The sequence below is a fragment of the Pedobacter sp. UYP30 genome (genome assembly GCF_040547165.1).
In the GTDB taxonomy this organism is placed as follows: domain Bacteria; phylum Bacteroidota; class Bacteroidia; order Sphingobacteriales; family Sphingobacteriaceae; genus Pedobacter.
This window is the reverse complement of record NZ_JBEPPD010000021.1, coordinates 1-54,211: the sequence shown is the minus strand read 5'-3', so window position 1 is coordinate 54,211 and position 54,211 is coordinate 1. Positions and strand designations below refer to the sequence as shown.

Here is a 54,211-nt window from a genome sequence, read left to right as displayed (position 1 = left end):
TTTAAGTGTTACATACCTCATAATGAGATAAATATACTGAATTTAAATTGTCAAAACAACAAAATACGACATTATTTTATTCTAATTACTTAGTATTGGTGCATCTTGTGTTTTATGTTTCAAAACTACACCTGTATTACCATCTAAAATATAAACTTCTTGTGTGCTTTCTTGTGATGGAACATCTACTATCCAACTTACATTCCAAACATTCTTTTTAAACTCTTCATCATAGCCTCGGTCAAGATCACCCTCTTTATGAAAATCTATATTTTTCATTTTCCCAAAATCGATAACGTTCTGCAACGTATATTCATAATCCTTATCCTTATCAATGCTCTTGGTTAAATTTCCATGCTGGTCAAATTCCTTCCAAACCCCTGTTTGTAGCTCTATAGGAAAAAATAAATTGTATTCTTTCAATCTACCAGAACTATAATAGACGAACATTTCTACAAAACCATCAGTTTTCTCAATTTTTTCAACATAAAACTTAACAGAATTTCTGTTAAACGGATCAGTGTCTACATTATCCTTTGGTATAAAGTATTCTTGCAAATAAGAACCATCGGCCAGTTCTCTACCGTCATAAAATTGATTTTTAATCATTTTCTTTTCGTAGCTATCAATATCAAAATATCTCATTGAATTTGCATTCTCGTGTGCGTTGTTTCTAATTCTTTGGTGTGTTTTTACCACTACTTGAACATTCTTATCTACTTTTAAAAAATGTTGATTTTGTTGGCAACTCACTGCCAGAAACGTAAACAACAATAGGATCAATATCTTATTAAACATATCTCAATACATGGTACATTACAAAAAACATTTTAGTAAATCCCAAAAACCGTCTTACCTCATTACCGGGGCAGGCTTGGTTATATGGTTTAATTCTGCTCCACTGTCTCCATCCAATAAATAAATCTGGTTTACAGCATCTTCGTTAATTTTACGCTCAAACCAACTCACGGCCCATACGTTCTTTTTAAACTTCTCATCGAAGCCGCGGTTTACATCGCCTTCTTTATAAAAATCTATATTCTTCGCTTTTCCAAAGTCTATCACATTTTCTAAAGTAAATTTGTAACCTTTATCCTTATCTATACTTTCTGTCAAATTTCCCTGCTCATCATAATATTTCCATAAGCCGGTTTCTAAATCGACAGAAAACATCAGTAATGATTTTTTTAGCTGGCCACTTGCATAAAACTCATTAATTTTAGTATAATTATCTGGTGTAATAATCTGTTGATCGTAAGTAAGAACGGCACTTGTATCAAAGGGTTGCGAAGAAGCATTTGGTTTGGGCATGTAGCCTTCTTGTACATAAGTTCCATCTTTTAAATAATAACCACTGTAGCCCTCATCCTTTAGCATTTCGGCTGCAAACTTGCCGACATCAAACTTTTCCATTTTATTTTTTTCTATGTAATTCGATTTCTTTTTACTAATCGTTTTTCCTTCATTAACTTGCTGTTTACAGCCAACCATCATCAACAAAAAGGTTAGCAAACTGAGTTTTGTACATTTTACAATAATCCCCATAAACGTTCCCGTTGCCATTTGTATAATTGTATTGCCCTAATTTTTGATTCACTACTATAATAATCCATCAGATTATCGGTAGAATATTGTTTAAACCTATATTGGCTATCGTCATCAAATGTATGGCTGAGCCCTAATGCATGACATAGTTCATGTGTCATCACCGATGAACCAATGCTCGCTGGCATTCCTAATTTTTTGGTAGTTCGCGCTACATCAGATAAAATTACACTAGGCCTAAAAGTTTTCTCATTGGGTATATCTTCTGCCTCGCCAGTTGTGTAGCTGGTGTATCCACATTCATTATCTGCCCTCAAAATTGGAGTTAGGAAAATCTTTCTATAATTAAGGTTGTACCTGTGCTTCATATAATCGGTTGGACGCTGCTTATATAACACCGCATCTAAATAATGAAATGCTCTTTCCTTTTCGGGATAGTAAATCTTCAATCGAGATTGGAGCTCACTTTCGGAAGCGAGCGAAATATCTTGTGTTTCGAAAGTAGCAAATATGTAAGCCTGTCTCATGAATTTTAGCAACTGCTTTTTCTCCGTCTCTACGTTCATCAAATGTCTTTGGTTTCCTATTTTGACATTTACTAGTAGGATTTTTAAATGTTTGTGAAACTTTTTCGCATTCGCTTTGATGATTAACTTTCCTACCAAATCTCGCTTTATTTCTTTTATGGCGTAAACTTCAACAATTTGATCCTTAACAAAATAGTTGGTACAAGTAATGGTGATTGCAGCATCGAGGTTATGCATACCTTGAGTTAGAGGCAACTCTTTATCTATTGTTAACGTAAAAAAATCTTTATTGAAGCAAACTTCAAGCTTTTCGGGTTGGTTTTCTCCAACCTCTACCAAAACCCTAAGTTTGGCTGTATAATTCGGAAGCAGTGTCATGTAAGGAATTGGAGCGACAAATGGCTTATCCTTTCTGGGAGTTTTCCAAGGAATAGATAATCTTCTAAATTGTTTAAAAACTAAGCTATCGTATTTAGCCATATCTTTAACAAATCTCGGATTGCAACCATCAGCTTTACCGTTTGCTTTAACTGGATATATCGTATTGCCCATTATCGACCCGTACCACACGTCATCGCGATTCCCAGAATCGCCTGTTCTTACCCAATCAAAACCGTATTGGCCATTGTAATTTGAGTGCGGTCTAAAATGAACTAGGCATTTTGGTCCAATTTCTAAATTTCTTCCCCTATAACTACTTTAATTCAAGTTATAATTAAATTACTTCCGAATAATTACAAAATCTTTAGACCCTTTGTGGCGGTATACCATTATGCCCCAGCTTGATTTTCCATACTTTTTGCTGTCACTCATTAAAGCGCTCCAATGTTTGTATTTCCCTTGAGGTATTTCGAGGCGCAAAATTTTTCCATGTCCGTAAAGTTTCATAACGTAATTATCGATGGACTGCATGTTTCCTTTGCACTTCTTAGTTAACAGTTCTACATTTTCGCGATAATCTTCATCATATTGCTCTTGATTATCGTAATTGGAGACTGAAGTTTCAAAATCGTTAGTTTTATTGAGGGCCATAAATTCTTTGACTTTACCATCATTTAAAAGATTTCTCAGATTATTGAAATAAGTAAAAGCCTCTTTTTCCAACACTTTTTGGTCTAGTTTTGATAAGTCCTCACCATCGCTCCATCCTTTTAATTTATATGGAAGGCCAGCAACCTCTACCTTAAATTCCTGCTCCCATACCGGCACGTTAGCTGGTGGAGCAATTATAGGCAACTCTGAACTAGGGTAATCAATTTTGCCCTCATATCCCAATGGACCTGCATCATCTTTCTTTAGCTTAACAAAATATAAGTTCCACTTTACGTTTTTATCGGCAATAATATCTGTTGGGTGAATCAGTTTATCTTCATTGCTCTCAGGGGGGGAAAAGCGGATTTTTAAAATATGGGTTCCATTATTTAGGAGAAAGGGATTGAGCTCTACGCTTTTATTAAAACCGCTACGCCACTCCCAATCAACTAAATTATCATCTAGATATAGCTCAAAGGGAGTTTTCGAATTCAAATGTACGATATAGCTGATTTGTTTATCTTTAGGATATTGAGGCAATTTATCTTCCATAGTGGTTAATTTCTGTTCTTTTTTATTTTGTTTTTGTGCGCAAGCCTGTATACATATCAATAAGGGCAAGCAACAATATATCATCAAGTTTTTCATTACATAATATTTATTTTCCAAGGCTTTTTCATACCATCAATCAGATCTTTTACATAATCTGGGTCATCAGCTGGTTCTTCTGCCGGCCCCTCGCTTCTCTGTTCCTTCCGTTTTGCCTTAAGTTTGATCCAGATTTTCACTTTCAGACCTTTAAAGTCTACTTCGGCATCGCTTTTGTGACTTACAGTATCGTAATTGAGTGCAATATCTATGCTAGCTTCACCTTTAATGGCGGCTTCTGCATCACCACTACCTACTCCTTCAAGGTCTACCTTGAGGTTAACACCTGATTCCAGCCATACTTTTATAGCAATCTTTGTTCCTATTTTCTTATTAACATTCCAGCCATCTATACTGTGATATTCCAATCCCTTCCAATCTATATCTAAAGCAAGGCTTGCGGCAATATTAAGATAATAATCAATTTTTACGGCACCCAGGGTCAGAAAATTAACACCTTCCACAACCTTATTAATGGCTTTGAGTGCTTGGCCGATGTAAGGAATAAACTGAGCATAAAATAACAGATCGAGCTTCCCTGTAATTTTAAATAAAGGCGAGGCTGCAAAATCTAATGAATAAGCATATCCTATTTCATTTTTTCTTTTACTACTTGGAGTAAAGCGGGCGTATAAACCTCCGCTAAAAGAAGGTCTTTCGATTTCTATCCTAACAGGTTGTCCCAGAGCTTTACGTGCCGCATACCGTGTATTCATCAAGCGACTTTGAGGATCTCGCTCATCCCTTACCCTCACCTCTTCAGTTCCTCGCGCAATACTGCTCTCACTTTCTTCTGTTTCATCCGCAAACAAGTATTCCCTTGCAATCTTATAGGCGTCCATAAAGAAAATTGCAGCATTTAATAACAGGATCCCTTCTGATGAATCATATTTATAATCTTCTCCGCTATATTTATATCCTACCTCATATTCGAATTCATATTTATTGTTATTGGTTTTTATACGTTCGGACTGATAACGTGCATTGTTGCCACGGTTATAATTTTGATTTCTTCCTGTCTTATAACCATAATTAGGTGTTTTATACACAAAGAGCGGATTTTTGGCATTATATTTCAGATTAATCCACCATTCAAAATCAGGATAAACCTTAATATTAGCAACCTGATTGGGGTACCTGCAAGTTGTTACCGGCACAAAATAGGTTTGTGGTTTTAACTTACTTAAACACAAGTAATTTGCTACCCAAAGCGTATCTAGGGCTGCATTTTGTACATTCGAACCATCTAAAACTGTTTTATTATATACATACCCAAGTTTCAGTGTTATACTGTCATCATTTTTTGAGATTGTATAATCTTCAGCATTCAATCCCTGAACTTCTGCAACAGAAACGGTTTTAAAGCGGTCTGCGTTACCTGCCGGAATAGGTAAACCTTTAGCTTCCTGGTCATTTGAATATTTTTTCTGATAAGGACCAACAGTTTTAAGCTCGGGCGCTTTTGCCCCATTTTCTGGATGGAAAAATCTAAAGCTATTGGCAGAACCAAAATTTAGCAACCGATCAATAAGACGACCCGTAAAATCAGTAGAAGGTTTCCATTGGCCAACAATCCAGCCCATTTTAAATACGTCATCTAAACTGCTATGTGGTTTATCGTCATTTAATATTTTCTCACATTTAAAATCTGGCGCAATCCTAATTTTTGAGGGTTTTGCACTCTTATCTGCAAGAAATTTTGCTTTCACCACTACACTGGTTTTCTTTTTCTCGCCACTAATTACGCCAAAAGTCTGGCTTGTTTTATCTTTTAGGCTTGAAGATACAAGTTGATATTCGTTAAAAATTTCTGTTTCTCTACCGTTATAAACCTCAATTTCTTTATTTTCTTCTTTTATGCTAATGAGCGAGTAAGCGCAAGGATTATTCTCTTTTTTTGTGTAATTAATATCTCCTATGTACTGGATCATATTATTCTTCTCGATCTCTTTCCTGTCAAGAAATTCGGACATTGCTTCTTCTGAAACCTTAAATTCACTATATACAGGATCCTTTTCCACCTGTACCGCCTCCATTCCCAAAAGTTTGGAGTTGTAACGGGTTAAGCCTTTAGACGGCTCTAGCGCAAAGTTTTTAACAATCGGTTCTTTTTTGCTGTCGTAAGAAATCATTCCAGCAAATTCTTTCTCTACAGTTTCATAGATTTCAATCACTGCTGTAAAGGTTTTTTCCTCCCGCTCATTCTTGCGCCAGGCAATGTCTATTATAAAATCTATATCAATCAGGTTATTTATATTGTCAGCTTTGGAGTAGTCAATAATGCCCAAAGTTTTACGAATGGGTTTTTCTAAAACATTGTGTTCATTAAACTCATCGGTATCTTTAGCCGTCAACGCATCTTTCTTTTCTAACAGATAAACTATGGCCTCAAAGCTTCCTTTTTTATGAATGCTATCCGGATATTGATGTAGCGATATTTGAAGGTGCATTGCATCTCCGTATCTTCTTATTTTTTCACTTTACTTAAAGTAAGCATAGCTAACTCGAGGCGCATCAAGATAGGGTAAAATAAAGAAATGAAATTCCTGATCTGCATTTTCATTAAACACTACAACCCTTTGCTTAAAACCGTAATAGTAGGTTGTTCCTTGAGGGCTAACGCTAAAATTATGCCCCGTTTTGTACTGTTTACCAATACCTTTTATATCAATAAATTTATTCTGTCCAGTTCCAATATCAGCCCATAAGTCATTCTGTTGCCCTTTGCTATCTTCAATGCTGGCGTAATATTTTTCGTAAATAAATGCCCATTTGGCATCGGGTGACAGTATTCCATCGCTAAAACAGGCTGCATCCAAAACGAAGTTCAGATTTACACTGGACTCAACGGGAATGGTTTGACCAGAATGGATCAACTGATCTTTCAAAAAGCTGTTTAATGGTTCGGCTACCTTAATTTTACATCCTATTACTTTCCCCATATCAGTTGGCATTTAAGAATTCGTAAGGATCTATGCTTTCCAAATCACTCATATTTACAAGTGGGTTTACATTTGCTTGCAGCTCTTTATCAGCATTTTTTAAGTTTTGCTTACCTGGCTGCCCAGTCTGTCCACTTTTTATAATTTCTACGCAAGGGGTTCCTGCTATAGCACAAGTGGCCTTACTGTCTTTCAAAATGATGTATCCCCCCGGCGGGTCGTATTTTTCCTTTTCATAAAAACCATCCCATTTGGTAATGTTCGGTACACAAGGGTTATTGTTACTCTTTGCGCAAGAGCCAAACGTTTTGTTTTGGAATGGTACACCGATGTCCTTGGTGGTCGCAATCAGTTTCTCTTTCGCCTCATGATCGTTTGCATACCATTTTTTATGGCTAAGCACCACCAGTTTATCTGGTGCGGTACCAAACTGACATTTACATAATGCTCCCTGAACTACTTTTTCTTTAAGCGACATTGTTTACCTTCTTAAAATCAAATTTAATAAAACTAATCTCCTACTATCGCATCAATAAACTTCATCAGCTTACTTCGCTTGTCCTTCGGTTTCTCGTCATCTAAAACCATATTAAGCTTACCCACTGGTGCATCAACATTTATTTGATACATGCTAAACTGTATTTTCTTTTCCGAAAAAATTTGTTGTTCATTGTCTTCAAAATAAAGGTCGAATTTTGCAGTGGTATGCATTGGAAAATAATGGGTTGCATCCAGATCAAAAACAACATCTAATTTCATAAAGTACTTTTGTTTGTTCATTTTTACTGATGAGATTAAAGCCTTTGGTGCTTCCATTTCTTCAGAGTTAAACCTAACCTGAACAGCATTATATGTGGTAACTTGTTCATTTAAAATTTGTATGCCCCTAAACCTTAGCGGAATTTTATAGGGAACAACAGCAAGGTGTAAGTCTGTTTCCGTACTAGCCCCATTACCATAGGAGATAAATTTTGGATGAAAAAATAAGTTCCAAAATAAATCGTACTTCATAGATTTTTCCAGGATAATTCTGTTATTAATTTTTACATCAACTAATTTTATAAAATTATCTGTGGTTTCACTTTCATACTTTTCCTTAAGTTTAGCCTGGTTACTTTTCCATCTTTTTATAATGTCTTCATGGTTGATTATTCCCTTTACCGGAATCCCTTTGTTATTAATGACACACTTTATAGGATAGATTGATTTAGTTATAGATTGGGATAAAATCTCGCTGATCAAATCTGGCTCATGCTGATTAAAAAACACATTTTGCTTATCAATTTCTATTTGCCAGCCATTTTCATGTGCCTCTACCCTCACATCTACTTCATAATCTATACGTTTAGTCGGCACTTCGTTGTTACTGGAGTAATATTTCACAGAAACCCCGTATCGTCTATCTTTAAAATTTGTGAAATCTAACGTCATTACGATTTTGTTTATTGACCAATAATTTTTTGTGTCTTTTCATCTATAAATACCGTGTCTTTTCTACCTTCTACAAAAGAATAACTTCTACCCGTCTCGGGATGTGTCCTAACTATATAAATTGAATCCATTTTCTCTTTTAAAATTACATAAAGATATCTCCCGTTTATCATTTGATTGATTTTAAAATAGCCTTTCATATCAGTAATGGAAAATATATTTCTATCATTGGGATCCTCCACTTTAATCCCTATCATTGGCTTTTTTAGCTCATTATAGATATATCCCTGTATATATTTTGGCGATTTCGTAGAACAGGCCAGCAAACTAATCATAAAAACTATTCCTATTAATTTCATAACTAATTAATTTTAATTTTCGTTAACCATAACAGGTTTGGAACACTTTTCTCTGAAATTAGTTATCTGTTTTTTAACAGAAATTATGGTATTTTCTCTAAATAGATTTTACAAAAATCCATAGTGTCTAACCCATTTGGATTTTCATTTTTTTTAAATTTTCTGACATCTAAACTTAATTTTTTATAACCTTGTTTTTCAAAATTAAAATTAAAGGGAACCTCCCTTTGCAGGTGCAAATCTTTATAATTTTCAACAGACATTCCATCTACAAAAAAAGCCCCGTCCTTTACCGTTCTAATAGTATCAAAATCATTAAAAAAACCCTTATTTATATAAATTTTCACCTCGTTCAAAGGTGTTCTTTCTTTTGATGAAATTATCTCCCCTTTCACAGCGTCAATCAAAACATATTTTTATTGGAACACCCTATTAATAAATTTAGTAAAGCTATTATGAGTAGTTTTTTCATTCTCTATTGCTCTTATATCTTTATTTAATTGGCCATCTATTTTTGATAATCAAGTTAAATAAAACGATGCTCTCATCCCAAAAATATAGCTATTTACTGATTACGAAATTTTAATTTTAGTTAACCACAGTGATTTTAAAAGAACATGCTATTTAATTGTATTTGCTTTTAAAATAGAGTCCTTGAAAGCACTCTTAAGACTAAATAAATAAATTTTTTCACCTTTAAACTTTTCTTCCATCATTTCTCCACTTTGGATCTTAATAGAACGAACGGTATCATTTTGATAGTTTTCTTTACTAAAAATTAGTGTAGCCGAAACATTTGGGATTTTTCCTATCTTAAAGTATCCTTTCTGATTGGTAAGGGCTTTTTTTCCACTATATCGATCATACACAATGACACTATCTATGGGCGCTTTTTTATCAAAATCATAAACGTAACCATAATAACCTGCCTTGTTGCATGAGCAAATACACAGGTAAAAAAATACACAAACAATTGCTTTCATTTTGTTTTCCTAAAATTTCACTTTATTTCAATCATTTACTTTTTAAAAAAATTGTATCAAGTTTCATCGAATCACGTCCTCCATAGGAAATAAGTGTATCTAAAATTAGCTCACCTTTCTCAATAAGAAATTTTGTTGCTAAATCTTTCCCACTAAGTCCAATTTTAGATTCGCTTTTTTTATCAAAGTGAAATTAGCCTTTAGCATCCGTCTTAGTAATCTCAATAAATCCTGAACAGTAACCTCCCCAAATATATACAGATGCATTATCAACAGGAGCTTTGTCCAATCTATCATAAACATTACCTTCTGTAAAACTTCTGACGTTGTTTACACTGCAAGAAAAGCAAAAGAAAGCGAAAATTAGCGTTGTTATTTTCATTTTATAGACTCTTCAATTGCGACAAATTTTTTTAATATCCTTTATTTTACTCTTCTCAGAAACAGAGTATCTGATTTTTTATTTAAAAATTTATACATTAGACTCTCTCCATGCTGCGACCAAACCGTTACAACAGTGTCTTTTTTATATCCCTTTAAACTAAAAATTAAATCAGCTATTGATTCCTTATTATTTTCAATTTCAAAGTAGCCAATTGAATTACTTCGACCCGAGTTTGCATTTTGGATAAGGTTTTCTTCTACAAAGACATTATTTAACGGCATATTTGTTTGATTATCATAAACATAACCATGATAAGTTTTATGTATGCCAGAACACTGCATAAGAAAGACCGCAACCAATAAATACAATATTTTCATTTTATTTCAATTTTGGTTAACCACATTAAACTCAGTACATCTCTTTTCGCCGCTACTATTTTGTTTCTCTCTTTGTATTCTAGCCGATCTGTATAATAAAACATTAAGTCAATTTCTCCCTTTTTGGGATGGGTGGTGGCCATAGAGTTTTTGTGCTGAGTAACAGTATTGACAGTTCCTTTATGACCATACGAATAAAATGTTCCGCCATATGCCTTCAGAATTGTATGTCCTATTTCATGAGCGGATGTTTCCTCAAATTCAATTTTTTCATTTTCTTCCAGCCTGTATCGCCATCCACCAGTTTTTATATACCCTACATTATAGCAAATTGCTTCTCTTGAAATAATGTTTCCAACAAATGAAATAGGGTCTTCTACAGTACCCGGATTCCCAGAGCGCATCCAATCGCTATTGGTATTATAAATAAGACTTACATCGTCCATCGAGTTTTCTTTAACATTTACCGCATTCATACAAAACTGATATTCTTGATCTACAATTTTCACATTTTTTGCTTCTGCATGATCTGAATTACGTCCCCAATGATAATTTAAACCAGTAATTGCTAACTTCTCTAAATCTGAAAAGCTTCGAGTTCTCACTTCTAATGGAAGTTTTCCTCCGTTATTTTTAATTACTTGTCGAGGTATCGTTTCCCAGATATATCTTTCTCTAAAAGCTGGGTATCGGGGGTCGTCCATGGGGTCTTTGTATTTTTCTTTGCCTAATCCATTTGCGCCTCCATCTTTTAAATCTACTCTTAAAGTCGTGTATATTTTTTGATGTTTTCTATCTATTTTAACATCTACCCAATCAACCTCTTTATAACTCGTCGAAAAACTCACTTCTAAGCTTTTCTTCTTTCCTGCTTTAGAGGCCGTTATTTTTGCGGTAAGCTTTTTATCATTAAATCGGGTGCTGTCATATACATCATTGTTATCAAAACCATCCCAATGGATAACGTAAGAACCAACAGTAGTATAATCTGGTGATGATAAAGCGTATTCTTTAAACACATCATTGTAACCCCAACTTTTTTCTGGGCTATCCGGTATTAGCGCAGGAAGCTTACTTCTTATCATTGGTAATTTACTTGCGGTAATTACAACAGGTTGCAAATTGATGATTTCATAAATAATATTGCCATCAGCGTCTTTTACCTCAAACTCTAGCGATTCTACATTGCTTAAGCTCAAAGCATAATTAAATGCAAAATAAGGATTCTCATATTTATTGTTAAAATCTAATATACCTAAGGGAACCATTGTTTTCTCATTCCTATTTAGCGAAAAGGAAATGTTGAAGTCATTATCTTTTTTGTCTTCAATCTTATTTGGCGAACCATGCTTCACTCCCAAATCTGTTCCAAGCTGGTTGACCTCTTCTGATGCAGAAGTAATGATATTGCCCTCTGCAAACATCAAATGGTTCCCTTGCGAAATTTTAGTGTAAACGCCTTTTACAATCCTGGTTCTACTCATTTTTAATAGGCTTTAGATTTCTCTCCACTATTGTTCTGAACCTCTTGCTGTGCATTTTTATGGATACTTTTGTTAGATTGAATCTGCATGTCTTGATGGGAGAATTCTGTACGCTCCATTTTTGTTTCGCTATGCACATCCCCTTCAATCATCTCCATTAATTGTCCCGTTACCATTAAGTTCATATTGCCAGCCACATTAGTACTTTTAATTGCACCAACTGTTTCAGTTGCATTCATGCCTGCGCTATCAGAACGGTTGACACCTACGGTATTTGCCATATTTCGGCCAACCGAGGTAATCATATCTTCAGCTACATTAATCTGCATGTTCTTACAGTTCAGCGTCATGTTTTCTAAAGCGGTGATGGTAATGTTGTTGCCCTTGGTGTCTATGTGGATGATGTTTTGGTGAATATCTGTCAATTTGATTCCTTGCGTGCCATCGCTGTCATCGAACTCTAACAAATGCCCACTTCTGGTCATTAAACTTTTAAGGTGGTTTTTAATCAGCGGACTGCTATCTACATTGGCATTGTGGTAAACGCTGCCAATCACCACTGGCCGCGCAACGTTTCCTTCCTCAAAGGCAACCATAATCTGGTCGCCAATTTCTGGGATGGCGAAATAGCCTCTATTGCTTCCGCGATCGCCGATGCCGGCGCTTGGCGTAACCACCCTTAACCATTCTGTAACGTCGTTACATTGACATTCCCATTTAAAGTTAACTTTAATTCTTCCCTGTCCCTGAGGGTCGTTGTTGTCAATCACTTCTGCCAATTGCATATCTGGGTTTGGCCTGTCGATTTTATTTACAGGCACCCGTTCTGTATCACCAGCAATCGCCTCGAAAGTGTTACGGTAGCGGCCTACACCATCTATGGTGTGTTCTATGGAGGTTACCAAAAACTTGCCGAAATCTTCTGTTACATAGCCTTTCTCTTTTTTGGTACTCATCTTAATGTTTGCAATGCCACCGATTTTTACATGTGGATTATCGCCTGCACATTTAATTCTTAACAGATCGGCCTCCATCGCTTTCTGCTCGTTTTCTACAAAATCTGCAATGTCTTTCTGTGTGCTTGCCCGTGTTATAAGTGGCTCATTAACCATCTTGCTGTAAACAATATTAGAGGCCATAATGGCGTGCGATTTATCTGGATTGCCATTAATTTTACCAATACCATTTGCTGTGAGCATCTCGTTCTGCTTCGGGTTGTAGGCAAATTTTTTGTTTTTTAACGGTGCTATTTGGATGCCATATTGAACGTTGCTCAAATCTCTCCCATAAATCAAGGTAGATTCGGGTAGATCGTCTGGTTTGCCAAAGAGAAGTTCTCGTCCGTTATAATAAAACCATTCGTGGTATTGCGCACTTAAACGATTAATAAAATCGAAATCGCTCTCCCGATATTGGATAATATAATCTATCGGCGAGGTAAAGGTAGGTTTGATGTTGAAGTGAAGATCGTTGCTCGGCGCGTCCTTGGTTAGATATTCAAATGAAACGAATTTCAAATCCGTGTTATCGGTGGCTCGAGATGCGCAGGGCTAACATCTCGAACAACGGGCCAAATAAATTCCCTCATTTACCTCGAAAAATAACAATTTATCACCTTGATATAATTCATCATATAATTCCAGATCAGGGTCGAATTCGTAAAAATCTTCCTTAAGGTTAATTTGCGCAACCTGATCTGCGGAAAGAAACCTATCAAAACTTGCTTTATTTTGTTGCCAAAAAAAACCATATCCAATTTGGGCGTAAAAATCTTTTAGCTCTTTTGGAAGCTGAAAACCTAGTTTATCCTCTGCGATTCCAATATCTAAGAAATCCTCTGAATACAGTTTGTGGTTCAAAGCACTTGATTGATTAACGTCTTTTACCTTAAATCGTTCTAAAAATCTAAAATCACTCATAATATAAAGATATTGAAATTATTTGAATATTTCTCTAGACGGTGCGCCACTGCCATGAATTCCACCCTGATGTTCACCTGGTGATTTTGCGGGATGTATATTCCACCATTCGTCGTTTCCGCCATAATTGTTTTCATTACGTGATGAGCATCATATTGGTCGCCGACATTCCTATAAGGTTTGCCATTTTTATCGAGAATTACCTCATCGTATTTCGGCCATTCTTGTCCAGTCTGCTTTTCCCACTCCTTAATTAAACCTTTCTTTTTATTGTTGAATTCTTTACGCTTTAGCAGATTTTCTTCAGGGGTAAGTTTCTCATATTTATTGGCCCTCAATGCTTTTTTAATTTCTTCAATTTGTTTTGGATTTAATTTTCTTCCGGTAAATTCTTCAATACTTTTGATGTAACGTTTAAATAAACCGATATTCACCAAAGATTCTTTCCTCCCCACCTTAAAAATCCCCTTGATCTTCCCCAAGAGTTTTTCCAGCTTCATGGCCTTTTGCAATTTAGCAATTGCCTCGGTAATTGCCGCAATCCGTTCTGCGCCGAGCGCAAATTTACCTGCCGAGGTTACACCTTTTACCACTGCACCTGCACCCTTTGTGCCTACGGCGGCTTCTAAAACCCCTTCAATTACCTGCCCTGCAACCTCGCTGCGCTCTTCCGTGGTACCGTGTACCACCTTTTTGTCCCATCCATCGGCTATCGCATCGCCAATGGCAGTTTGCACAAAACAAAAAAGCACAAACTAATTGTCTGTGCTTTTTTAAATATAATTAATGATTGAATCTAACTATCCAGTAAACTCCAGCCACTGCCGTTAGTGGGAGGGACAATGACCAACCCAAATTTTATGCTCGGGTTATCTTTTGCCAATTTGGCCTTGCATCTTATAACCAGTTCATCTTGTTGAAATGGAATCACTTTGTTTGGCAATTAGTTGATTTCCAAACGTATCAGCCCGTTTTTTGGCTGATAATCGGGTAGATTTAAAGTGTTTCGAACGGTTTACCGACCCAGTATCTCCATAGGAACAATAAAATTAAACAGCTAAAAAGACTTATCAATAAATCAAGAGAATAAATTTTTTGTCTCCTGATCCAGCTTTCTCAATAACTCGGGAAACCTATATAATCCAAACATAGATTCAACATAATTTGCAGCAACATCCTTGTCAATTCCTATTGCAGTAATATATAAGGGCTTTTTGCTATTACTTCTCAAAACCTTAACCACATTTTGGTCATTCTGAAAAAAAGACGATTTTGCCACTCCAATTATCGGGATTTTCTCTTCCAATGAATGATACAAATAGCCACCCAACCCTAGCTTTTTCTGATCATTTAGATATACATAACCATCAATTATAATAGTGTCAATTTTTTGAATATCTACTTTCTCTAAAAGTTTGAGAATACATGGTAATTCTCTTTTAAAAAATTCTCCCGATATATACTCATTATCATTGCTTAATGTTAATGAAATAATTTTTTCAATGTCTTGTTGTTCCCAATCTTTAAAAATAATACCGCAAACTTTTGCTTTAGTATTATAATAATAAACATCGACGGCTAGCTTCATTGTAACTAAATTGGATACACTATCAATGCTTTATCGTCTAGATTTAATAATTCCAGAATGTACGAAGGGTATTCAATACTGCGAAGATCAAAATTGTCCTCTCTATCAACTATAGATCCATTGGATAGTGTTAATATTTTAAGATATTCATTATTCCATATAATACTTACGGAATTTTCCTTTCCATGTTCATCATATTCTTTAGACACTCCGAATTGTAAATTTTTTCTGTATTCAGTTATCTGTTGCAACACCTTGCTATTCTCATGAAATAGCTTTTCAATTCCATCTTTCTTACCATTCTTGACGTCAAAAACTGAGTTTATTAAATCCGCATACTCTTCATATGCTATCCCGTTAAACGGGTTATTCATTTGCTTATCGACAAAATAAATTGTTTCACCATTACTGATGTCACCTTTAGAGAATAAAGTATTTATTAGCTTCATTGTATTATTTATTTATTTGTGACCACCTACCACGTTTGTCCCCTCAGTTATGTTAGAACAATTAGGGCATCTGTTAAAAGGAGTGTTACTCGGAAGATGCCTGTTATGTAAGTCAAAACTACCCATATCTGACTCCGTTACCGGCTTGCCAGTTGATATTTCTCTATTTTTTATTGCATCATCTAAAGCTCTTACTTCTGAGTGAGCGCCCGCTCTTCTATCCACATCAGCTGAAACTTTTCCTTCATCAATCAGTTTTTGCTGCGCTCTGATTCTATTTTTAATAATCGGATGCGCATTTTCTACAAACTCAGCATATTCTTTGTTTCCTTTAATATTCTTCTCAAAATTCTGACCGAAGAACGTTTTATTAGTTTTTGGATCGTACACTCCTGATAAGCAAGGGCCATTTTTTCTTTTACTAAATCCAAAAATACCTTCATCCGCTTTTTTAATTAGCTCAGCTGCTTTTTTGGTCACATCATCTATAAATTTTTCTTGTAACCCTATTCGTCTTAGGCCAACCTTAAATATCCCCTTGATCTTCCCCGCCAAAGCTTCCAGCTTCATGGCCTTCTGCAAGTTAGCAATTGCCTCGGTCATTACCGCAAAACGTTCTGCGCCGAGCGCAAATTTACTTGCAGTGCCTATTCCTTTGACTACCATAGAAGTACCCTTGGTGCCAAAGGCAACTTCCAGCACGCCTTCGTATACCTGCCCAACAACCTCGCTGCGCTCTTCGGTCGTACCATGTACCACTTTCTTGTCCCATCCATCTTCTATCGCATCACCGATGGCCTCATGGGTTGGAGCTAAGGTGGTTCCGAAAGTTTTGTCGAAAGCCTTCAACCTTTCATCGGGAGATGCCAATAACAAAAGCGGTGTTGGCCCGCCATAGCCAACCACTACTATCCCCGCCATTTTTGTAAGGCCGGTTACAGTGTCCCCAAGATGGGTGGCCATGTGCTTTTAGTCCGTTCCAAGTGCCTTTCAGGCCTTTTCTAAATCCTCGGCCAACGTCTTTGATTACGATAAAGTGAAAAACACAAAAGCCCTCGGAAAGAAGGCTTTTAAACAAAGTAAATGTTCTAAAATTCTATATTTAACTTATCAGAATTCTGCCGAGGCTATGGGAAGTTCTCGCTCTTTCTTTATAATTTCATTATAATGGCCAAATTGAGGATAATTTTCATACAGTGCAGAAACATCAAGCTTATTTTTGGCGGTTAACCGCTCCACCTCTTGTTTAAGGTTATCTCTCTTTTCAATTCCGAACTGACCATCAGGGGTAAACCGATAGCGAGTTGATGTAATTTTGGTATCTGAATCTCCATCATATTCCCAAAATTGTACTTCTTTTAAAAATACTTTACCGCTTTCCACCTCTGAAAATTCATATCCCAAATATTCTCTTTTTAAATCATCTAAAAATCCAACATATAGAAATTTATTATTAATGTTCACAAAACAATATTCTTTTCCACTTTTTTCAATAAGTATTGCAAATGGGTTTCTATTTAAAAAATACAATTTTGCATCCTCTATTGAGTACTCTTTGAGTATTCGTTTTTGATCTCTAAACCAACCTTTGGTATATGTAATCTTCATAGTTCAAAGATATTATTTTATTTATAAATCCTTCCATTTACATCTCTAATTGTGACACCCGCGTCATTTGCTGAATTAATTACGGATTTGGGAACAGGCTTATTTTGAACAGGGATTTCCAAAACTTTTTTTCCTTTAAGAGTATTACCACTCTCAAAAATCCCAGAGTTTCCGCCGGTGGTATTCGACGGGACATTTGCAATGTCTGCACCCTCGGGATATTTCTTATCTATTTCGTTTATATAGTTTTTTGCGGTACTTTCTTGTATTTCTGATAGCTGGGTATATTTCCTCGAGACTATTTCTTCCCCAGGTTTATAAGAGTCTAGACGATAATACCCTGGTCCATCGGGCTTTTTCACGTAAACTTCGTTGTAGTCATAAAAGGGTGCTCTTTCCCTATTAAATTGATTACCTCTCTCTAGGTCTCGAAGCCACTGAGGTTTGCCAATCTTTAGTTCTCCCAAGCTTAAATATCCCTGCCACTTTCCCAGCCAGGGCTTCCAGCTTCATGGCCTTTTGCAATTTAGCGATTGCTTCGGTCGTTACCGCAATCCGTTCTGCGCCGAGCACAAATTTACCTGCCGAGGTTACATCTTTTACGACCATGCCTGCTCCCTTGGTGCCCACAACGGCTTCCAGTATGCCTTCAATTACCTGCCCAACAACCTCGCTGCGCTCCCCGGTAGTGCCGTGTACCACCTTTTTGTCCCATCCATCTGCTATCGGGTCGCCAGTGGCTCTGTGGGTTGGGGTAATTTTTTTCCGAACGCCTTCTGCGCCCAGGTTAGGATTTAGGGCAAAACAAAAAAGCACAAACTAATGCTTGTGCTTTTAAATTTATTGGTTGTGATTTTCCTTTAGCGGTTAATATGAACCTTCCGGAAAACTCGAATTCTGCCAACCAATAATCCAGTTATCTGCAACTAAATGAAATAGATTGTCATCGGTTTTCGATTTCAATTTTTCCAAACCTTTTGCAACGTCTTTCAATAGCCACCCAGTACTATTGAGTGTTAGCCAAGCTCCTTTTAAATCGTCATTATTGATTAACTCATCAAATAAATCTTTTTGAGGGTTGCCCGTTATCAACCATCTGGGCAAATTGGGGATATTTCTCAAAAAATTAATATTTGTTATCTCAAATGAGCAGGCATTATACACTTGCTTTTCATTTAACACAGTTTCTGACGAAGGATAATTGCCTGTATAAGAAGTAATATCTTCTAGATACGTGAGGGGCGTATTTTCAACCAAATGAATCAATTTATTGTAATCACTTATTACATTTCCATATTTATCAGCAAAAATATCTACCTCACCTGATTCTTTAAACTTAACATCATCACAAAACTTTAATATTTTATCATCCAAACCTTCTGCAACCATATCCATATCCAAAACCATTTGAGCATAAATCTGATCAACATTCCTAGCAAATTCGAGCATGAAACCCCACTCTAATTCATACTCTATATAAGATCTTTTTCTAGGCGAAAAAAAATGACACAATATGCCTTTGTATGAGGCTCCATGACCGATAAATAATGGAATTAAAACTGGTGGATGAGGATACCAGTATTGATCAGGATTATTATAGGTATCTAAATAAGGTATTTCTATCTTTTGATTTGATAGATCAATTAGGGTTTTCTCCACCCCAAGTTCGTTGTATATAGCAGTTAATTTTTGCATATTTTTATTGTTATAAAGATAACCAATTTAATCTAAAGGAGAGCTATTTATTGGTATTTCATGCTCAGGGTTAATAGGGCCTTCCCAAGGTTTTGAGGGATTTGATGTAGTCTGCTGATGTACGTTGGTGTGAGTGGCTCGATCTATTGGTTCTGTCAAGTTTTTAGGGTTCGTTATTTGTTCAGGATAGGTGCTTTTACTATAATTCCAATGATGAACCTCCCCATCTATGACATGCCCGGCACTTTCAGCATTCTTCTTAAAGGTCTCCCTAACATATTTAAATGTTCTTTGTAGTTCTAAGTTTGTCATTGGAACTCCATTTTCAATATTTTTTAAATATGCTTTGAAAACATTAGTCCGACTGGAGGAACTTAGTTTTCGCAAGGTATCATTCCATATTTTTAATAATTCAGGATTATCAGCAAGCATTCTTATCCCGAAACTAGAAGGGGTCAGCCGTCTAACCCCCACCTTAAATATCCCCTTGATCTTCCCCGCCAAAGCCTCCAGCTTCATGGCCTTCTGCAATTTAGCAATTGCCTCGGTCATTACCGCAACCCGTTCTGCGCCGAGCACAAATTTACCTGCCGAGGTTACACCTTTTACCGCTGCACCTGCACCCTTGGTGCCCACAACGGCTTCCAGTACGCCTTCAATTACCTGCCCTGTAACCTCGCTGCGCTCTTCGGTGGTACCATGGACCACCTTTTTGTCCCAGCCATCTGCTATCGCATCGCCAATGGCTTCATGGGTAGGGGCCAAGGTAGTGCCGAATGTTGCGTCGAACTGTTGTAGTTTGACAGAGGCCGGTACCATTCCCGATCCCCCGTATCCGATCACGGCTATCCCCGCCATTTTCGTTAGCCCTTTCGCGGTGTCCCGCGGGTGACTCACCATTTGCACCAGTCCGTTCCAGGTGCCTTTGAGCCCTTTTCTAAACCCCCGGCCGATGCCCTCGGTCACATCATGGCCTCCATCGGTAAACATATCTAATATGGGGCCGATTGGCGAGGTTAATGCGGTGCCCAGCATTCCGTCCAGCCAAGGTATACCATCTACCCGGTCTCCTTTATCCTTTTCCAGTGCGTCATTTGCCTTTTCTGTATCAGAAAAAACCTCTATCGTGCCACCCGCCTGGCACTTGCAGTAAGAAGTTAATAACAGTGGTGCTTTCCCCAATACCTTTTGTGCGCCATCGTGCGCTTTTATCCATTCGGGGGCAACAGGCACACAGGCACTGCCGGTAATGGAGCACACCCCAAAACTCGGTATGTTTACGATGGGAATATTGTCTGTTACCGTGGCAATAGGCAATCTGCTGATGTTGTGTTTTTTGGGCGTAGCTATTAGGGGCAGAACAATTGCGCCCTTATCGCATTTTAATATTACTCCGTTAAAGGCAAATAGATCATCTTTGGCCATCTACAACCTCCTTTTTATGTGCCTGTAGAATAACTGCCTCTTCCTTGTACCATCCCCGAGCAATAATTGTCTCTAAGTAACTTTCTGCATAGGTAAGGTTTGCCACGCTAAGCCTTGGACTTGGATTGAACTCATATCTTTCCGAAAACTCGAGGCTCAGATTTGTATCACTTTCAAAATGTCCGTTCAGTGTATTTATAAAGCTTTGAAGTTCCTGTTTTTTGTACAGTTCCTCGTCCAATCCCCCAAAGCGCATCCAGTTTAGGTTTGGTATGTTTTCGTTTGCGGGCTTATATAACCAACATGCCTTGATGGGCAATATCGCCTTGTTGCCAAAGTAGCCAGGAATGTGATAGGGTTCCGGTATTTGATTTAAGTCTGGATTATTGTCGTGTAATTTTGTCGCCGAGAGCGCATTTAATAAGGTTTTTACAATGGGGTTGTATGGGATGATGGCCTGTAGAAACTCATCTTTCATCAGGTTTCGTTCGAAAAACCGTTTGAGGTTACTTCTCTGCCCACTATCTTCCACATGCTCCGAAACCGCTCTTTTCTTTTCTTTCAGAAATGCCGATTGGCTGATCGGATAGAGCGTGTCGAGCAGTTTGCCTTCGCTATCAATGTAGATCTCTATCCTTTTTATACAGTTGAAGAACAGGTAGGTCTCGGGCAGACAGTTCAGTGCCCAATCGCATTTAACGTTATTCATCAAAATGCTCCACTTTTGTGTTCCCGAGTTTTCCCGCTGTACGCCAATGGCTATGTCTCCAATAATATGGTGTTTTACCTCGCGTTCGGCAACCCAGTGCTTGTGCGTGTAGTCGAAGCTAAACGTTTGTCTATCCCTACCGATAACAGGAGGAAAGGCTTCTTCTTCCACTTCTGCATCGGTTCTACCTATTCCCAGAAAGCTGTTTACCCAACCCATACCTAATTGGAATTAATGATGGTGGAATTTAAGTTGATTTCATCGATGCCATTAACATTTACGGTCTTGCCCTTCATGTTGGTAAGGCCATCTCCGTCTTTGCCAAGATCTACTTGTGGTGCGGTGTTCTCGACGCTTTCTTTGCCTTCTATTACTATAACTTTTCCCTTAACATCTACCGTGTTGGTTGCACCTGCCGTTTGTTCGGGCGTTGCGCCCTCAGCCGGTGCCAAATTACCAATGGTAATCTTCGGCGATTGAATATCTATGCTGGTCTGTCCGTTGATACTGATGTTCTTTCCTGTAATGGCAATGTTTCCTTCCTTATCCATGGTGATGGTGCTCTCTCCACTGTGGATAACGATCTTACTTGCGGCCTGCGCGGTCATCAGCCCCGGCCCGTTCTTTATGTTTACAAAATTGGCTGCGTTCGTCCCCATGTTCAGGGCGTGGTTCAGGTCGTCAAAGGTCAAGGCGCTCCCTTTTCTGGAGCTCATCCCTTTAATGTTGCTGTCGGTAAAGCCACTTTCTACGTTATTACTGTGGTACACACTTCCCATAACCACCGGGCGGGCAATGTTTCCTTCTTCGAAAGCTACGATTACTTGATCGCCTTTTTCGGGAACCACCAAGAAACCACGGTTTTTTCCAGTATCGCCATGTCCTGCATTTGGGCTCATTACCCTCAACCATTCTGTGTGGTCGTTTGCTGTACAGGCCCACTTGAACTGTACCTTTATGCGGCCTTGTTTCTTCGGGTCGTTATTGTCCATTACCGTGGCCAATTGCATATCGGCATAAGGTTTTTCTGCACCGTTAACCGGGAGTTTTTCTGTTTCTGCTGCAACACCCTCAAAGGTGTTTTGGTAATGCCCAACGCCATCTAGTTGGTGGTAAACGGCCGTAACCAAGAACTTACCGAAATCTTGCAGCATAAAGCCGCCAACCTTGCCTGCAATGCCATTTATTTCACTGCCACCGGGCACAGCCACATTCTTTACGCTGGTACTGATTTTAACTATCTTGCCAATGCCAACCGATGGGTTGTCGCCATTGCCCATAAGGTGCACGAGTTCTGATACCAATGCCTTCTGCTCATCGTTTACAAAGGTGTTGATCTCCTTTTGTGTGTTTACCCTAACGCTCAGAGGTTCAGTAAAGCGCTTGCTGAACATCATATTAGACGACTTTATGGCGTGCGATACATCTGGCGAACTTGAATTGCTTTTTTCGGGGTCAGCGCTGAGCACCTGGTCTTGTTCTGAATGGTAGGCAAATTTTTGATAGTTGAGCGGTGCAACCGTTAGGCCATATTGCAGGCTGTGCAGATCTCTTCCGTAAATTAGTTTTACCTCTTCCAAATTATCTGGCTTGCCAAAGTTTAGGTTTTCGCCATCGTAATAGAACCATTCGTGGTATTCTGCACTTAGTCGATTGATGAAATCAAAATCGCTCTCACGGTATTGGATCATGTAATCTATCGGTTCTGTAAAGGTTGGCTTGATGTTAAAATGCAGATCGTTGCTGGGCGCATCTTTGGTGGCAAGTTCAAGAATATTTTTTAACGTTTTGTCTAGGTACGAGCCCAAGTCTGGTCCTCTATCTAACAATATCCCCGGACTGAAACCACTGATGAGGATGTCGCCCTGGAAACCATGGCTTTGCGAAATCTCTACCTTGGTAATTTTGCCCATAAAGCGGTTTTCTTCTCCTGTAGCCAGTCCCCATTGTATGCTGAGGTTTCTGCCGATAAAATCCTTGGAATTTTCTATCGAGAGTCCTTTTTCGTCCTCTATCTGGTCGTGGTTGATCCTGAGCGCAAAGGTATGGTGCTGGTTAAATTTCTGCTCTAGCGTAAAATTAGAGAAGTGGGGAATCTCTGTGCCGTCTATGTAGATCTCTACTTTTATCTTGCTTTCCATCTGTTTATTATTTGAGTGGCCATGGCCTGTAATAACTAACTATCTTATATTTGTCGCTTATCTTCCCAAACACAAAACCGAAAGAGGTTTCCTGTCCGTTGTCTTGCGGATATTGTTTCTGTATCTCATACAAACTGCTGCCTTTATCTGCCTGCGTATAGAGCGAGCTATAATAGGGGTCGTTTGTAGTTGGGTCTATCTTGCCTGCCTCGCTATCTGTGCTATTTATTATCAATTTCATCACCTCGGGTGTAAACACATCTTTATAGTAACTAGCAAATTCCTTTTCTTGCATAGATTGGCCTCTAACTGCATTTGGCATCGCTTTTAACTCTTCCTCGCTCCATTGTGGTGCGGTCTGTAATGGGAAATTGAAGCAGTCCATTATCTTTTGTTTATTCTTTTCTTTAATCGCTTGTTTAAACTTTGCAAACGCTTGTTTGAAAAGCAGAAGGTCGCTAATTTTATTTACTGGCGCGGCCGATTTATTTTTGCTACTATCGGTTGTCTTTACAATTTTTGTTCTTGATTCCGTTTGAGCAGGCGCTGTTCCACAGCTTAATTGGAACAACAATCCCGATAGGAACAAAAACGTATAAACTATGCTTTTCATTAGGCTATATTCTAGGAATGCTAATCAACGCACGTTCTTCCATCCGTTTTAAAATAACTGCTGCACCCAATTGTTTCGATACTGCATTGGCATCGTAAACACCATCCTTAACGTATTTGCCTTTTACATAATTGTTAGAATAGCTCCAGAGATATGGACTATTCACTCCCCTTTTGCTGTAGCCAAATCCGTTGTATCCTTCCAGTTTCTGTAGGATAAAAGACAGACTCCAATTCGTCACCGTATCGTATTTCATCAATTTTAATGCATCTACCGCACTCTCCTCAAAAGTAAAAGGCGGCCCTTGGCCAACTTTTGGACGGTGCGCAGGCACATGTACGGTATAGCCCGAAAGTGGATCGCCGTTGTGCAAGTGCTTCTTGAAACTGAACGAGCATTCCAAATAGTGGATGCAGGCAATAAAATACCATGGAATCTCTAACCCAAGCAACATCGCATTAATGCCGAAAACATCGGTGTCAAAAAGATTGTTCTTAGAGAAAGGCGTCGAGAACGTTGAGGGCAAAAACTGACTCAATACCCTATCCGCAGGACTTTTAAATGCTGAGGGGCTTATAAATCCAGTCGACTTTGGCATACTAAGGCGATCATAAAACGGCACGTACGCCGATTGGAACAACGGAGAGCTGGTCTGTGCGTTGTTTCCAGACACAAGATTGGAAACATCTTGGTAACGGTTGCGATTAACTACAACATTCTCGTCGATTACCTTGTCTACCTCGGCCACCTTTTCTTTATTAATCACGCAGGTGTTGAACAAATCGATGTATTCGGTTGCCGTAGGGATGCTGGATTGTTTCTTCTTTACCGTTGGCGCAGTCTTTTTTATAAGTTTTCTCTTCTTTGGCATAAGTTCATGGATAAAACAAAAAAACGGAGAGGATAAGTGCTTATCTCCTCCGTTCGAGTTACATAAGGTTTTTTAACCTATATGCGCTCTATGCCTTTGGCCAGTCGTTCTCGTGCTCGGCGTTGCCGATCTTTAGCTTGCGTGCCGAGATGACAAAACTCAATGACATCGGGTTATCGCCCAAAATAGAGATTCCCTCATTGTATTGGATCAGGTAACCGTCCTCAAAAGACAGTTCCTTCATTTTTGCATCCTCTTCTGATTTTTTGAAGGTGATCTGCCCAGCTAGGGGCTTGTACTGGTTGTTTACCATAGATTCTATCACAGAAGTATCTTCTGTAGATTCTACCTCTACCTGGATGGTACCGCCATAAACGCCGGATGACGGGCGACCCTTGGCATCTACATCCCTGCTAAGGGAGAAACTGCACTGTAATACGTCAAATTCTTTTGATCCGATAGTGATCCTCGCTTTGAAAGCCATGCTTTTAATGTTTTAAATGTGAATGATTTTTCCGCACAGATTTTCTGCACGCACTTGTTTTTTTTACGACAGCTTACTTCCCAGTTGGCCAATCGTTTACATGTTCTGCACTGCCTACTTTCAGTTTGCGTGCAGAAATTACAAATTTTAGGCTCATGGGCGTATCGCCCAAAATGTTCAGCCCCTCGGCGTACTTCACGATGTAACCGTCCTCGAAACTCACTTCCTTCATCTTTGCATCTTCTTCTGATTTCTTGATCAAAAGACTTCCGCTCAAAGGTTTGAATTGGTTGTTCACCATTGCCTCAACCACAGACGTGTCTTCGGTAGACTCTATCTCCACATCTATGGTACCACCATAAACGCCAGAAGATGGCCGTCCCTTTGAATCGACATCGCGGTTAAGTGAATAAGAACAGTTTAGCACATCGTGCTCTTTGCCCATTAGGGTCAATCTTGCTTTGAAAGCCATTACATAATAATTTAAGTGTACGGCGCTAACCGTTAGCGCCTTTCTATGCAAGTTAACAAACCAAAGACCAAAATGTTGCAAATGGATTACTTTTTTTTCCACAAGTTGGGTTAAGGTCGAGCCTGACGTTAATGCTTTTTACTCACATAGCGCAAAAAACAGGGTTTAAAAATCAAACTCGCTGGCATTCCAAAAAGTTAGGCCTTTGGTGTACGCACCAAATCCATTAATTTGTTAACGATAAAATGATATATTTGTAAGAACATTTAAATACCCCCATAAATGCACCGGTTGATAGATCTTTTTCGGAATAAATATTTTTTGGCAACGTTGGCGTTCTTTTTCTGGATTATGTTTTTCGATAAGAACGACATGATGTCGCAATATGAATACCGCACCGAAGCCAATAAATTGCAAAACGAAAAGGAGTATTACGAGAAAGAAACCGCGCAGGTTAAAACCGATTTGACCGAACTGAGCACAAACTTAAACATGGCCGAGAAATTTGCCCGAGAAAAATACTTCATGAAAAAAGACAATGAAGATGTTTTTGTGATTATTAGGGAAGAGAAGAAATAGGTTTAGGGTTTAGGGTTTAGGGTTTAGGGTTTAGGGTTTAGGGTTTAGGGTCAACTCTTTAAACCAAAAATTGTGTTATTTTCTTTCATTTTTTTGAAAACGAGACACTCTACGGATTTAGAAAATCCTGCCCCGCATTCCACTGTATCTTTTACCCCCATCGCCTAAAATCCATCTCAGGTAAAAGGATGCCGTTCCAGTCGGGTTTAACAAGTTACTGCCGTGCAGTCAACACAGGTTTCATTAGCAACGCCACAAACCTCAACCTATAAATTTTAAATAATTGGCTTTTTTTAATGCGAAAATTTAGCCATGATTATAACAATCAACCCAGATATAAGATACGGCAGAATTATAAAAGTTATACTGGCCCAAATTGTTTTTTTCCGACTCAGATTCGCAAAAATACTCAACCCGAGAAACAATAAATAGAACTGAAAAATTTTGGACCCTATTATAATAGCCATTTCGGCAAAAGGAACCAAGAATAAGATTACAGATAAAAGTGAAGAACAAATTGCGATAGGCAAAAAAGTATAGATTAATATGAGCTCTGCGGTAAACTCATCCATAGTACCTCGAAATTTTTCTATTACAAGCACCAAAATAGAGGCTCCAAGTTTAAACATGTAAAGCGCAATAAAATAACCTATCGGTAGCAAAAACAATGATCCAAATAGAAAGCCCAGCATAGTATCGTGCTTGGTAAAAAACAACATAATTAACCATCGAGCGAAGATAGCTGTGGCTATGAGTAAATTTTTATGGCTATCGCCAACGCGATCTACAATGTAAGGAAAGGTGCGTTCGGGATATGTGAACAAAGATTTAAGCGTAAACCAAAGATTTTTTATTGCGAGCATAAAATTTAGATATAATAGATATAAGATAAATGTAAGAAACCTCTAGCTATTTCACTAATATTTTTTCAAAATCTGTACTGTCGCCGTTAAAAGCATTAAAATCTACCACATGGCCAATTCCGTTAATTCTAGCTCTATCAGAATGTTGCCAAAAGCTCCATCGGCTTTTATCAATTCTTAATTTGGGCTGATGGTAATGTGCTACCCACAGTAGGTAATCGTCAAAATTTCCGCGCAGATAATCTTCATAAAACTTTAGCCCACTATAAATTATGGGCCTAACTTTCGTTTTTATTTCTATATAATTTAGGTAGTCAGCGAGTTCAGCTCGCATTTCTAGCGGAGAAACACCATCTAAGCCCTCTACATCTACTACTGGCGGCAAATCTCCTTTCTCTACATTTGCTACTTGCAAGAAAAATTGTGCCTGTGCTTTTCCATCATATCTTGGCCTAAAGAAATGATAGGCCCCTCGTATTATTCCTGCTTTCGGGGTTTCGCGCCAGTTCCTTTTAAAATAGGGATCTACCTTTAGTAAGCCGTCAGTTGCTTTAACAAAAGCAAAACGAACGCTCACTTCGTCTTCCTTCATCCTTTTAACCTTTTGCCAATTTATTTTGCCTTGATAATAGGAAACATCGATACCATGAACCTTATACTTTTTTGGAATTTTGATTTTAAAACTCTTGTAGATTGGATAATTTGAATCTTGACTCAAGTCTTTAACCCATCCCCAAGTACTCACAAAGCCTTTTAATACGTAACCATAATAAAAAGGCGAAAGGAAAACAATCAGTAGCCCTGCCAGTGCAATTTTCCATTTGGCCGAAAAGCCGCTGCTTCTTTTCTTCATCAAAGTCGTTTTTCGTTGGTCGTTGGTCGTTTTTCGCTAATCGTAAATCTAAAATCGTAAACCCTTTTACACTTCTCCGTTTCGTTTTCTTAAAAACCACTCGGTACTTAGCAGCGCCAAAATCAAAGCGAGTAGCCATTTTACGTTTATAAGCTCAACATACCGCCTATCTTCGTAACTAACAGTTTTGATGTTGTCGTTTTTAGATACTTCGTTTACAATTTGAAGTAGATTTTTTGGCATAAACATTTTGCCTCCGCTTTGCTGTGCCATGGCGTTTAGCAATCGATGATCTGCAGTGGTTTGCCTGTACTCTGCCAATAAGGGCGTAACGTAAAAGCCACCAATTGCCAATAATTTCTCCTTACCAAGTAGAGTGTTCCCAGTAAAAGAATAGCTACCTGGCGGCAAATTACCTATGTTTAGTTGGTAACCAAGCGCTGATTTAGAGAATACATAATTAAAGTTTTTACCTTGTTGGTTTTTTAAAACAAGATTTACTTCGGGCTCGTTTATGGGCTGATAGCTTTTGTTGTATAGCGTTGCGTTTAAATACACCTCTTCACTTTCTTCGTAATTAGGTTTTGAGGGCACTATCCTAAACCGTCGTTTATCGTCCTTAACGGCGAGGTACTGAATGGTTTTAGAAATTAAATCTTTAACAAATCCGGTGCTATCTACACTTTGTGCTTCATTCAGTTTCCAGCGCCAAAGCCCCTCGCCCAATAAAAAGCCGAGTTTCTGGTCATTTTCATTGGCAAAGAATAGCAGTGGCAATTTGGTGTCTATTTTGCCAATGCGCTGATCTAAAACCGCGGTAGTGTTTGCTGATACATTTAACCTTCCAAAAGGACTAAGCAGGGGATCTAAACCGCTAATTACTTTCTCATCACTTTGTGCTAAACTAAAGTTGGTAAAATTTTGTCCCTTTACAGGATAAATCTCTTGTAAACCTCCATTTGCTAAGTTTAAGCTCACTGCATTTTGCATCTGATTAAATCCAGCCAGGTTGGTCTGTCCTCCTAAAATAAACCACAGTGGCTTTCTAATGGCCTGCAAATTACTTATAAAAGTGGTGTATAAATTGCTAGCGTCTGGCAATTGATAAAGAATAATCACATCAAAACCTTGGAGTTTTATGTTGTTTAATTTATCTGCCAAGGCCAATGTAACTTCGAAATGCTTGTTGCTAGAAATCGCCTCTTTAAGCACCGCCAGATCTGGATGAGGAGCCGCAGCCGCTAGCAATACCTTTTGCGAACCATCGATTACCTCCACATAAAAAGTTTGCGAATTGTTCTTGGTGGTTATCTCGTTCTTTAACGGCGCAATTTCTATTGTAAATTTTTGCAACCCTACCCTATCTGCTTTTACTTTTATAGGGATGGTTTTTACGAATGCTTTTCCTTTAACGGCTACACTTTGCTTCTGGACAACCTTACCATTGTACACGAGACTTAGCTGTGCTGTTTCTCCATCACCATCAAAAACCTTAACCTGCACTTCTGCTGTAAAACTATCGTTAAGGTACACGATATTGCTGTAATTTAAGCTTGTAATAACCGCATCGCGCTTCGGTATCGTATCGCCTAGGGCAATGGTATAAACCGGCGACTTTAAGCCTTGTAAGCCATAAAGCGGGTTTGCCCCTTTATTAAATATCCCATCAGTTGCTAAAATAACCGCACCTACATTTCTGTTTATATATTCTTCTTTTATCTTTTTTAAAAAAGCATCTGCGTCAGTCAACTTAGCCTTGTAAGAAAAATCCAAACCCTTTCCTATTTGCGCTCCAAAATGGTAGGTCTGCACATCAAATTTTTCAGAGAGTTTTTTCTGCAATTCTTTAAAATTGCGTTGGTAAGCCTGCTGATCAAAGCCATTTGGCTCCACCTGTTTAATAGATGTTGAATTGTCTTGACCAATAATAATGACCGGCTTTTGCAAAGTATATTGTGTAAACTTTAACAAGGGCGCAACTAGCAAAAAAGCAATAATGGCAACCAACAAAGTTCTAAGCGCAGCGAAACCAATGTTATGTTTTCTTTTTAAACCGCTCTTGCTTGTGTAGAGCAGCCAGGCATATAAACCGCCTAAAAGAAAACATCCTAAAAGAAAAAAAATGGTTGAGGTTGAAAAAGTGCTCATCATAATTGATAAAGATGCTCATTTTGCAGCTTTTTTAGCAAAGAAAGTTAGAATATGTATTTTTGAGGTAAGCTTGCGGCTTAGCCGTACATGGGCAAAAATACATCATCGCCATAAATTTGTTTTGAATTGCTTATCTATAGCCAAAAACTAGAATGAGGCTGTATGCGTATTTTTAAAAACATTTTTAATCTCATAAATTTATCCATACATTTGCAGGCTAAAATTTGAAGTACTTTGAACCCGTTAAAACAATTTTCAATCCCTTTTACCGGCCTAAAACTTGGAGTCCATCATTTTGATTATCAAATTGATAACTCATTTTTTGACGCATTTGATTATTCGTTGATAAAAAGTGGAGATTTAAAAGTAAACGTGGAATTAGAGAAACAAGAAACCATGTTGCTGTTAAATTTTAAGATTGTTGGTACGGTAAATTTAATTTGTGATAAATGTTTAAGCAACTTTCCGTTGCCTCTAAGCATTAACGAAAGGCAAATAGTAAAGTTTGCCGGCGATGAGCTAGAAAGCGATGACGAAGAAATTATCAGTCTGAATCGTAAAGAAGCTGAGATAGACATATCTAAGCCGCTTTATGAAATGATAAATGTTAACGTGCCTTTTATTAAGCATTGTGAGCAAGCAGGAATTAGTTGTGATGAGGAAATGATTACTCGATTGGAACAACTGAGCATCGCGAACCAAAAAAACGAAGAAAAAACGGCCGATCCACGTTGGGAGGCACTTAATAAGTTAAAAAATAATTAAAATATAAAATGGCACATCCAAAACGGAAAATTTCGAAACAAAGAAAAAATAAAAGAAGAACACACTATAAAGCAGAATTGCCTTCTTTGTCAACTTGCTCGGCTACAGGTGCTATACATGTTCCTCACCGCGCTTATAACGTTGATGGAAACCTATATTACAACGGTAAACTTGTAATTGAAAATACTCAAATAGGGTAATTTTCTTAAAAAATTGTTTGTGTTTTCGACTTCTTTAGTCATACCTTAGTCCGTTATAACACTAGGTAGCGCCTAACTTAAATACATACATATTTTTTTTCTATGAGAATAGGCCTTGACATTATGGGCGGAGATCACGCTCCCAAAGCAATTGTTTTGGGAGCCATTGCTGCCCATAAACATTTAAAAACTGATGAGCATTTAGTGCTTATTGGTAATACGGATCACATTAAACCAATCTTAGTAGAAGAGGGTTTCAATGCTGATCATTTTGAGTTTGTACATACTGAAGAAGTTATTGGTATGGGCGAACATCCTACCAAAGCCATAATACAGAAACCCAATTCTAGTATAGCTATTGGCTTTAGCCTGCTTAAAGAGGGGAAGCTAGATACTTTTGCCAGCGCAGGCAACTCTGGCGCCATGCTAGTTGGCGCATTGTACAGCGTAAAAGCTATTCCTGGTATTTTTAGACCTTGTTTGCCCACGGTTCTGCCTAAACTAAAGGGCGGCACCGGCATTATGTTAGATTCTGGCGCAAATGCCGATTGCAAACCAGAGTATTTGCCACAGTTCGGCATACTGGGCAGTATTTACGCCACACACATGATGCACGTCGAAAATCCAAAAGTTGGGCTCATAAACATTGGCGAGGAAGACGAAAAAGGAAATTTATTAAGTATGGCCGCTTTTCCTTTAATGAAAAACAGTACCTTTAACTTTATAGGCAATGTAGAAGGCAGAGATTTGTTTAACGATGCTGCAGATGTAATTGTTTGCGATGGTTTTACAGGGAACATCATGCTAAAAATGGCCGAATCATTTTACGTCCTCACGTTAAAAAAAGGCCTTAAAGACGAATTTTTCGATAGATTTAACTACGAGCAATACGGCGGAAGTCCGATTTTGGGCGTAAACGCGCCTGTAATTATCGGACACGGAATATCTAGCCCAACCGCTATAAAAAATATGATCTTTCAATCTAGAGATATGATTTACACTAAATTGATAGATAAAATAACAGTTGCGTTTAAATAATTAAAAATGAGTAAAATTCACGCAGCTATCACTGCAGTAAACGGCTATGTTCCCGATTATGTGCTTACCAACGCAGAATTAGAAACCATGGTAGATACCTCTGACGATTGGATAACTTCCAGAACTGGTATTAAAGAAAGAAGAATTTTAAAAGGTAAGGGATTGGGCACTTCAGATATGGCCGTGCACGCTGTTAACGGCTTGCTTAAAAAAAGAGGAATAGATGCGACAGAAATAGAGCTTATTATCTTTTGTACCACCACGCCCGATTTTACTTTCCCTGCAACGGCAAACGTATTGGCAGATAAGATAGGTGCCAAAAATGCCTGGGGATATGATTTACAAGCAGCTTGCTCTGGATTTATTTTCGGCCTATCAACAGGTGCATCCTTTATAGAATCTGGCAAACACAAGAAAGTATTGGTGGTTGGCGGCGACAAAATGTCTTCTATTATCAACTATAAAGACCGTACTACTTGCATTATCTTTGGTGATGGCTGTGGTTGCGCTTTATTAGAACCCAATGAAGACGGTCTAGGTATATTAGATACCATTTTAAGAACTGATGGATCTGGCAAAGATTATCTTGGCATGAAGGGAGGAGGTTCTGTGATACCAGCTACACACGAAAGTATCGATGCAGATTTACATCATGTACATCAGGAAGGGCCCGCAGTTTTTAAATTTGCCGTAACAAATATGGCAGATGTTGCCGCCGAGATTATGGAACGCAACAAACTTACTGCGAACGATGTTGCTTGGTTGGTGCCTCATCAAGCTAACAAGCGCATTATAGATGCTACCGCTAGCAGAATGGGCGTTGGGACTGATAAGGTGATGATAAATATAGAACGTTACGGAAATACCACAAATGGCACCATTCCACTTTGCTTATGGGAATGGGAAAGCAAGTTGAAAAAAGGCGATAATATTGTGTTAGCCGCTTTTGGAGGTGGTTTTACCTGGGGTTCTGTTTACCTAAAATGGGCCTACGATACTGTTTAACTGCAAATTGCAAACAAAGCAGAAAAATATTTTGCAGTCATAAATTAAAATAAAAAAGTATTAACTTAGTTGCTTCATCAAGATTATTTTTGACAAAACAAGCTTTAAAAATGGACATCAAACAAATACAAGACCTCATTAAATTTGTTGCTAAATCTGGGGTAAATGAAGTTGCTATAGAGCAAGAAAACTTCAAAATTACCATCAAAACAAACCAAGAGCAAACTGTTGTGCATGCCAATATGCCACAAATGCCACTTATGCAGGCAGCCGCACCTGGTGCAACAACGCCAACAACAGAAATTGCACCTGGAGTAACCAAAATACAAGAAGCAGAAGAATCTAACTACATTACCATAAAATCTCCAATGATTGGTACATTTTACAGGTCTTCTAGTCCTGACAAGCCAATGTTTATAAATGTTGGTGATGAGGTTTCGCCCGGTAAAGTTGTGTGCATTATAGAGGCCATGAAACTTTTCAACGAAATAGAGAGTGAAGTGTCTGGCAGAGTTGTAAAGATTTTGGTAGATAACTCCTCTCCTATTGAGTATGATCAACCTTTGTTTTTGGTAGAACCCATTTAAAAAACCGTCGTGCTGAACTTGTTTCAGCATTTTTTTATTTATAGGTAAGACCCCTTACGTTTTAGGGCCGACGAAAAGAAAAAAAATATGTTTAAAAAAATACTGATTGCAAACCGAGGTGAAATAGCACTACGAATCATCCGGACATGCAAGGAAATGGGCATAAAAACCGTGGCCGTTTATTCTACCGCAGATAGAGAAAGTCTACATGTTCGCTTTGCCGACGAAGCCGTTTGTATAGGCCCACCGCCAAGCAAAGATTCTTATCTAAACATTCCCAACATCATTTCGGCAGCAGAACTAACCAATGCAGATGCCATACATCCTGGCTATGGGTTTCTTTCTGAAAACGCTAGATTCTCGAACATTTGCAGAGAATATAACATCAAATTTATTGGTGCAACACCCGAGCAAATAAACGGCATGGGCGATAAAGCTTCGGCTAAGGAAACCATGAAGAAAGCCGGCGTACCAACCATTCCAGGTTCTGAGGGCTTGCTTACAAGTGTTAAGGAAGGCATAAAGATAGCCAACGACATGGGCTATCCTATCATATTAAAAGCTACCGCTGGTGGTGGTGGGCGAGGCATGCGGGTTGTTTGGAAAGACGAAGAATTTGAGCATGCTTGGGATAGCGCCAAACAAGAATCTGGCGCTGCATTTGGCAATGATGGATTATACTTAGAAAAATACATAGAAGATCCCCGCCACATTGAAATTCAAATTATTGGAGACCAGTTTGGAACAGCTTGCCATTTATCAGAAAGAGATTGCTCCATCCAACGGCGCCATCAAAAACTGGTAGAAGAATCGCCATCGCCATTTATGACTGACGAACTAAGGTTGCGCATGGGCGAGGCGGCCATAAAAGGAGCTGTTGCTGTAAAATACGAAGGCGCAGGTACTATTGAATTTTTGGTAGATAAACATCGCAATTTCTATTTTATGGAGATGAATACCCGAATTCAGGTAGAACATCCGGTTACGGAAGAAGTGATAAATTTCGATTTAATTAAAGAACAAATTAAAGTGGCAGCTGGTATTCCTATATCTGGAAAAAACTATTTTCCAGATATGCACGCCATAGAGTGCCGCATAAATGCAGAAGATCCTTTTAATAATTTCCGCCCATCACCAGGTAGAATTACCAATTTTCATTCGCCAGGAGGACATGGCGTTCGGGTAGATACGCATGTGTATGCAGGCTACCAGATTCCGCCAAACTACGATTCTATGATTGCTAAACTTATTTGCGTAGCACAATCTAGAGAAGAAGCCATTTGCACCATGGAACGCGCCTTAGGCGAATTTGTAATTGAAGGCGTAAAAACAACCATCCCTTTCCACATTCAACTAATGAAGGATCCAAATTTTAGGGCTGGGAACTTTACAACAAAATTTATGGAGACCTTCGAATTTTCAGAAAAATAAGTAATTATAATTTATTCTTAAACTATTTTTATCTTTACCACGTAGATACCATTCTAGAATAAAAGAATGGTATTTTCATTTACAACATGAGCGAAAAATTAGAAAGAAAACCCCTGCTTAAAACCATAGGAGAAAAAGGAAAAACTCTAGAAGCAGAAATGTCGTTTTTCGACCATATAGATGTACTTAGAAAGCACTTAATAAGGGCAGTAATCGTTATTGGCTGTTTAACGGGAGTAGCCTTTTATTTCAACGAATTCATTTTAGACACCATTATCTTCGGCCCAAAAAAACCGAGTTTTTGGACTTATAGAATGCTTTGCGAATTGGTGGCGCACTTTCCGTCTATGGGTGAAGGGTTGTGCATTACCCAGATAAACGGTAAAATCATCAATACAGAAATGGCCGGACAGTTTAACCTGCAGCTTAGCGTCTGCGTAATGGCCGGTATTATTGTAGGCTTCCCATATTTGCTGTGGGAAATTTGGCGTTTTGTTAAACCCGCCTTGTTAGAGAACGAACGAAAATCAGCCAGTGGCTTTGTTTTCTTCGCTTCTGCACTCTTTATAGTTGGTATTTTATTCGGTTATTTCATTGTTTGCCCGCTTTCTGTTAATTTTTTAACGGGTTATACAGTAAGTAAGGAAATCGAAAATACCTTTACGGTAGATTCCTATCTATCGTCTGTAGCAACCCTTACCTTGGGCACCGGAATTATCTTCGAATTGCCGATCGTTATTTTTATTCTTTCGAAACTTGGCTTTATGACACCAAAGTTAATGAGGTCCAGCAGAAGGTACGCTGCGGTAATTATTTTAATTATTGCAGCCATCGTTACGCCAACGCCAGACATTATGACGATGATGATTGTTGCAACGCCTTTGTTTCTACTTTATGAGTTAAGCATTTATGTTTCTGCTTATATAGAACGTGGAAAGAAAAAGGCAGAGACAGAATTCTATGCAAAATAGAGCTAAAAACTAAGTTTATAAACCAAAACCCAATCCATTGAAACTGAAATTAGCCATCGGTTCTGATCATGCCGGCTTTGATTACAAAACAACTTTGATAAGCTATTTAAAAGATTACGAAGTTAAAGACTTTGGCTCATTTGATTCAGCCTCAGTAGATTACCCAAACTTTGCACACCCCGTTGCCGAGGCAGTTGCCAGTGGCGAATTCGATTATGGAATTTTACTTTGCGGATCTGCAAATGGCGTAGCCATTACCGCAAATAAACACCAGTTAATCAGGGCTGGCATTTGTTGGCTGCCAGAAATTGCTTCTCTTATTCGCAAACACAATAATGCCAACATCCTTTGTATTCCGGCCAGGTTTGTATCTTTACCAGAAGCACAAGAAATTACAACTGTTTTCTTAAACACAACCTTTGAGGGCGGCAGACATCAAAAAAGGATTGACAAAATATCGCCCCACACCTAAATACCTAATTATGAACACCAGACTTTTAACAATTGCCGCGGCAGCTCTATTTGGCACAAGCTGTTTTGCACAAGTAAAACCCCTACCAATAAGCAAAAATGCCGTTAAATTTAGCAAAGCGATAAATCCAGAAGCAGCTTATAAACACTTATCGGTTTTAGCTTCTGATGAATATGAAGGTAGAGAAACCGGCACAAGAGGGGCTTGGATGGCCGCAGATTATATTCGCAATTACTTTAAATCAATTGGATTAAAGGGCCCTATTAATGGCGATTACTTTCAGAAAATAGATCTTGTAAGCGATAGCATTACAGAGCACATGTTTACGATAGATGGTAAACCACAAAAAGCGTTTAAAGACTTTTATATCCCTAATGGCTCTGTAGGCCAAAAAGGTTTTACATTTAGCGCAGACGAAGTTATTTTTGTTGGATACGGTTTACAAAACGGAGATTATAACGACTATAAAGACATAGACGTTGCCGGAAAAGTTGTTATGCTTTTTGCAAATGGAAACCCGACTTTAAAGGCAGGAGAGAAATTAGATAGAAGACAAACCATGATGGCCCGTTTCAAAAAGATGAGCTATTTAAATCAAAATAAAGCCAAAGCAGTTTTAATAATAGACCCATCTCTTGATAAAACTTCTGATTATATAATTGAACGCCAAAAAGCAGGTGTAGTTTCTGTAAAGAAACAAGCTACTGAAACTGGAGCTTCGAATTCAAATCCTTTTATTTCCATATCTATTTCTACCGCAACTGCTAACGGCATTTTAAAGGCGGCAGGAACAAGTGTAGATTCCATTCAGCACACCATTGCCGCAACCATGCAGCCTGCTTCGAAAACGATAAATATTGCAATTTCTGCTAGCGCGATGAAAATAGAAAAGCCAGTACGCTGCGAAAACGTTTTGGGCTATTTAGAAGGAAGCGATCCTAACTTAAAAAAAGAAGTTTTGATTATTACAGGACATTATGATCATATTGGCTTGGTAAATGATCCAGAAGCAACCGATAAAGTAAATAATGGCGCAGATGATGACGGCTCTGGTACAACAGGTGTTCTGCTAATGGCTAAAGCATTTATCAATGCAAAAAAAGCAGGTAAAGGGCCAAAAAGAAGCATCTTATTTATGACCGTTGTTGGAGAAGAAAAAGGACTTTGGGGTTCTGAATGGTATTCTGAGCATCCGGTGTTTACAGTAAAAAATACCATAGCCGATTTAAACACAGATATGATTGGCCGTATTGGCGAAGAATATTTGGGTAAGCCAGATTCTGCCAACTACATCTACTCGATTGGATCTAACATGTTAAGCAGCGATTTGGGCAAACTTAGCGAGCAGGTAAATGCCACCTATACCAAAATGAAACTTGATTATAAATATGATGACCCTAAAGACCCAGAACGCATCTATTATCGTTCGGATCATTATAACTTTGCAAAATTAGGCATTCCCATCATTTTTTATTACGACGGAATGTTGCAACAAGATTATCATCAACCAGGTGATGAGGTGAGCAAAATCCACTTTAATTTATTGTGCAAAAGGGCTAAACTTACCTATTTTACCGCGTGGGAGTTAGCCAACCGCGCTAAGAGACCTACTGTAGATCTAGATGGAAAAGGAAATCCATTGAAATAACAACTGTTTTCAATCAAGAAACAATCGCCCTTTCAGTTTTAAATTGAGAGGGCTTTTTTTGCAGATCATTTTTACCGCCAAGGGTTTTTCCTATCTTTGAACTATGATTAAGACTGCCGAAGAATTTTTGGAAAAAGCCGATGAAAAGGCATTCGATTTAAAACATCGTAAAACCATTAATTATAATATTGGCAAATACGATGCAGCTGTTGCTAAGGGCTTAGAGAAGTTTGAAGACCTCGAAAACTCAAAGAAAAAGGCGCACGTACTTAAATGGCGGGTAGTGGAAAATTTAGATAAATTCTTACCAGAATTTGAATCTAACTTTCTACGCCGAGGTGGTAAAATAATCTGGGCGAATGATGTAGAAGAAGCTCAACAAGAAATTCTAAAAATCATTCAAAAAAACAACGCAAAAACGGTCATCAAATCTAAATCGATGACAACCGAAGAAATACACCTAAACGATTTTTTGGAGAAAAACAACGTCGAATCGTTAGAAAGTGATTTGGGAGAATTTATTGTGCAGTTGCTGGGTCAGCCACCGTACCACATTGTTACGCCTGCCATGCACCTAAGTGCGATAGAAATCGCCCAACTTTTTCACGAAAAATTTGGAACTCCGGCAGATGCCACACCACAACAACTTACTCAAAAAGCTAGAGAATTACTTCGAGATAAATACTTAAATGCAGACGTAGGTATATCTGGCGGCAACTTTTTAATTGCAGATACAGGCAGTATTGCAATTACCGAAAACGAGGGCAATGCGCGCCTATGTACAAGTTTTCCAAAAATTCACATTGCCATTGTTGGGATAGAAAAAATCATCCCGTCTATAGCAGATCTAGATTTGTTTTGGCCGCTACTTGCCTCTCACGGTACCGGGCAAAATTTAACGGTATACAATTCTATCTTAACTGGACCACGGCAGCAAAACGAGACGGATGGCCCTGAAGAAATGTATGTGGTATTGCTTGATAACGGCAGAACAAATCTATTGGCACAAAAAGAACAACGCCAAGGCTTATATTGCATACGCTGTGGGGCGTGTTTAAATGCTTGCCCAATCTACAAAAATATTGGTGGCCACAGCTACAACACCACGTATAGCGGCCCAATTGGTTCTTTAATTACCCCGCATTTAAAAGGGATGGAAGAATTTAAACACTTAAGTTATGCTTCTACACTATGCGGAAAATGCTCTGAAGTTTGCCCCGTTAAAATAGACATTCATAAAATGCTCTTGCTCAACAGGCGAGATGCAACCGAGAGCCATCAGAATAGCAAAGTGGAGGAAATTGGATGGAACTTGTTCTCTAAAATGATGAAAAACAGGAAGTGGATGGATTTCTTTAGTGGTTCAACAAAAAATTTTATCTTGAAAACATTTTTTAAAAAGAGTTTCGGAAAACATCGCGAACTACCAAAAGTAGCTGATAAATCGTTTGCTAAACAGTGGGCCGAAAAGTCGAATAAGAAAGACGTTATTGATTAAAATCAATTGGGCAAAACTCCGTTTAGGGGCTTTAACAATGCTTTATGTAAAGGCTGAAAGCAAAATGCACAAAGCTAAATGTAAAAAAAACCTATATTACAATTATACTGATTATTGTGATAATTAATTAATGGACTCTATATTAGTTGAGGAAAAATTAACAAACGATTTCATCCTGCGGTTAAACATCATTATAGCCGCTTCGCTTGGCCACCGCGCTAGACTTGGCCTAGCAGCAGTTTGGAGGAAAAAACGCCTAAAGCTGCTTGCAGAGACCTGACGGATTACTGCGGCGAAGAGGATTCGCAGCCGTGGGTCGGAAAGAGCAAAGGGAAAGGCATCGAAGCATCAACATTGAACAGCTTGGCGACTTTTTACCCAAAGAGGTGCCAGCCTTGAATTTTTGCTACTTTTTTTTCAAGAAAAAAGTAGGACTCCCGTCCGGATAGGACAGCTAAAGACAGAGGGTGGGCCAATTTTATGAGACCGAAGGAACGGTTAAGAAATGAGATTAAATCCTCATGGCAGCTATACCGAAAATCTAATCCATTTATCTCCCTCATAACCAAACACAAACGTTCCTGGATGTATCATTTCTGCCATATCTTCGATAAGTGCAACTGCATTTTCTGCCGTTAATGACCTATTAACATCGTCATTTAATAAAATTACCCGGTTATTCTTAACAGCAGGCCATTCTGGATTTAAAACCGCTGGTACTTCGCGCATTAAATCTGTAAGTGTTTTTCCTGGTTCGTAGAAAACAAGAAATACCGCTGCAAATACGTCTCTTCCCACCATGCCACCTGCGAGCGCAATTTCTTCTGACAAATAAAAATTTGGCGAAGCATCTGCATTCAAAAAGGCCACGGGCGGCCTATCCATAAACTTAATTTTATGTTCTACCAGTTCTAAACGTTCTGTTAATTCTTCTATCTTAGCAGGTGGTACGTTTGCGGTTAAATGATCTAAAAAAGCCATCGTGTATTTTTTACAAAAATAATAATCTGGCAGCATGAAAAAGCTTATTGGCTATATAATTTGTTTCTATGCTACGGTTTTAGTTGTTGCTTGCAAAAATAACGCCAGTCAACACAACGAAAGCGCGTTTAGGTTAAACCTAGATCAAGGACTTACCTCTTTAGATCCTGCATTTGCCCGCAACCGAAACGCCATTTGGATGACAAACCAGATTTTTGACGGCTTGGTTCAAATAGACAGTACCCTAAAAACTGTTCCCTACATTGCGAAAAGCTGGAAGGTGAGCGCAGATGCAACTACATATACTTTTAATCTCTGAGACGATGTATTTTTTCACGATGACCCAATATTTAAAAACGGAAAAGGGAGTAAGGTAGTGGCGAGCGATTTCGCTTATAGCTTTTATAGGTTGGTAGACCCAAAAGTTGCCTCATCGGGCGGGTGGATATTCAGCGACAAGGTAACGGATCAGCAAAGCTTTATCCCCTTGAACGATAGCACTCTCCAAATTAAGCTCACAAAGCCTTTTCCGCCGATAATGAATCTACTTACTTCACAATATTGTTCTGTAGTACCAAAAGAAGTGATAGAGCATTACGGAAAAAACTTTAGAAGCCATCCGATTGGCATCGATCCATTTAAGTTCAAATATTGGAAAGAAGGCGAGATTTTGGTCTTGTTAAAAAACAACCGATATTTCGAAAAAGATATTATAGACCAAGCGCTACCCTATTTAGACGCTGTTACCGCAATATTTATCAGCGATAAGCAAAGCGGATTTATGAGTTTCTTAAAAAAAGACCTCGATTTCTATTGCAGCGGAAATGGTAGCTACCGCGATGATATTCTTACCAAGAGCGACCACATGACAAAAAAATAGCTGGGTAAATTCCAACTAAGAAAAAGCCCCTATCTGTGCACAGTAGACACGAGTTTGGCAATTGTTAAAAATTCGCCTTTAGGGTTTAAGAGAGTACGCCAAGCTATTAATTATGCCATAGATAGAGACCAATTGGTTAAGTATTTAAGAAATGGGATTGGCATTGCCGCCACAAGTGGCTTTATACCAAAAGGGATGCCTGGCTTTGACGACAAAGAAGTAAAGGGATACAGTTATAATCCTACCAAAGCTGCAAAATTATTGGCAGAGGCAGGGTTTCCAAATGGAAAAGGACTGCCAGAAATTACTTTAAATACCACCACAACCTATAAAGATTTAATTGAGTTTATACAAGGTTCGTTAAATGCAATTGGCATACAAACAAAGATTGACGTAAGCCCAAGTACAAGCCTGCGAGAATTGATGGCAAAAAACCATGTAAACTTTTTTAGAGGCTCTTGGCTGGCAGACTACGCCGACGGAGAAACCTTTCTATCTGTATTCTACTCTAAAAACAAAGTGCCGTTTGGGCAAATTTTACTGCGTATTACAACAAGAAATTCGATAAACTTTTTGAACGTAGTTACAATGAACCAAATGACCAAAAGCGCTTTAAGCTCTACCAGCAAATGGATGAACTTGTTATGGATGATTCACCAGTGGTACCCATCTTCTATGATCAATCTGTTGTGATGTTGCAAAACAATGTAAGTGGTTAAAACCACAATCCGCTTAGCTTACTCATCTTAAAAAGAACTAAGAAAAACTAGGTCTATCTCTGTCCACCGCCTGCGCCACCAACCGGGCTACCAATGCCACCAGTACCGCCCTGTTGACCGCTGCCTTTCGCATCATCATTGTTAATTTTAGAATCTGCATTAAACTTAAGTTTTCCAAAGCTATAGCTAAAATTAATACCGAAAGATCGCAGTGGGTAGTAAATGTTATTGTTTTGAAACACCGTGCCAGCTGCATCCATAGAATTGTTTTGCGTATGAATGTGTAAATCTTTGGTAAACGGATTTAATGTGTTTATTCCAATACTTCCCTTTTTCTTTAGGATATCTTTCTTTAGCGAGGCGCCGTAAAAATATAACGGATCTGTTTTTCCTTGGTAGGTTCTATTGGCCGAAGTAGCTACTCCAAAAACTTCGAAATTAATTCCTTTGCCAAAACCGTACGCCGAACGCCCAAAAACGCTATAATTTAGATACGAACCCGTGCTTATATTGGTAGCTGTATTGGTTACTTCATAGGTATTCGCGGCAAAATTGGCCATTAGTGTCCATTTTGGTTTTGGATTGTAGCTTCCAAACAGGTTTAAGCCATAACTTTTAGAGCGGCCTACGTTTAGATAAGTCGACAAGACTTTGCTCAGTCCGTTTTCAACTAAGGGAGAGATAGACTTCTCTATTACGCCAGCTGTATTTCTATAAAAAATAGAGGCATTAATTATAGAGCCTTTAATAAATGTATTATATCCAATTTCGAAATTTTGGCTTAACTCTGGGTTTAACTGCGGGTTTCCCTCAGTTACGTTAAAACGATCACTCTCGTTTCTAAATGGATTTAAATAAATTTGGCTAGGGCGTTCTACACGTCTATTATAACTAAATTTTATGGTTGCTCCTTTTGCTAACGTCTGTGAGAGAATAAGGCTCGGGAATAAATTAAAATAATCATTTTTCTGGTTTCCATTGGTTTTTGTATTGAAACCTATATTGGTGTATTCTGCCCGTACACCACCTTTAAACTTTACCTTTTTGGTCAGGTCGAAACTTAATACTCCATAAGCCGCAGCAACGTCTTGGTTATAATCAAAGTTTCCATTATTACTTCCATATTGGCTTTTTACACTTCTAAATATTCCTTTGACACCGGTTTCTAATATAGTCGTTTTGCTAAATGGATACGTATAATCCGTTTGGCCGGTATATTCGTCATTTTTTACAGTATTGTCGCTGATGGTTTGAAAACCCGAGGGAAAAGCTGCCGAAGTTAACGTGTTATTGATGCTTGTAGGACTTGTTGCCGAAGACAATTGTCCAGAAACGGTAAATTCTTCACCTTCCTTTTTAGTTGTTTTGGTATAATCAACGTTCCAGTCTATGTTATTTCGTAAAATACTAATATCGCTTACATTGCTGGCAGGCAAGTTATTTATAATATAATCTGCAATACCAGGCCCTCCAGTATTAAACCTGCTATACTTTACAGTAGAACTGATGTTGTTGTAAGTATTAAAATCATAATCTATACCAAAACCACCATTATAGCTACCTCTGCTCCATTTAGAAACACCGTTTTGTGCAACGTTATTAGTTGTGCCATTCGGAAAAGTGGTATTATTTACAACGACAACTCTAGAATCTTGGGCGTACGCAACGTTTGTTCCAAAATTACCGTTTACACTTAAGCGACCGGTTTTTGCGGTCAAATCTAAAGCCCCGTTGTTCTGCCTAGTTCCAACCGAAGCACTTACGCTTCCGCTTACTCCTTGAGCATTAGACTTTTTTAAGATGATATTGATAATTCCTCCTGAGCCTTCTGCATCGTACTTTGCAGATGGACTTGTAATGACCTCAACACTTTTTATTTGCTCGGCCGGAATCATTTTTAATGCGTCGGATACACTAGCAGCCATGGTGCCAGACGGTTTGCCATTGATGAGTACTTTTACAGAAGCGCCGCGCAGCTGAACGTTTCCACTAGGATCAACTGATAACATCGGCACTTTGCGCATTACATCGGTGGCATCGCCGCCAGCGTTGGTTCCATCCGCCTCAGCGTTGTAAACCATTCTATCAACTTTGTTTTCGATTACGGCATGAGTTCCGTTTATCTTAACATCTGCCAGGGTATTTGTGCTGGGTTTCAAAAATACCGTTCCAATATTGCTATCAAGTGATTTTTCTGTAGTTACTACTTTTACGCTTTTTGTAACGTACCCAATAAAACCAACCTTTAATACATAAGACCCAGCTTCGACATTTTGAAGAATTATTTTCCCGTCATTATCGGTCACTCCACCATTTACCGGCTTTTGAGTTTTGCTATTAATTAGCGAAACAGTTGCATAGTTAACTGGTTTTTTACTTAGAGAATCTTTAATTGATATAGATATTCTACCGTTAACAACAGCCTTCTTATTTCCCCCAAAACCGGTAGGCAATTGCGCAAATGAATTAAAATAAAATACGAGTAAAGAAAAACATACGAGAAGACGTTTCATAAATCACGATGAGTTAGTTTAAGACAGAAAAAGACAAAACTCTCCCAAAAAAGCCTCTTGGTGTGAGTCTCAAATTCAATTTGCGAATCTGCATTTTTTTTTCAATAAAGACGCAGATATTGAAAATATTTTACTTCAAAAAAAAGTATTTTTACGTAATTAGGTATATTCCTCCTCATTGCTGAAAAACTATCTATTAAAAATTAAAAATATTTTTAAACGGCCATTAGTACACCAAGAATGTGTAAGCTAGAAATTTGAATAAGAGTTTTACTAAAGAATTTAAAGTTTTCTAATCTTTATAATCCGCATCCAATGCAGCATTTTCATAACAGGATAAGTTGGATCGAACTCAAACCAACGGTTGGCAAAGTTTGGATTATTTGGCTTTTTGTGGTGATTGTTCTGGAACAACTCCCCCATCAATAAAAAATCCCAGGGTAATGAGTTTTTACTATGATCACCATTATCATGGTTAGCGTAACCGTATTTGTGTCCACACCAATTTACAATTGCTCCGTGCAACGGCCCAATTACAAAATGGATTGGCAGCAATAAGAACAACCACCAATGGTTGGCAAATACAACGTAAAAAGCAATATAGCACAAGCCGCAGAAAATGCGCCAAGCCCAAGAATTCCCAATGGCATCTATCAAAGGCCATTCTGGATAGCTCCCTCTAAAAGCAGGTTCGGGTTCTTTTTTAAAATGGAGGTAATCCATATACATATTTTTGGTAGCGATCATCATCCCAAAAACGTCTCTAAAAAAATGTGGCGAATGCGGGTCTTCTTCTGTATCGCTATAGGCGTGGTGCATACGGTGAAGAATGGCATACGCTCTTGGATTTAGAAAAGAAGAGCCTTGTGACACGAGCAAAACAATGTAAAAGAATTTTTCCCAAAACGGCTCCATTTTAAACATTTTGTGAGATGAATATCGATGGAGAAAAAAGGTCTGGCTAAAAAGAGACAAAAACCAATGGCAAAGAAAAAATATTAATATGATCATTTAACAGTACTAAATTACTCTATTAACGAAAATAATGGGCTAGCAGTTCTTTTCGATACAATTTTCAAAAGATTTGTTTTCCGGAAACGCTCTTTTTAATGTGGAATAAAAAAACACAACCCCAAACAGAATTGTGTTTTAGGATAAATTATTTTAAATGTTTATCTACCAAAATCGTCTTGTACACGTACAATGTCGTCTTCATCTGATGGATTTGACGCATCGGTGTGCTGCCATATTTCGGCCACAACACCCCAATCATCTAAACCAATTAGCCTATGACGCTCTCCTTGTTGCAACTTAATTTGCTGTTCTGGATGATATTTTTTCATTTCGCCTTCTTCGTCTGTAGGGCTTGTCTCTATTCCAACAGTTCCTTTTACCACTTGCCATATCTCTGCACGACGGTGGTGATATTGCCAAGATAAACGTTTATCTGGAGCAACGACTAAAATTTTTGGGCTCAATTTGCCGCCAATCTTTAGGTTATCTACGTCTAAGCCGTCAAAATAAGTATCGGCGAATTGCTGTGCCTGGTCTTCGTCTATTACAAAGAAACCACCCCAAGGTCTTTCCTCGTCTTTGCTTACCACCTTAAATCCTTCGCTATCTAACCGTTTTGCTATTTCCTCGAATTCTTTTCTCTTATCGATTGCCATTTTTACTAAATCTATTTTATTTAAAATTGGGAAGATTAAAGTGCAAAAATAAGGCTAAAATTCTACAAATAGAGAAGTTATTTGGGCTTTTTATAAGATTTTACCGAATTTCGGTAATCAAAATATCGGTTTCCTGGCCATGGGTCTCTAACGTAAGCGGTATTAACGGATTGTTTAAGATGGTCATTGTCACTTTTCCATCTTCGCTTTTAACATAACTAACATCTGCTTCTTTCTCGTTAAGCATAAATTTTGGGTGCGTTGTGGTATCGGTTGTAAACTTTAACCCATCGTACATAAACATCTTATTCGACATTAAATCTTGATATGCCTTTCTAGAAATGAATAAGGCTGTTTTATCATCAAACTTGGTGGTTCCAAGTTGAGGTTGACCGATAGAAAAACCGGTTGCATTTTCAACCGCTTCTTTAGACATCTCGAAAGTACCATCGCCATAACCATCTACGGACCACATAAGATCAACTCCTGGCGTCATTTTACCAAAAGTGAACACAACAGGAAAAGTTCCAGATGGAATAGTAGCATTAGTAGTTACCACGGTATTCTCTTTTATTTCTGGCACATATTTTTGTGCATGTACCGCAACCCCTCCAATAGATAGCATGCAAAAAAAAGCAATTACATTTTTCATAGGTTAATTATTTAGTTTTCGAGCGAAAATACGCTAAGTAAAGCTAAGCGATTGCCGTGAATTATGCAAATAAAAAATTACATAATTATACTGTAAAACAGTCTTTTATAAGCTACGTCTTGATACTTACTTAATTTATGGTACATTTGCAGTTACTTTTTTAGGAAAATCGATAATGTATCAAAAGCCGCTCATAACATTGGCTATACGCATGCAGATTTCCCGTTTCATGCGGACTATTATTTTTCGTCTGCAAAAACTATAGAAGCTTTATGAGAAACATCATGAACCAAATTTTTTGGGACAATGAAATTTACCAATGGGCAATAGCTATCGGAATTATTGCAATAACCTTTATTGCGGTTAAAATCTGCAAACTAGTTATTCTAAAACGTATTAAAATATGGACAAAAAAAACTAAAACTACTTGGGATGACTTTGTCGTATCATTAATTGAGCGGGCGATAATCCCCCTATTGTATATTAGCTCAATCTATTTCGCAGTTTCCACGCTGAAGCTTCCACAAAAACTAGTTACTACATTACATGTTGCTTATCTGGTTTGCGTAACGTTTTTTGTGTTGAGAATTATTAGCAACGCTTTTAAAAAATTTATTTATTCTTTTATTGAACGAGAAGAAGATGCAGAGCAAAAGGAAAAACAGGCAGGCGGGCTAATCGCAATTTGCAATTTCGTGATTTGGATATTGGGCTGTATTTTTTTGGTAGATAACCTTGGTTACAACGTAACTACTCTGATTGCCGGTTTAGGCGTTGGCGGTATTGCCATAGCATTGGCTGCCCAAGCTGTATTGGCAGATTTATTTAGTTATTTTGTAATATTTTTCGACAAACCTTTTCAAATAGGGGATTTTGTGGTGGTTGATGATAAAAGCGGTAACATCGAATATATTGGGATAAAAACCACTAGAATAAAAACGCTGAATGGCGAGCAATTGATTTGTGCCAACAAAGACCTAACAGATTCTAGGATACATAACTACAAACGCATGGAAAAAAGACGAATCGTTTTTCCGCTGCGCGTTGTATACCAAACCGACCACAAAGTTCTGGCCGAAATACCAGAACTTGTAAAAGACATTATTGAGAACCAACGCGACGTAACCTTTGATAGAGGGCATTTTTCTGGCTATGGGGATTACAGTTTAAACTTCGAGTTTGTTTTCTATGTATTAAGTTCTGATTATGGCGTGTATATGGATAAACAACAGGCTATTTTTTTAGAAATCCACGCGGCGTTTAAAGAACGTGAAATTACCTTTGCCATCCCAACTCGAAACGTTTTTATGCAAAACCAAGAAAACCAAAAAAATGAAGTTGAAATGAGCTTAAATAACTAGCCTTACGCCTCTAAGATCTTTAAGCAAGGAAATTTAATGGAATCTTCACAAATGTATGATATCTCAGAATCAGCTTATACTGTCATTTTCAAAGTTTGATATCCATAAACATATTTTTCTATTGCCTCATTAGGATTGGATTCAAAAAACTGACTGTCTACAAAGCTTTTAGAGATTATCTTATAACCTAATCTGTGTTCCGATTTCGCAAACCTGTTCTGATGGAAGATTAAAATAAGAGGCAAATCTTTCTGAATTTCTACTCATGTAGTCGAATAAAGATTCGCGCCACGGACTCATTCCTGTATTTTTAGTAATAACAATAGACTCTTTTCCTAAAAAGTAAACAATATCAACCTTGTCACTTATCAAATCTTGCTCACAGAGGAGTTCAATCACTTTCGGAATATCTGGTTGCTGCATAAACCCATAATTAACTAACACCTGCCATATATTTCCATCTAGTTTATTTATTTCTATATGGTCATCTAAATCTAAATAGGGAACCCCAGCAATTTTAATGCTCATTATGATTACTTTTTCGTGTATTACCTTATTATACTTAATATTATTAACCAAGGTTGGCGGAGTACCATTTGGGTTTGCAGTTAAAAAAAATGCAGTTCCAGGCACAATTTGAGAAACATCCTTTTTATAGTTTATAATAAATTTTTTCAAGGGGTCTGTTAATTTAGTAAGCTTAATTCCCAACATTCTTCTCCCTTTGTACCAAGTGGTCATTAACACATAAATAAGAATACCAACTAACAGCGGAAACCATCCCCCGTCGGGAATCTTAATGATGTTAGCATAAAAAAAGCTCAAATCAATGATTGTAAAAAATAGAGTGATTGAAACGGCAATATAAAAATTCCATTTCCACAACTTTGTCATCGCCGTAAAGGCTAAGAATGTGGTAATGAGCATCGTTGTGGTAACGGCAACACCATAAGCAGCAGCTAAATTGCTAGAGCTTTTAAATGAAATAACCAAAGCAATAGTTGCAATAAAAAGCATCCAATTTATTTGAGGGATATAAATTTGACCGCGTTCATCTGCGGACGTATGAATAACATGAAAACGAGGCAAAAACCCCAACTGTATTGCTTGATGTGTTAAGCTAAATGCACCAGATATTACAGCTTGAGATGCAATCACAGTTGCCATTGCCGATAAAACAACCAAAGGATATAAAGCCCAAGAGGGTGCTAAATAATAGAAAGGATTGGCCGCTAGATGATGATTGCTTAATATCAAAGCACCTTGACCCATATAATTAATTACCAAACTAGGCAAGACCACAAGAAACCATGCTAACCTTATTGGCTTTCTACCAAAATGACCCATATCTGCATACAAAGCTTCTCCACCCGTAACCACTAAAAAAACAGCTCCCAAAACTAAAAGTCCAGTAAAGCCATGTAAGGTAAAAAATTCTATAAAATAGATCGGGTTTAGGGCTTTTAAAATCGTTGGATTTTTGAAGATTGCGCTAAATCCTAATGCTGCCAGAACAATAAACCATAGTAAAAGAATTGGGCCAAAAATTTTACCAACACTAGCAGTGCCTTTTTTTTGGAAAAAAAACAAGAAAAAGAGAATTATAATGGTTGCTGGAATGATGAACGGCTTAAAGAGAGGTGTTGCAATCTCTAAACCCTCCATGGCGCTTAACACCGATATGGCCGGAGTAATTATGCCATCGCCATACAACAGTGCTGCTCCAAATAGTCCTAAAGACAGAATTGTGAGATAAGATCTTCCCTTCTTTTTTGGCAAAACTAGCTCCATCAACGCCATAATTCCACCTTCCCCTTTGTTATCGGCTTTCATTACTATCAAAAGATACTTAATACTGATTACAAATATTAAAGACCAAAAAATTAGAGATACAACCCCAAAGATATTCTGTTCACTAACTTTCATACCATGCTCTCCAAAAAAGCACTCTTTCATGGCGTAAAGTGGGCTAGTACCAATATCTCCAAAAACTATTCCTAGGGCACCTAACGTGATTATGGATAAATTCGACTTTGTTTGTTTACTATTATTCGTCATTGATGATAAGATTCATTCCGCTAACTAGCGCAAGTTTTTTTTAAATATGATTAAATTTTAATTCTTGTATTTACGCTTCGAAAGTTCATGAATTGCCTTACATTTTGAATAAGAAGTAATATCATTACCACAGATAGCGGTGGAAGCTAATTCGCCTAGTTTTTTGTGTTTTGGCATTTTAAAAATTTAGTGGTTAAATTGTGGTGATCAAAACAGTTAGCAGAGCTCAATGTTTTTTTCTACTTTTATTTCAATTAATGAATGTATGAAAAAAATATTCCTGCTGCTATATTTTATCCTTTTTTTTGTCCCAATACTGCTTAGAGCTCAACAAAATCCCGTAGTTATACAAACAGATTCCGTAAAAACTCGCATCGACTCTGTCGCAAATACCGAACGAGACAAGCAGTTAAACGCAGTAACGCAGCTCTCTTTACAAAGACTTTCTGATTCTCTAAAAAGAACGGAATTAAAGAATAAGTTTGCCAATCTTAAACCAGAAGATACAGACCAAAAGGCTGTTTTACTAAAGGCATTAACAGACTTAAAAAAGCAAGATTCCCTTCATTCAGTAAAACAAAAGGGGAAAATAGACTCGCTAAGAAAATTTGTTAAGGCCTTTCCGGTAAAATTTGATAGAGATACCATTTTCTATTTGTATGCAAAGTTGGGAAGCTTTACGGCCTTGGATAGAGCTGACGCGCTTGCCCTAAGAATGGAACAGGTTAGTGAAAATTTGGATTTTAAGAAAGACTCGATAGCTATTGTACCAGCAGAACAAACCTTGGATCTGGTCTATAAAAATAAGTTGTTGACTTCTGTTTCGGACCAGGATGCACTGTGGGCAAACCAACCTAGAGCTAAATTAGCCGACAGCCTAAAAATAATTATAGGTAATGCTATAATTAAACATCAAAAAGACAATAGTTGGCAAACCTTGCTAAAGGAAATACTTTTAACGCTGCTCGTTATTGCAGTTGTAGTAGCCCTTATTTATGGCGTTAATCGGTTCTTAAAACGCCTTAATGAAAAAATAAAACTCCATACCGAACTATTTAAAGATGGTTTCAAAATTAAGAATTTCGAAGTACTCACCGCTGAAAGAAAAGTAAATCTTTTTGACCTTATTATAAAAATTATAAGGTGGGGAGCAATTATTTTATTGGTGTATTTGGCTCTTCCTGTGTTGTTTAGTATATTTCCATTTACCAGAAACCTGTCTGATAACCTGATCAATTACTTTCTTAGTCCTGTAAAGAAAATTGGTAAATCTATTTTAGATTACATTCCAAATCTAATCACCATTTTGGTTATTGTAGTGGTATTTAGATATGCGCTACGGTTTTTAAAATTTTTAAAAACTGAGATTGAACACGGAAATTTAAGGATTAACGGTTTTTACGCCGATTGGGCAAGCCCGACCTATCAAATTATGCGGGTTTTGATTCTAGCATTTATGCTCATAGTTATTTTCCCCTACCTTCCTGGCTCAGATAGTAATATATTTAAAGGCGTGTCAGTATTTATTGGTGTACTGTTTACCTTTGGCTCGGCGGGGGCGCTGGGCAATGTGGTCGCAGGTTTGGTGCTTACTTATATGCGCGCCTTCAACATAGGCGACCGTGTGCAGATTGGCGAAGTAGTCGGAGACATTTTGGAAAAAACCATTCTAGTAACCCGCATTCGTACTATACAAAACGAAGTGGTCTCCATTCCAAACTCTACGGTAATGACAAACCACACTATCAACTTTAGTGCAGAAGCTACCGGCAATGGGCTAATTGTTCATACTACCGTTACCATTGGATACGATGTGCCTTGGAAACAAGTACATCAATTACTTATAGACGCTGCATTGGGCACAGAAATGATAGAAAAAGAACCAAAGCCTTACGTGTTGCAAACTAGCTTAGACGACTATTATGTGAGCTACAAAATAAATGCCTTTACAAAACAGCCAAACAGACAGTCGGTAATTTATTCTTATCTGCACGCAAACATCCAAGATAAGTTTAACGAAGCAGGGGTAGAAATTATGTCGCCACATTATAGGGCTATGAGAGATGGAAACACCACTACGGTACCTACCGATTATCTCCCGAAAGATTACGTAGCTCCAGCCTTTAAAACAGAACAGCAACAACCAAAATAGAGTAGTAAAAATTATATTTAGCCAATGAGTACTCAAGAGATTATTGCGATAACGATTGTTTTAGCGGCTTTGTTTGCCTACATAAACCATCGTTTCATAAAATGGCCGCCAACCATAGGGATTATGGCAATTTCGCTCATTTGCTCCGTTTTGTTGGTAACCTTAGGCAACGGGAAATCGCTCGTATCAGAAAAAGCTGTTCAATTGGCGCTTTCTGTAGATTTTCAAGATGTGTTGATGAATTTTATGCTAAGCTTTTTGTTATTTGCTGGCGCGATACACATAGATTCGGCAAAGCTAAAGAAAGAAAGCGTACCAGTGATTGTACTTGCAACCGTTGGTATTCTTATTTCAACTTTCTTGGTGGGAGGAATTTTATGGCAAATCCTAGTGTGGTTTAGCATCCCAATTCCATTCATTTACTGTCTTATTTTCGGCTCGCTAATCTCTCCAACAGATCCCATAGCTGTAATGGGCATTTTAAAACGTTCTAAAATCCCAGAATCGTTGGAATTAAAAATTGCTGGAGAATCACTATTTAACGATGGCATTGCAGTAGTTATTTTTGTAAGTCTGGTACAAATTGCGCGCTCCAGCTCGGGCACATTTCACCTAGCCGATGTGGGCATTTTATTTTTGGAAGAAGCAATGGGCGGCCTGGTGTTCGGAGCCATACTTGGCTATATTGGTTACTACGCTTTAAAATCCATTGACGATTATAATGTGGAGGTGCTTATCACCCTCGCTATAGTTATGGGCGGCTATTTTATAGCAGGTCGATTACACGTATCTGGACCGCTAGCCATGGTAGTTGCTGGACTAATAACAGGCAATAAATCTAAAAGAGATGGCATGAGCGATATTACCCGAGATTATTTAGGGAAATTTTGGAAAATGATTGACGAAATCCTTAACGCAGTACTCTTCTTATTTATTGGCCTGGAAATGTTGATTATAAAAACAAACATCACAGTATTTCTCATTGGCTTGATTTGTATTTTGGTAGTATTGTTTAGTAGATGGATTTCTGTGTTGATACCGATATTTCTACTTCGATTTAAGGTTAAGTTTGAGAAAAACGTAGTTTCCATACTTACGTGGGGAGGCTTAAGAGGCGGAATATCGGTTGCCTTGGCGCTTTCTTTAGGCCCAGATATGTATAGGGATCAATTTGTGCTCATTACTTACATTATCGTGGTGTTTTCTATTTTAGTACAAGGATTAACCATTGGCGCTTTAGCAAAAAAATTAAAGTATTAATCTGTGTTAACTTATTAAAGCTCATTATAACTAAAAAAGAAATCTGCCAACTAAAACGCGGCCTTATAAACCCAAGAGCGTATATCATTTATTTGCCGCCGTTTGATTTATATATATTAATTCACTAATGTCCGATAAAAGCTAGAATTTATAAATTTTGTTTTTCAATATATTGTTTTACAGTTGTTTATGTTTCTGTTTTCGGAAACTTTGAAAA

At 38.0% G+C, this 54,211-nt stretch carries 54 protein-coding genes and 1 pseudogene; 16 read left to right on the top strand and 39 right to left on the bottom strand.

What is annotated here, in order from left to right; all coding sequences use genetic code 11:
• Positions 1-81 precede the first annotated feature (81 nt).
• The 30 genes from ABIB40_RS17870 to tssD (ABIB40_RS17725) all read right to left on the bottom strand — a co-directional run bounded on the left by ABIB40_RS17870 (position 82) and on the right by tssD (ABIB40_RS17725) (position 25,789).
• Entirely contained in the window at positions 82-798 is a 717-nt protein-coding gene (locus ABIB40_RS17870) for a hypothetical protein (RefSeq protein ID WP_354360770.1), read from the bottom strand.
• Positions 799-852: 54 nt separating this feature from the next.
• On the bottom strand, positions 853-1,563 hold the full coding sequence (locus tag ABIB40_RS17865) for a hypothetical protein (RefSeq protein WP_354360768.1): 711 nt from the start codon (positions 1,561-1,563) through the stop codon (positions 853-855).
• Entirely contained in the window at positions 1,530-2,552 is a 1,023-nt protein-coding gene (locus ABIB40_RS17860) for a zinc metalloprotease (protein ID WP_354360766.1), read from the bottom strand. The genes ABIB40_RS17865 and ABIB40_RS17860 overlap by 34 nt, the downstream gene beginning before the upstream one ends.
• A gap of 240 nt (positions 2,553-2,792) precedes the next feature.
• Positions 2,793-3,656, bottom strand: coding sequence for a hypothetical protein (locus tag ABIB40_RS17855; RefSeq protein ID WP_354360764.1), 864 nt, complete (start codon positions 3,654-3,656; stop codon positions 2,793-2,795).
• Positions 3,657-3,751: 95 nt separating this feature from the next.
• Complete coding sequence (locus tag ABIB40_RS17850) at positions 3,752-6,202, bottom strand: hypothetical protein (RefSeq protein ID WP_354360763.1); 2,451 nt, start codon at positions 6,200-6,202, stop codon at positions 3,752-3,754.
• 30 nt (positions 6,203-6,232) lie between these two features.
• On the bottom strand, positions 6,233-6,694 hold the full coding sequence (locus ABIB40_RS17845; protein WP_354360761.1) for a hypothetical protein: 462 nt from the start codon (positions 6,692-6,694) through the stop codon (positions 6,233-6,235).
• A gap of 1 nt (position 6,695) precedes the next feature.
• Positions 6,696-7,172 carry a DUF4280 domain-containing protein gene (locus ABIB40_RS17840; protein WP_354360759.1) on the bottom strand — a complete coding sequence of 159 codons (477 nt, stop codon included), beginning with the start codon at positions 7,170-7,172 and terminating at the stop codon, positions 6,696-6,698.
• A 32-nt stretch (positions 7,173-7,204) separates the two neighbouring features.
• Positions 7,205-8,125, bottom strand: coding sequence for a hypothetical protein (locus tag ABIB40_RS17835; protein ID WP_354360758.1), 921 nt, complete (start codon positions 8,123-8,125; stop codon positions 7,205-7,207).
• Between the two features lie 11 nt (positions 8,126-8,136).
• On the bottom strand, positions 8,137-8,484 hold the full coding sequence (locus ABIB40_RS17830) for a hypothetical protein (RefSeq protein ID WP_354360757.1): 348 nt from the start codon (positions 8,482-8,484) through the stop codon (positions 8,137-8,139).
• 83 nt (positions 8,485-8,567) lie between these two features.
• Positions 8,568-8,831: a hypothetical protein gene (locus ABIB40_RS17825; RefSeq protein WP_354360756.1), complete on the bottom strand. Its 264-nt coding sequence runs from the start codon at positions 8,829-8,831 to the stop codon at positions 8,568-8,570.
• A gap of 273 nt (positions 8,832-9,104) precedes the next feature.
• Positions 9,105-9,467 carry a carboxypeptidase-like regulatory domain-containing protein gene (locus tag ABIB40_RS17820; protein ID WP_354360755.1) on the bottom strand — a complete coding sequence of 121 codons (363 nt, stop codon included), beginning with the start codon at positions 9,465-9,467 and terminating at the stop codon, positions 9,105-9,107.
• A gap of 423 nt (positions 9,468-9,890) precedes the next feature.
• Positions 9,891-10,229 (bottom strand): peptidase associated/transthyretin-like domain-containing protein, encoded by a 339-nt coding sequence (locus tag ABIB40_RS17815; RefSeq protein ID WP_354360754.1) that lies wholly within the window; start codon positions 10,227-10,229, stop codon positions 9,891-9,893.
• A complete protein-coding gene (locus tag ABIB40_RS17810; RefSeq protein ID WP_354360753.1) occupies positions 10,226-11,713 on the bottom strand; it encodes a hypothetical protein in 1,488 nt (495 codons plus the stop codon). Before ABIB40_RS17810 ends, ABIB40_RS17815 begins: the two co-directional genes overlap by 4 nt.
• Positions 11,714-11,715: 2 nt before the next feature.
• The gene (locus tag ABIB40_RS17805; RefSeq protein WP_354360752.1) at positions 11,716-13,230 is read right to left on the bottom strand and encodes a type VI secretion system Vgr family protein; all 1,515 of its coding nucleotides are present in this window, start codon (positions 13,228-13,230) and stop codon (positions 11,716-11,718) included.
• A gap of 33 nt (positions 13,231-13,263) precedes the next feature.
• A complete protein-coding gene (locus tag ABIB40_RS17800) occupies positions 13,264-13,632 on the bottom strand; it encodes an SMI1/KNR4 family protein (RefSeq protein WP_354360751.1) in 369 nt (122 codons plus the stop codon).
• Positions 13,629-14,369, bottom strand: coding sequence for a hypothetical protein (locus tag ABIB40_RS17795; protein WP_354360750.1), 741 nt, complete (start codon positions 14,367-14,369; stop codon positions 13,629-13,631). The genes ABIB40_RS17800 and ABIB40_RS17795 overlap by 4 nt, the downstream gene beginning before the upstream one ends.
• Before the next feature lie 341 nt (positions 14,370-14,710).
• Positions 14,711-15,220, bottom strand: a complete 510-nt coding sequence (locus tag ABIB40_RS17790) for an endonuclease V (protein ID WP_354360749.1) — start codon at positions 15,218-15,220, stop codon at positions 14,711-14,713.
• A 5-nt stretch (positions 15,221-15,225) separates the two neighbouring features.
• Entirely contained in the window at positions 15,226-15,669 is a 444-nt protein-coding gene (locus ABIB40_RS17785; protein ID WP_354360748.1) for a toxin-antitoxin system YwqK family antitoxin, read from the bottom strand.
• A gap of 12 nt (positions 15,670-15,681) precedes the next feature.
• Positions 15,682-16,632, bottom strand: a complete 951-nt coding sequence (locus ABIB40_RS17780; RefSeq protein WP_354360747.1) for a hypothetical protein — start codon at positions 16,630-16,632, stop codon at positions 15,682-15,684.
• Between the two features lie 147 nt (positions 16,633-16,779).
• Positions 16,780-17,277 carry a hypothetical protein gene (locus tag ABIB40_RS17775; protein WP_354360746.1) on the bottom strand — a complete coding sequence of 166 codons (498 nt, stop codon included), beginning with the start codon at positions 17,275-17,277 and terminating at the stop codon, positions 16,780-16,782.
• 17 nt (positions 17,278-17,294) lie between these two features.
• Entirely contained in the window at positions 17,295-17,639 is a 345-nt protein-coding gene (locus ABIB40_RS17770; protein ID WP_354360745.1) for a hypothetical protein, read from the bottom strand.
• Between the two features lie 49 nt (positions 17,640-17,688).
• On the bottom strand, positions 17,689-18,093 hold the full coding sequence (locus tag ABIB40_RS17765; RefSeq protein WP_354360744.1) for a hypothetical protein: 405 nt from the start codon (positions 18,091-18,093) through the stop codon (positions 17,689-17,691).
• A gap of 51 nt (positions 18,094-18,144) precedes the next feature.
• Complete coding sequence (locus ABIB40_RS17760; protein WP_354360743.1) at positions 18,145-18,972, bottom strand: hypothetical protein; 828 nt, start codon at positions 18,970-18,972, stop codon at positions 18,145-18,147.
• Between the two features lie 27 nt (positions 18,973-18,999).
• Positions 19,000-20,397: a DUF4280 domain-containing protein gene (locus tag ABIB40_RS17755; RefSeq protein WP_354360742.1), complete on the bottom strand. Its 1,398-nt coding sequence runs from the start codon at positions 20,395-20,397 to the stop codon at positions 19,000-19,002.
• Positions 20,384-21,325, bottom strand: coding sequence for a hypothetical protein (locus tag ABIB40_RS17750; protein ID WP_354360741.1), 942 nt, complete (start codon positions 21,323-21,325; stop codon positions 20,384-20,386). The genes ABIB40_RS17755 and ABIB40_RS17750 overlap by 14 nt, the downstream gene beginning before the upstream one ends.
• 2 nt (positions 21,326-21,327) lie before the next feature.
• Complete coding sequence (locus tag ABIB40_RS17745; RefSeq protein ID WP_354360740.1) at positions 21,328-23,247, bottom strand: type VI secretion system Vgr family protein; 1,920 nt, start codon at positions 23,245-23,247, stop codon at positions 21,328-21,330.
• A 7-nt stretch (positions 23,248-23,254) separates the two neighbouring features.
• Positions 23,255-23,860, bottom strand: a complete 606-nt coding sequence (locus ABIB40_RS17740) for a hypothetical protein (RefSeq protein ID WP_354360739.1) — start codon at positions 23,858-23,860, stop codon at positions 23,255-23,257.
• Positions 23,861-23,864: 4 nt separating this feature from the next.
• Positions 23,865-24,731 (bottom strand): hypothetical protein, encoded by an 867-nt coding sequence (locus ABIB40_RS17735; RefSeq protein WP_354360738.1) that lies wholly within the window; start codon positions 24,729-24,731, stop codon positions 23,865-23,867.
• Positions 24,732-24,819: 88 nt separating this feature from the next.
• Complete coding sequence (gene tssD / locus ABIB40_RS17730; RefSeq protein ID WP_354360737.1) at positions 24,820-25,215, bottom strand: type VI secretion system tube protein TssD; 396 nt, start codon at positions 25,213-25,215, stop codon at positions 24,820-24,822.
• 73 nt (positions 25,216-25,288) lie between these two features.
• Positions 25,289-25,789 carry a type VI secretion system tube protein TssD gene (tssD, locus tag ABIB40_RS17725; RefSeq protein ID WP_354360736.1) on the bottom strand — a complete coding sequence of 167 codons (501 nt, stop codon included), beginning with the start codon at positions 25,787-25,789 and terminating at the stop codon, positions 25,289-25,291.
• Between the two features lie 180 nt (positions 25,790-25,969).
• Here tssD (ABIB40_RS17725) and ABIB40_RS17720 point away from each other — a divergent pair, with 180 nt between their 5' ends.
• Positions 25,970-26,266, top strand: a complete 297-nt coding sequence (locus tag ABIB40_RS17720; protein ID WP_354360735.1) for an FtsB family cell division protein — start codon at positions 25,970-25,972, stop codon at positions 26,264-26,266.
• A gap of 293 nt (positions 26,267-26,559) precedes the next feature.
• On the opposite strand, the gene ABIB40_RS17715 is transcribed toward ABIB40_RS17720, so the two are convergent.
• The 3 genes from ABIB40_RS17715 to ABIB40_RS17705 all read right to left on the bottom strand — a co-directional run bounded on the left by ABIB40_RS17715 (position 26,560) and on the right by ABIB40_RS17705 (position 30,133).
• Positions 26,560-27,129: a YIP1 family protein gene (locus ABIB40_RS17715; RefSeq protein WP_354360734.1), complete on the bottom strand. Its 570-nt coding sequence runs from the start codon at positions 27,127-27,129 to the stop codon at positions 26,560-26,562.
• Between the two features lie 46 nt (positions 27,130-27,175).
• Positions 27,176-27,982, bottom strand: a complete 807-nt coding sequence (locus tag ABIB40_RS17710) for a glycoside hydrolase family 25 protein (RefSeq protein WP_354360733.1) — start codon at positions 27,980-27,982, stop codon at positions 27,176-27,178.
• Between the two features lie 66 nt (positions 27,983-28,048).
• Positions 28,049-30,133, bottom strand: a complete 2,085-nt coding sequence (locus tag ABIB40_RS17705; protein ID WP_354360732.1) for a hypothetical protein — start codon at positions 30,131-30,133, stop codon at positions 28,049-28,051.
• 234 nt (positions 30,134-30,367) lie between these two features.
• Here ABIB40_RS17705 and ABIB40_RS17700 point away from each other — a divergent pair, with 234 nt between their 5' ends.
• From ABIB40_RS17700 to ABIB40_RS17655, 10 genes are all read left to right on the top strand, one after another.
• Entirely contained in the window at positions 30,368-30,898 is a 531-nt protein-coding gene (locus tag ABIB40_RS17700) for a YceD family protein (RefSeq protein WP_354360731.1), read from the top strand.
• Between the two features lie 8 nt (positions 30,899-30,906).
• Positions 30,907-31,098, top strand: a complete 192-nt coding sequence (rpmF, locus tag ABIB40_RS17695) for a 50S ribosomal protein L32 (RefSeq protein ID WP_354360730.1) — start codon at positions 30,907-30,909, stop codon at positions 31,096-31,098.
• A gap of 102 nt (positions 31,099-31,200) precedes the next feature.
• A complete protein-coding gene (gene plsX, locus ABIB40_RS17690) occupies positions 31,201-32,136 on the top strand; it encodes a phosphate acyltransferase PlsX (protein WP_354360729.1) in 936 nt (311 codons plus the stop codon).
• Between the two features lie 6 nt (positions 32,137-32,142).
• Positions 32,143-33,141, top strand: a complete 999-nt coding sequence (locus ABIB40_RS17685; RefSeq protein WP_354360728.1) for a beta-ketoacyl-ACP synthase III — start codon at positions 32,143-32,145, stop codon at positions 33,139-33,141.
• A 110-nt stretch (positions 33,142-33,251) separates the two neighbouring features.
• Positions 33,252-33,728, top strand: coding sequence for an acetyl-CoA carboxylase biotin carboxyl carrier protein (gene accB, locus ABIB40_RS17680; RefSeq protein WP_354360727.1), 477 nt, complete (start codon positions 33,252-33,254; stop codon positions 33,726-33,728).
• Between the two features lie 87 nt (positions 33,729-33,815).
• Positions 33,816-35,159, top strand: a complete 1,344-nt coding sequence (gene accC / locus ABIB40_RS17675) for an acetyl-CoA carboxylase biotin carboxylase subunit (protein ID WP_354360726.1) — start codon at positions 33,816-33,818, stop codon at positions 35,157-35,159.
• Between the two features lie 86 nt (positions 35,160-35,245).
• Positions 35,246-36,130: a twin-arginine translocase subunit TatC gene (gene tatC, locus ABIB40_RS17670; protein ID WP_354360725.1), complete on the top strand. Its 885-nt coding sequence runs from the start codon at positions 35,246-35,248 to the stop codon at positions 36,128-36,130.
• A gap of 43 nt (positions 36,131-36,173) precedes the next feature.
• Positions 36,174-36,602 (top strand): ribose 5-phosphate isomerase B, encoded by a 429-nt coding sequence (gene rpiB / locus ABIB40_RS17665; protein ID WP_502931068.1) that lies wholly within the window; start codon positions 36,174-36,176, stop codon positions 36,600-36,602.
• 10 nt (positions 36,603-36,612) lie between these two features.
• Entirely contained in the window at positions 36,613-38,250 is a 1,638-nt protein-coding gene (locus ABIB40_RS17660) for a M28 family peptidase (RefSeq protein WP_354360723.1), read from the top strand.
• Positions 38,251-38,353: 103 nt separating this feature from the next.
• Positions 38,354-39,748, top strand: a complete 1,395-nt coding sequence (locus tag ABIB40_RS17655; RefSeq protein ID WP_354360722.1) for a LutB/LldF family L-lactate oxidation iron-sulfur protein — start codon at positions 38,354-38,356, stop codon at positions 39,746-39,748.
• Positions 39,749-40,276: 528 nt separating this feature from the next.
• On the opposite strand, the gene ABIB40_RS17650 is transcribed toward ABIB40_RS17655, so the two are convergent.
• Positions 40,277-40,729, bottom strand: coding sequence for a substrate-binding domain-containing protein (locus ABIB40_RS17650; protein WP_354360721.1), 453 nt, complete (start codon positions 40,727-40,729; stop codon positions 40,277-40,279).
• Positions 40,730-40,763: 34 nt separating this feature from the next.
• Here ABIB40_RS17650 and ABIB40_RS17645 point away from each other — a divergent pair, with 34 nt between their 5' ends.
• Together ABIB40_RS17645 and ABIB40_RS17640 are read left to right on the top strand one after the other, a co-directional pair.
• A complete protein-coding gene (locus ABIB40_RS17645) occupies positions 40,764-41,048 on the top strand; it encodes a hypothetical protein (RefSeq protein ID WP_354360720.1) in 285 nt (94 codons plus the stop codon).
• A 57-nt stretch (positions 41,049-41,105) separates the two neighbouring features.
• Positions 41,106-42,302: pseudogene (locus ABIB40_RS17640) on the top strand (ABC transporter substrate-binding protein).
• Between the two features lie 79 nt (positions 42,303-42,381).
• On the opposite strand, the gene ABIB40_RS17635 reads toward ABIB40_RS17640, so the two are convergent.
• The 4 genes from ABIB40_RS17635 to ABIB40_RS17620 all read right to left on the bottom strand — a co-directional run bounded on the left by ABIB40_RS17635 (position 42,382) and on the right by ABIB40_RS17620 (position 47,163).
• Positions 42,382-44,841, bottom strand: a complete 2,460-nt coding sequence (locus ABIB40_RS17635; protein WP_354360719.1) for a TonB-dependent receptor — start codon at positions 44,839-44,841, stop codon at positions 42,382-42,384.
• A 282-nt stretch (positions 44,842-45,123) separates the two neighbouring features.
• Positions 45,124-45,852 (bottom strand): acyl-CoA desaturase, encoded by a 729-nt coding sequence (locus tag ABIB40_RS17630; RefSeq protein WP_354360718.1) that lies wholly within the window; start codon positions 45,850-45,852, stop codon positions 45,124-45,126.
• A 161-nt stretch (positions 45,853-46,013) separates the two neighbouring features.
• A complete protein-coding gene (locus tag ABIB40_RS17625; RefSeq protein WP_354360717.1) occupies positions 46,014-46,511 on the bottom strand; it encodes a cupin domain-containing protein in 498 nt (165 codons plus the stop codon).
• A gap of 100 nt (positions 46,512-46,611) precedes the next feature.
• A complete protein-coding gene (locus tag ABIB40_RS17620; protein ID WP_354360716.1) occupies positions 46,612-47,163 on the bottom strand; it encodes a hypothetical protein in 552 nt (183 codons plus the stop codon).
• A gap of 284 nt (positions 47,164-47,447) precedes the next feature.
• Here ABIB40_RS17620 and ABIB40_RS17615 point away from each other — a divergent pair, with 284 nt between their 5' ends.
• Complete coding sequence (locus ABIB40_RS17615; RefSeq protein ID WP_354360715.1) at positions 47,448-48,524, top strand: mechanosensitive ion channel family protein; 1,077 nt, start codon at positions 47,448-47,450, stop codon at positions 48,522-48,524.
• A 180-nt stretch (positions 48,525-48,704) separates the two neighbouring features.
• Here ABIB40_RS17615 and ABIB40_RS17610 read toward each other — a convergent pair whose 3' ends face one another.
• Positions 48,705-50,582, bottom strand: coding sequence for a potassium transporter Kup (locus tag ABIB40_RS17610; protein ID WP_354360714.1), 1,878 nt, complete (start codon positions 50,580-50,582; stop codon positions 48,705-48,707).
• Between the two features lie 265 nt (positions 50,583-50,847).
• Between ABIB40_RS17610 and ABIB40_RS17605 the strand changes: the two genes are divergently transcribed.
• Together ABIB40_RS17605 and ABIB40_RS17600 are read left to right on the top strand one after the other, a co-directional pair.
• A complete protein-coding gene (locus tag ABIB40_RS17605; protein WP_354360713.1) occupies positions 50,848-52,734 on the top strand; it encodes a mechanosensitive ion channel family protein in 1,887 nt (628 codons plus the stop codon).
• 24 nt (positions 52,735-52,758) lie between these two features.
• Positions 52,759-53,994: a cation:proton antiporter gene (locus tag ABIB40_RS17600; protein WP_354360712.1), complete on the top strand. Its 1,236-nt coding sequence runs from the start codon at positions 52,759-52,761 to the stop codon at positions 53,992-53,994.
• Positions 53,995-54,211: the final 217 nt, after the last annotated feature.

Excerpts from the sequence above, each read along its gene's own strand:
- ABIB40_RS17870 (WP_354360770.1), bottom strand. The coding sequence starts at position 798 with ATGTTTAATAAGATATTGATCCTATTGTTGTTTACGTTTCTGGCAGTG.
- ABIB40_RS17865 (WP_354360768.1), bottom strand. The coding sequence starts at position 1,563 with ATGGCAACGGGAACGTTTATGGGGATTATTGTAAAATGTACAAAACTC.
- ABIB40_RS17860 (WP_354360766.1), bottom strand. The coding sequence starts at position 2,552 with ATGGCTAAATACGATAGCTTAGTTTTTAAACAATTTAGAAGATTATCT.
- ABIB40_RS17855 (WP_354360764.1), bottom strand. The coding sequence starts at position 3,656 with ATGGAAGATAAATTGCCTCAATATCCTAAAGATAAACAAATCAGCTAT.
- ABIB40_RS17850 (WP_354360763.1), bottom strand. The coding sequence starts at position 6,202 with ATGCACCTTCAAATATCGCTACATCAATATCCGGATAGCATTCATAAA.
- ABIB40_RS17845 (WP_354360761.1), bottom strand. The coding sequence starts at position 6,694 with ATGGGGAAAGTAATAGGATGTAAAATTAAGGTAGCCGAACCATTAAAC.
- ABIB40_RS17840 (WP_354360759.1), bottom strand. The coding sequence starts at position 7,172 with ATGTCGCTTAAAGAAAAAGTAGTTCAGGGAGCATTATGTAAATGTCAG.
- ABIB40_RS17835 (WP_354360758.1), bottom strand. The coding sequence starts at position 8,125 with ATGACGTTAGATTTCACAAATTTTAAAGATAGACGATACGGGGTTTCT.
- ABIB40_RS17830 (WP_354360757.1), bottom strand. The coding sequence starts at position 8,484 with ATGAAATTAATAGGAATAGTTTTTATGATTAGTTTGCTGGCCTGTTCT.
- ABIB40_RS17820 (WP_354360755.1), bottom strand. The coding sequence starts at position 9,467 with ATGAAAGCAATTGTTTGTGTATTTTTTTACCTGTGTATTTGCTCATGC.
- ABIB40_RS17815 (WP_354360754.1), bottom strand. The coding sequence starts at position 10,229 with ATGAAAATATTGTATTTATTGGTTGCGGTCTTTCTTATGCAGTGTTCT.
- ABIB40_RS17810 (WP_354360753.1), bottom strand. The coding sequence starts at position 11,713 with ATGAGTAGAACCAGGATTGTAAAAGGCGTTTACACTAAAATTTCGCAA.
- ABIB40_RS17800 (WP_354360751.1), bottom strand. The coding sequence starts at position 13,632 with ATGAGTGATTTTAGATTTTTAGAACGATTTAAGGTAAAAGACGTTAAT.
- ABIB40_RS17790 (WP_354360749.1), bottom strand. The coding sequence starts at position 15,220 with ATGAAGCTAGCCGTCGATGTTTATTATTATAATACTAAAGCAAAAGTT.
- ABIB40_RS17785 (WP_354360748.1), bottom strand. The coding sequence starts at position 15,669 with ATGAAGCTAATAAATACTTTATTCTCTAAAGGTGACATCAGTAATGGT.
- ABIB40_RS17780 (WP_354360747.1), bottom strand. The coding sequence starts at position 16,632 with ATGGCCACCCATCTTGGGGACACTGTAACCGGCCTTACAAAAATGGCG.
- ABIB40_RS17775 (WP_354360746.1), bottom strand. The coding sequence starts at position 17,277 with ATGAAGATTACATATACCAAAGGTTGGTTTAGAGATCAAAAACGAATA.
- ABIB40_RS17760 (WP_354360743.1), bottom strand. The coding sequence starts at position 18,972 with ATGCAAAAATTAACTGCTATATACAACGAACTTGGGGTGGAGAAAACC.
- ABIB40_RS17755 (WP_354360742.1), bottom strand. The coding sequence starts at position 20,397 with ATGGCCAAAGATGATCTATTTGCCTTTAACGGAGTAATATTAAAATGC.
- ABIB40_RS17750 (WP_354360741.1), bottom strand. The coding sequence starts at position 21,325 with ATGGGTTGGGTAAACAGCTTTCTGGGAATAGGTAGAACCGATGCAGAA.
- ABIB40_RS17745 (WP_354360740.1), bottom strand. The coding sequence starts at position 23,247 with ATGGAAAGCAAGATAAAAGTAGAGATCTACATAGACGGCACAGAGATT.
- ABIB40_RS17740 (WP_354360739.1), bottom strand. The coding sequence starts at position 23,860 with ATGAAAAGCATAGTTTATACGTTTTTGTTCCTATCGGGATTGTTGTTC.
- ABIB40_RS17735 (WP_354360738.1), bottom strand. The coding sequence starts at position 24,731 with ATGCCAAAGAAGAGAAAACTTATAAAAAAGACTGCGCCAACGGTAAAG.
- tssD (WP_354360737.1), bottom strand. The coding sequence starts at position 25,215 with ATGGCTTTCAAAGCGAGGATCACTATCGGATCAAAAGAATTTGACGTA.
- ABIB40_RS17720 (WP_354360735.1), top strand. The coding sequence starts at position 25,970 with ATGCACCGGTTGATAGATCTTTTTCGGAATAAATATTTTTTGGCAACG.
- ABIB40_RS17715 (WP_354360734.1), bottom strand. The coding sequence starts at position 27,129 with ATGCTCGCAATAAAAAATCTTTGGTTTACGCTTAAATCTTTGTTCACA.
- ABIB40_RS17710 (WP_354360733.1), bottom strand. The coding sequence starts at position 27,982 with ATGAAGAAAAGAAGCAGCGGCTTTTCGGCCAAATGGAAAATTGCACTG.
- ABIB40_RS17705 (WP_354360732.1), bottom strand. The coding sequence starts at position 30,133 with ATGATGAGCACTTTTTCAACCTCAACCATTTTTTTTCTTTTAGGATGT.
- rpmF (WP_354360730.1), top strand. The coding sequence starts at position 30,907 with ATGGCACATCCAAAACGGAAAATTTCGAAACAAAGAAAAAATAAAAGA.
- plsX (WP_354360729.1), top strand. The coding sequence starts at position 31,201 with ATGAGAATAGGCCTTGACATTATGGGCGGAGATCACGCTCCCAAAGCA.
- ABIB40_RS17685 (WP_354360728.1), top strand. The coding sequence starts at position 32,143 with ATGAGTAAAATTCACGCAGCTATCACTGCAGTAAACGGCTATGTTCCC.
- accB (WP_354360727.1), top strand. The coding sequence starts at position 33,252 with ATGGACATCAAACAAATACAAGACCTCATTAAATTTGTTGCTAAATCT.
- accC (WP_354360726.1), top strand. The coding sequence starts at position 33,816 with ATGTTTAAAAAAATACTGATTGCAAACCGAGGTGAAATAGCACTACGA.
- tatC (WP_354360725.1), top strand. The coding sequence starts at position 35,246 with ATGAGCGAAAAATTAGAAAGAAAACCCCTGCTTAAAACCATAGGAGAA.
- ABIB40_RS17660 (WP_354360723.1), top strand. The coding sequence starts at position 36,613 with ATGAACACCAGACTTTTAACAATTGCCGCGGCAGCTCTATTTGGCACA.
- ABIB40_RS17655 (WP_354360722.1), top strand. The coding sequence starts at position 38,354 with ATGATTAAGACTGCCGAAGAATTTTTGGAAAAAGCCGATGAAAAGGCA.
- ABIB40_RS17650 (WP_354360721.1), bottom strand. The coding sequence starts at position 40,729 with ATGGCTTTTTTAGATCATTTAACCGCAAACGTACCACCTGCTAAGATA.
- ABIB40_RS17645 (WP_354360720.1), top strand. The coding sequence starts at position 40,764 with ATGAAAAAGCTTATTGGCTATATAATTTGTTTCTATGCTACGGTTTTA.
- ABIB40_RS17635 (WP_354360719.1), bottom strand. The coding sequence starts at position 44,841 with ATGAAACGTCTTCTCGTATGTTTTTCTTTACTCGTATTTTATTTTAAT.
- ABIB40_RS17630 (WP_354360718.1), bottom strand. The coding sequence starts at position 45,852 with ATGATCATATTAATATTTTTTCTTTGCCATTGGTTTTTGTCTCTTTTT.
- ABIB40_RS17625 (WP_354360717.1), bottom strand. The coding sequence starts at position 46,511 with ATGGCAATCGATAAGAGAAAAGAATTCGAGGAAATAGCAAAACGGTTA.
- ABIB40_RS17620 (WP_354360716.1), bottom strand. The coding sequence starts at position 47,163 with ATGAAAAATGTAATTGCTTTTTTTTGCATGCTATCTATTGGAGGGGTT.
- ABIB40_RS17615 (WP_354360715.1), top strand. The coding sequence starts at position 47,448 with ATGAACCAAATTTTTTGGGACAATGAAATTTACCAATGGGCAATAGCT.
- ABIB40_RS17610 (WP_354360714.1), bottom strand. The coding sequence starts at position 50,582 with ATGACGAATAATAGTAAACAAACAAAGTCGAATTTATCCATAATCACG.
- ABIB40_RS17605 (WP_354360713.1), top strand. The coding sequence starts at position 50,848 with ATGAAAAAAATATTCCTGCTGCTATATTTTATCCTTTTTTTTGTCCCA.
- ABIB40_RS17600 (WP_354360712.1), top strand. The coding sequence starts at position 52,759 with ATGAGTACTCAAGAGATTATTGCGATAACGATTGTTTTAGCGGCTTTG.